General features: G+C 53.1%; 30 protein-coding genes. 12 read left to right on the top strand and 18 right to left on the bottom strand.

What is annotated here, in order from left to right:
* Positions 1-1072 (bottom strand): sugar diacid recognition domain-containing protein (locus CAG65_RS01820; RefSeq protein WP_161451770.1); only part of this gene is annotated, 1072 nt, incomplete at its 3' end.
* A gap of 72 nt (positions 1073-1144) precedes the next feature.
* Between CAG65_RS01820 and CAG65_RS01815 the strand changes: the two genes are divergently transcribed.
* From CAG65_RS01815 to CAG65_RS01790, 6 genes are all read left to right on the top strand, one after another.
* Complete coding sequence (locus tag CAG65_RS01815; RefSeq protein WP_161451768.1) at positions 1145-1513, top strand: YacL family protein; 369 nt, start codon at positions 1145-1147, stop codon at positions 1511-1513.
* 191 nt (positions 1514-1704) lie between these two features.
* The gene (locus tag CAG65_RS01810; protein WP_021705722.1) at positions 1705-2043 is read left to right on the top strand and encodes a P-II family nitrogen regulator; all 339 of its coding nucleotides are present in this window, start codon (positions 1705-1707) and stop codon (positions 2041-2043) included.
* A gap of 27 nt (positions 2044-2070) precedes the next feature.
* Positions 2071-3300 carry an ammonium transporter gene (locus CAG65_RS01805; RefSeq protein WP_021705721.1) on the top strand — a complete coding sequence of 410 codons (1230 nt, stop codon included), beginning with the start codon at positions 2071-2073 and terminating at the stop codon, positions 3298-3300.
* Positions 3301-3436: 136 nt separating this feature from the next.
* Positions 3437-4450, top strand: coding sequence for a Fe(3+) ABC transporter substrate-binding protein (locus CAG65_RS01800; RefSeq protein ID WP_161451766.1), 1014 nt, complete (start codon positions 3437-3439; stop codon positions 4448-4450).
* 100 nt (positions 4451-4550) lie between these two features.
* Positions 4551-6176, top strand: a complete 1626-nt coding sequence (locus tag CAG65_RS01795) for an ABC transporter permease (RefSeq protein WP_161451764.1) — start codon at positions 4551-4553, stop codon at positions 6174-6176.
* The gene (locus tag CAG65_RS01790; RefSeq protein WP_161451762.1) at positions 6176-7204 is read left to right on the top strand and encodes an ABC transporter ATP-binding protein; all 1029 of its coding nucleotides are present in this window, start codon (positions 6176-6178) and stop codon (positions 7202-7204) included. The genes CAG65_RS01795 and CAG65_RS01790 overlap by 1 nt, the downstream gene beginning before the upstream one ends.
* Positions 7205-7240: 36 nt before the next feature.
* Here the strand turns inward: CAG65_RS01790 and CAG65_RS01785 are convergent, their stop codons facing one another.
* The 13 genes from CAG65_RS01785 to CAG65_RS01725 form a co-directional block, all read right to left on the bottom strand.
* Positions 7241-8656 carry a phosphoglucomutase/phosphomannomutase family protein gene (locus CAG65_RS01785; protein ID WP_040902715.1) on the bottom strand — a complete coding sequence of 472 codons (1416 nt, stop codon included), beginning with the start codon at positions 8654-8656 and terminating at the stop codon, positions 7241-7243.
* Positions 8657-8702: 46 nt separating this feature from the next.
* Positions 8703-11108 carry a GH36-type glycosyl hydrolase domain-containing protein gene (locus CAG65_RS01780; protein ID WP_161451760.1) on the bottom strand — a complete coding sequence of 802 codons (2406 nt, stop codon included), beginning with the start codon at positions 11106-11108 and terminating at the stop codon, positions 8703-8705.
* Positions 11109-11193: 85 nt separating this feature from the next.
* Positions 11194-13095, bottom strand: a complete 1902-nt coding sequence (locus CAG65_RS01775) for a beta-N-acetylhexosaminidase (protein WP_161451758.1) — start codon at positions 13093-13095, stop codon at positions 11194-11196.
* A 10-nt stretch (positions 13096-13105) separates the two neighbouring features.
* Entirely contained in the window at positions 13106-13981 is an 876-nt protein-coding gene (locus tag CAG65_RS01770; protein ID WP_161451756.1) for an N-acetylglucosamine kinase, read from the bottom strand.
* Positions 13978-15705 carry a glycoside hydrolase family 9 protein gene (locus CAG65_RS01765; RefSeq protein WP_161451755.1) on the bottom strand — a complete coding sequence of 576 codons (1728 nt, stop codon included), beginning with the start codon at positions 15703-15705 and terminating at the stop codon, positions 13978-13980. The genes CAG65_RS01770 and CAG65_RS01765 overlap by 4 nt, the downstream gene beginning before the upstream one ends.
* Before the next feature lie 59 nt (positions 15706-15764).
* Positions 15765-16760, bottom strand: coding sequence for an ABC transporter ATP-binding protein (locus CAG65_RS01760; RefSeq protein WP_021705712.1), 996 nt, complete (start codon positions 16758-16760; stop codon positions 15765-15767).
* Positions 16761-16804: 44 nt separating this feature from the next.
* Complete coding sequence (locus CAG65_RS01755; RefSeq protein WP_161451753.1) at positions 16805-17788, bottom strand: ABC transporter ATP-binding protein; 984 nt, start codon at positions 17786-17788, stop codon at positions 16805-16807.
* Between the two features lie 2 nt (positions 17789-17790).
* Entirely contained in the window at positions 17791-18816 is a 1026-nt protein-coding gene (locus tag CAG65_RS01750; protein ID WP_161451751.1) for an ABC transporter permease, read from the bottom strand.
* Between the two features lie 2 nt (positions 18817-18818).
* On the bottom strand, positions 18819-19805 hold the full coding sequence (locus CAG65_RS01745) for an ABC transporter permease (RefSeq protein ID WP_161451749.1): 987 nt from the start codon (positions 19803-19805) through the stop codon (positions 18819-18821).
* 168 nt (positions 19806-19973) lie between these two features.
* Entirely contained in the window at positions 19974-21656 is a 1683-nt protein-coding gene (locus tag CAG65_RS01740; protein ID WP_161451748.1) for an ABC transporter substrate-binding protein, read from the bottom strand.
* A 676-nt stretch (positions 21657-22332) separates the two neighbouring features.
* The gene (locus CAG65_RS01735) at positions 22333-25716 is read right to left on the bottom strand and encodes a hybrid sensor histidine kinase/response regulator (protein WP_161451746.1); all 3384 of its coding nucleotides are present in this window, start codon (positions 25714-25716) and stop codon (positions 22333-22335) included.
* A gap of 197 nt (positions 25717-25913) precedes the next feature.
* Positions 25914-26936 (bottom strand): 16S rRNA (guanine(1207)-N(2))-methyltransferase RsmC, encoded by a 1023-nt coding sequence (gene rsmC, locus CAG65_RS01730; protein ID WP_161451744.1) that lies wholly within the window; start codon positions 26934-26936, stop codon positions 25914-25916.
* A gap of 67 nt (positions 26937-27003) precedes the next feature.
* Positions 27004-28089, bottom strand: a complete 1086-nt coding sequence (locus tag CAG65_RS01725) for an AI-2E family transporter (protein WP_021705705.1) — start codon at positions 28087-28089, stop codon at positions 27004-27006.
* A gap of 77 nt (positions 28090-28166) precedes the next feature.
* Between CAG65_RS01725 and CAG65_RS22355 the strand changes: the two genes are divergently transcribed.
* Positions 28167-28289, top strand: coding sequence for a hypothetical protein (locus tag CAG65_RS22355; RefSeq protein ID WP_272924751.1), 123 nt, complete (start codon positions 28167-28169; stop codon positions 28287-28289).
* 53 nt (positions 28290-28342) lie between these two features.
* Here CAG65_RS22355 and hemL read toward each other — a convergent pair whose 3' ends face one another.
* Positions 28343-29635 (bottom strand): glutamate-1-semialdehyde 2,1-aminomutase, encoded by a 1293-nt coding sequence (gene hemL / locus CAG65_RS01720; protein WP_161451742.1) that lies wholly within the window; start codon positions 29633-29635, stop codon positions 28343-28345.
* 276 nt (positions 29636-29911) lie between these two features.
* Here hemL and erpA point away from each other — a divergent pair, with 276 nt between their 5' ends.
* The 3 genes from erpA (at position 29912) to CAG65_RS01705 (ending at position 34588) form a co-directional block, all read left to right on the top strand.
* Complete coding sequence (gene erpA, locus CAG65_RS01715; protein WP_021705703.1) at positions 29912-30253, top strand: iron-sulfur cluster insertion protein ErpA; 342 nt, start codon at positions 29912-29914, stop codon at positions 30251-30253.
* Positions 30254-30366: 113 nt separating this feature from the next.
* On the top strand, positions 30367-31464 hold the full coding sequence (locus tag CAG65_RS01710; protein ID WP_161451740.1) for an efflux RND transporter periplasmic adaptor subunit: 1098 nt from the start codon (positions 30367-30369) through the stop codon (positions 31462-31464).
* Between the two features lie 10 nt (positions 31465-31474).
* Positions 31475-34588 (top strand): efflux RND transporter permease subunit, encoded by a 3114-nt coding sequence (locus tag CAG65_RS01705; protein WP_161451738.1) that lies wholly within the window; start codon positions 31475-31477, stop codon positions 34586-34588.
* A gap of 25 nt (positions 34589-34613) precedes the next feature.
* Here the strand turns inward: CAG65_RS01705 and CAG65_RS01700 are convergent, their stop codons facing one another.
* Positions 34614-35903 carry a peptidoglycan DD-metalloendopeptidase family protein gene (locus tag CAG65_RS01700; RefSeq protein ID WP_161451736.1) on the bottom strand — a complete coding sequence of 430 codons (1290 nt, stop codon included), beginning with the start codon at positions 35901-35903 and terminating at the stop codon, positions 34614-34616.
* 131 nt (positions 35904-36034) lie between these two features.
* Between CAG65_RS01700 and tyrS the strand changes: the two genes are divergently transcribed.
* Both tyrS and CAG65_RS01690 read left to right on the top strand, forming a co-directional pair.
* Positions 36035-37222, top strand: a complete 1188-nt coding sequence (gene tyrS / locus CAG65_RS01695) for a tyrosine--tRNA ligase (RefSeq protein WP_161451734.1) — start codon at positions 36035-36037, stop codon at positions 37220-37222.
* A gap of 361 nt (positions 37223-37583) precedes the next feature.
* On the top strand, positions 37584-38429 hold the full coding sequence (locus tag CAG65_RS01690) for a magnesium transporter (protein ID WP_021705698.1): 846 nt from the start codon (positions 37584-37586) through the stop codon (positions 38427-38429).
* On the opposite strand, the gene dacB is transcribed toward CAG65_RS01690, so the two are convergent.
* Entirely contained in the window at positions 38417-39841 is a 1425-nt protein-coding gene (dacB, locus tag CAG65_RS01685) for a serine-type D-Ala-D-Ala carboxypeptidase (RefSeq protein WP_161451732.1), read from the bottom strand. The genes CAG65_RS01690 and dacB overlap by 13 nt on opposite strands.
* A 188-nt stretch (positions 39842-40029) precedes the next feature.
* Complete coding sequence (locus CAG65_RS01680) at positions 40030-41037, bottom strand: porin (protein ID WP_161451730.1); 1008 nt, start codon at positions 41035-41037, stop codon at positions 40030-40032.
* Between the last annotated feature and the right edge of the window lie 222 nt (positions 41038-41259).

Raw genomic sequence — 41259 nt, 5'->3', positions numbered from 1 at the left:
GTGATGCCCTATCCAGTCGGTAGCGTAGAGTATTACGGTGAATGTGCAGTTGCTGACATGTCTGAGCGGCGTCACAATTTAGAGCAAAATACGCTGTTAAGGTTTTTGTCAGTATGCCTTTGGTGTCGTATTCTCGCAGCCGGTCATAGGGTTGGCGTAACTGCTGTGCTTTCCAGGGCGTCTGGAGCACATCATTCATCATAACCGGCAGTTTATGATCCTGATAGAAGAACACTTCTCCTGGCTGACCATGGATACTGCGCAGGGTGAGTTGCGCAGTATCAAAAGATTTTGCCAGACCATCAACGCCACTGAAGTAGTCCCCCAACGCCATTTGAATTGAAAAGTTGCCGGCACTTTTAATGCGTTTGAGCAGTTGATTGATACGACGGGTTTCTGCGCTTTTCGACCAACCCTCCTTGGTCAGAGTGATCGGCTTAAGCACCACGACCTGATTGTCTGATACCGACAGAATACCCACCAGATTATCGCGTTCGGGGTATTCCAGCAGATGCACCAATTGCTGCAGGTGTTCGAGCGATAAGGTGCGATCTTGTTCAGGCACCACATTGACAATGGCGGCCACTCGGGGTTGTGACAGATCCAGCCCGAGCCGCTCGGCGATCGAGACCAATTGAGCGTCATCAAGGCTGGAGCCTTGGATCAGTTGCATCACCAGTTCTTCCCGGTGACGTTTATTCCATTCGATCTGCGACATTAGTGCTGCCTGTTCGACGATGAGTTCGGCGGTCATTTTGACCAGCTCACCATAATGGCGTACCTGCTCGGGGCTCCCCGATACGCCAATCACGCCGATCACTCGCTGCTGGTAGAGGATCGGCAGGTTGATCCCGGGCTTCACCCCTTTGAGCTTGAGCGCGGTGGCGTGATCGATTTCCACGACCCGACATTCGGTGATCGCCAGGACGGCGCCCTCATGCTTGTGATGCAGGCGCTGACGATCTCCCGAGCCAATGATCCGCCCTTGATCGTCCATAACATTTACCGAGTGAGGGATAATCTTCATGGCACGTTCGACAATTTGGCGTGCAATCGTTTCGTTCAGCTGCATGGTTATAGTGGCGTGTTGAATCAGATCCCTCGATAATAGCAGCAATCTACACCCCGCATCGACAGAGAAAAGATGGACTTCGTATTTAAGAAGAACGCCCTGGATGGCAGTTATTACTGCCAGTGTTCCATGGGACACGAAATTGTTGGCCGTTGGCTACAAGAAGAGATTGGTCACGAGATGGCCCGGATTGAACAGGTGATGGCCTTAGTGGCACAGGCCAGATCCGCGCCGGGTGGTGAGCACCGGCTGCTGGGCCGGGAAATCAGCCTGCTGATCAGCGCCGATGAAGTGATCATAGAAGACAATGCACTGGCTCTGAGTGAGTCAGAAGTGCTTCCGGAAGAGTTTGAACTCTATGACAGCGAAAGTGTTGGCTGCTGTGGTTTGGAAGATTTTGAACAATTGATCCGTCAATGGCAGGCATTTATTCACGGCTAATTTGCACAGTCGTGGTGAAATGGGCACCGACTGCCTTATTTTTGGGAACAGGCTGCACCTTATTGGTGCGGCCTGTTTTGTTTTTTATCACTAGTAGATATCAAAGCTTATGTAAAACAAAGAGTTAAAAAGTTGGCACGCACCTTGGATTATTCCCTGCGTAAAGGGACTACAGCTGCAGAGAGGATGCGATGAAACTGATTAATGCGATTATCAAACCCTTCAAACTGGACGATGTGCGAGAAGCACTGGCGGACGTTGGTATTGAAGGTATGACGGTATCGGAAGTGAAAGGCTTCGGCCGTCAAAAGGGGCACACAGAGCTCTACCGTGGTGCAGAATATCAAGTCGATTTTCTCCCCAAGGTCAAACTGGAGATCGCGACTCAGGCCGATAACGTCGACCGCGTGATTGAGGCCATCACTAAAGCCGCCCAGACCGGCAAAATCGGTGACGGGAAAATTTTTGTTTACGACCTCTCACAAGCGGTGCGGATCCGTACTGGCGAGATGGATGCGGAAGCACTTTAAGATTTCAAAGGATTGGAGAGTATCACTATGGAACTTGCAACAACGGTAACGGAGTTACGTTACGCACTGGACACGTTTTTCTTCCTGATTTCAGGGGCGTTAGTTATGTGGATGGCCGCTGGCTTTGCCATGCTTGAAGCGGGTCTGGTGCGTTCAAAGAACACCACAGAAATTCTGACTAAAAACTTTTGCTTATACGCGATTGCCTGCACTATGTACCTGATTGTCGGCTACAACATTATGTACGTTGACAATGGTGAAGGGGGCTGGCTACCGTCACTGGGAACCTTAATTGGCACACAGGCTGACGGCGCGGATCACTCTCTCGAGTCGGATTTCTTCTTCCAGGTTGTGTTCGTCGCAACAGCGATGTCGGTTGTCTCTGGCGCGGTGGCTGAACGCATGAAGCTGTGGACCTTCCTGGTGTTTTCAATGGTATTGACGGCGTTCATTTACCCGATTGAAGGTTATTGGACCTGGGGCGGTGGTTTCTTGTCTGAAGCGGGCTTTAGCGACTTTGCCGGTTCCGGAATTGTGCACATGGCGGGGGCGGCGGCGGCGCTGGCTGGGGTACTGCTGCTTGGCGCGCGTAAAGGTAAATATGGCAAAAACGGTGAGATCTACCCCATTCCGGGCTCAAACATGCCGTTGGCAACACTGGGTACGTTCATCCTGTGGTTTGGCTGGTTCGGTTTCAATGGCGGTTCTCAGCTGATGGTATCGGATTTTGAAAACGCGACCGCCGTCGGTCAGATATTCCTCAATACCAATGCCGCAGCGGCGGCGGGGTCGATTGCTGCTCTGCTGGTGTGCAAAACCACTTGGGGCAAAGCCGACCTGACGATGATTCTTAACGGTGCGTTGGCTGGCCTAGTGGCTATTACCGCGGATCCATTGTCACCAAGCCCGCTGTATTCAGTGGCAATCGGTGCGGTATCGGGTGCGCTGGTGGTCTTCAGTATCGTGGCGCTGGACAAGCTGAAAATCGACGATCCGGTGGGCGCCATTTCGGTGCATGGTGTGTGTGGTTTCTTTGGTCTGATGGTGGTGCCGCTAAGTAACGCGGATGCGAGCTTTGGTTCACAACTACTGGGTGCGGTCGTGATCTTTGCTTGGGTGTTCGGTACCAGCTTACTGGTGTGGGGCGTACTGAAAGCGACGGTGGGTATCCGTGTGTCGGAAGAGGAAGAGCTGGAAGGCATGGACATGCATGACTGTGGTGTCGGTGCGTATCCGGAGTTCGTCACAGCCAAGTAATGTTTAGTTACAAAATACTCAAAAAACCTGCCGACCGAGGCAGGTTTTTTTGTTTTGTGTCATTGTTTTCATCGGTTTCATGCATATAATAACGCAACTGATAAACGTTATCATTACGATGCAAAGGATTTTAGCAATGAAAAAACTGCTCGCTCTTTCAGCGCTGGCATGCGCTGTAACAGCACCGGCTGCGATGGCCGCTGAAGAAGTCAACGTCTACTCATACCGTCAGCCATTCCTGGTTGAACCTATGTTTAAAGAGTTCACCAAAGAAACCGGTATCAAAGTCAACGTGAAGTTTGCCAAGCAGGGCATTGCTGAAAAACTGGCTCAGGAAGGCGAATACAGCCCGGCTGATGTACTGTTGACTGTCGATATCAGCCGTTTGGCGGATCTGTCTAACCGCGGTCTGGTACAGCGTGTTGACAGCGACGTGATTGAAGCGAATGTACCGGCGCAGTACCAGGACAAAGAAAACCAGTGGTTTGCGCTGACGACTCGTACGCGCAGCGTGTATTCATCACGCGACCGTGTGGGCAAACTGGGCGATGATTTCACTTACGAAGATCTGGCCAAGCCAGAATTCAAAGGCAAAATCTGTACTCGCAGTGGTAAGCACCCATACAATGTTTCTCTGGTATCGGCGATGATCGCTCACCACGGTGAAGCGGAGACTAAGACTTGGCTGGAAGGTGTGAAAGCCAACCTGGCGCGCAAACCTCAGGGCAACGACCGTGCTCAGGTAAAAGCGATCAAAGAAGGCCTGTGTGATGTGTCACTGGGTAACAGCTACTACCTGGGTAAAATGATCAACGATAAAGAGCAGAAAGCGTGGGCTGATGCGGTTTACATTAACTTCCCGAACCAGAATACCACAGGTACGCACGTGAATATTTCGGGTATGGCGATGGCTAAATACGCACCGAACCGTGAAAACGCGCTGAAGCTGATGGAATTTTTGACGGCTGACACAGCGCAGCACATGTACGCAGAAGTGAACTTCGAATACCCGGTTAAACCAGGTGTGAAACGTTCTGATCTGGTTGCATCGTGGGGCGATTTTAAAGCTGACACCATCTCCCTGGACGATATCGCTTCTCACCACGAAGCGGCAATTCGTCTTTTGGATGAGGTCAAGTTTGACCTTTAATTGAAATCAGGGGTATAACTGTACCCCTGATGATTAAAGGGACATGAGATGTATTTGCAACCGCATTTATGTGTCATCCAGCCTTGCTGTAATTAGGCGAATGAAAGAAAAGAACCTCTTATGGAAAACCAGTAGTGTGGGCTTAGCCCTGCTGCTGGTTTTGCCGATCTTAGCGATCTTCTACACCGCACTGGGCGACACGGATGATATTTTCTCACATCTGATATCGACCGTGATGCCCACCTATACCTTCAACACAGTCGCTTTGGCGCTCGGGGTGATGGCGTTGAGCTTGCTCTTCGGTATCCCAAGTGCCTGGCTGATGGCGATGTGCCGCATGCCGGGTGAGCGCGTGCTGCAGTGGGCGCTGGTGTTACCTCTGGCGATGCCGGCCTACATTGTCGGTTACATCTATACCGACTGGTTTGACTTTGCCGGACCAATCCAGATCTGGCTGCGTGACATCACGGGCTGGGGCCCCGGGGAATACTGGTTCCCGGATATCCGCACTTTGCCCGGCGCCATTACCGTGCTGGCATTGGTTTTGTACCCGTATATTTATCTGTTGTGTCGCGCCGCCTTCATGGAGCAAAACGTCTCTTTGCTGCAGTCTGCCCGTTTGCTTAAGTGCTCTCCGTGGGAAAGCTTTTGCCGTATTTCCATGCCGTTGGTGCGTCCGTCCATGGCGGTGGGCTTGTCATTGGTGGCGATGGAAACCATCGGTGATTTTGGTACGGTGAATTACTTTGCGGTCAACACCCTGACCACTGCGGTTTACGATACCTGGATGGGCATGTCGAGCCTGACCGCGGCTGCCAAAATTTCCGCTATTATGCTGGTGTTTGTGATTGCTTTGCTCAGCGCTGAGCGATACAGTCGGCGACGACAGAAGCTGTTCCAGAGTCAGTTCAGCAGTCATGAAGATTTTCGTTATACGCTGCATGGCTGGCGCAAGTGGCTGGCGGTGATCTGGTGTTGGGGCATTGTCAGTGCGGCATTCATTCTGCCACTTTTGCAGTTGTGCAGTTACGCATATACCTATTTTGCCCAGAGCTGGACTGCAGAGTTTCGCCAGTACGCGCTCAACAGCTTGCAGGTCTCAACACTGGCGGCGCTGGTGGGGGTGGCCGTGGCATTGGTGGTGAATTTCTTCCACCGCCTGCAGCCACAGCGGCTCAGTCTCGCCTCGATGCGCTTTTCATCGATGGGCTACGCAGTACCGGGTACGGTGCTGGCGATTGGTATCATGGTTCCGGTACTGGCGATGGATCATCTGGTCAACGACGTGGCCAAAGCGATGCAATGGGGACGGCCGGGGTTGATCTTCTCCGGCTCGATGTTTGCTCTGGTGTTTGCCATGGTGGTGCGTTTTGCCGCCGTGGCGATTGGCAGTATCGAAAGCAGCCTGAGCAAAGTCTCTCCGTCGCTGGATATGGCGTCACGGACCATGGGCTGCAACGCCAATCAGATGTTGCGCCGGGTGCACTTACCGCTGATACGCCGTGGTGCACTGATTGCGGCATTGTTGGTGTTCATGGAATCGATGAAAGAACTCAATGCGGCGCTGCTGCTGCGCCCCTTTAACTTTGAAACGCTGGCGACATACGTTTATAACTATGCGTCGGATGAGCATCTGGAGCTGGCAGCAATGCCGGCGGTACTTCTGGTTCTGGTGGGCCTCATCCCACTGGTTGTCGTAAACCGTTCACTGGAGCAACCTCACTGATGAGCTGTGCACTGTCGATTGAAAATCTTACCTGTAAGTACGAAGAGCAAACGGTTCTGGAGGCTTTGTCGCTCGATGTTTGTCATGGCGAGATCGTGTGTCTGCTCGGCGCCAGTGGTTGTGGCAAAACCACGTTGCTGAAAGCCATTGCGGGGCTGTTACCACTCAGTGCCGGTGTGATGAAACTCAATCAGAGCGTCATTGATGACGGACAAACCTGGCTGGCACCGGAAGCGCGCAATATCGGTATGATCTTTCAGGATTATGCGCTGTTTCCCCATTTGACGGTGGCGCAGAACATTGCGTTTGGCCTCAAAGGCAACAATGCGAAAATGCAGGCGGATAAAGTGTCGGAAATGCTGGGCTTAGTCCACTTGAGTGGTTACGAAGAACGGTATCCGCATCAGTTGTCCGGCGGCCAGCAACAACGGGTGGCCATAGCCCGCTCACTGGCTTACAAACCTGATCTATTGCTGCTTGATGAACCGTTTTCCAACATCGATACCCAGGTTCGTCATGAACTGATTGCGGAAATTCGCAAAATTTTCAAACAGCAGGGGGTGACGGCGATATTCGTGACCCACAGTCGTGAAGAGGCGTTTGCCTTTGCCGATAAGATGGCGGTGATGAATCACGGCGTGATCGAACAGTACGGTACGGCTGCAGAGCTGTACTATCAACCGTCAAGCAAGTTTGTGGCTGATTTTCTCGGCGGAGGCAGCTACCTGAAAGCGACTCGTTACTCGGACACTGAATTTGCAACTGAACTCGGTTTAATTGAAGCCACAGCGCAAACTGAGATCACCCCTGGCCAGGGGTGTGAGTTGTTGCTCAGACCACAGCACATCCAGGTGGCGCGTGCAGAAGAGAGCAGTATCCGGGTCGTGGAACAACAGTTCATGGGCGATCATTGCCGCTACGTGATTGACGTGAATGGCGGGAAACTGCTCGCAACGTCCTCCCAGCCGCTGGCAGTCGGAATGCCGGTTACGGTGAAAGTCGATACCCAGGGTGTGTTGGCATTCTGAGCCCAACAGCCCGGAAAACCGGGCTGTGTGGTTTGCTTAGCGCAGAGATAAAAACGCTTTCATCTGAGCCAGCACTGACTCGGCGCTGGCCTTGTCTTCCATTTCTGCGAAGATGCGCAGTAACGGTTCCGTGCCTGAGAAGCGGGCAATAACCCAGCCGCCGCAGCGAAAATATACTTTTGCGCCATCGTCATAACTGACGCGCTCTACCTCATAACCAAACTCAGGCAACAACTTGTCGACATAAATTTTGTTGTACAGCGCCTGTTTCTGATCAGGTTTAAAGGTGCAATCGCCTTCGGCGGTATAGGCGTATCCGTAACGCTGGTAAATTTCTCCCAACAGTTCAGACAGCTTCTTCCCGGTCACCGAGATCATTTCCACCAGCAGGCTGGAGGCAAACACGCCATCTTTGCCTTTGATGTGGCCACGAATGGTGAGTCCGCCTGAGCTCTCACCGCCGATCAACGCGTCATCGGCTTCCATTTGAGAGCTGATATGCTTGAAACCGACCGGAACTTCAAAGCTGCGTTCACCATGGTCGGCGGCGATTTTATCCAGCAGGTGGGTGGTGGCGATGTTGCGTACTACAGAGCCAGACCAGCCTTTGTATTCCAGTAGATAGAAATACAACAGGATCAGCACTTCATTAGGGTGAATAAAGTTGCCTTTTTCGTCAATGATACCAAGGCGGTCGGCATCCCCATCGGTGCCAATACCAATATCGTAACCCTCTGCCGCGACCAGATGTTTCAGTCGGTAGAGCGTGGCAGCGCTGGGCGATGGCATCAGGCCACCAAAATCCGGATTCTTGCCATCGTTGATCACGTCGACATCGCAACGGCCGTTGATCAGCACGGTCTGCAGGGCGTTTTTGGCCACACCGAACATCGGGTCGATCAGCACCCGCAGATTGGCGTTTTTGATCGCTTCAATGTCGATGAAGTCGATGATCGAGTCCACAAATTCGTTCATCGGATTGATCGGCACGATATGCCCTTGTGCCACGGCGTGTTCAAACTCGCTGCTGCGTACATCCCCAGCACGCAATACGGCAACCTGTTGCTCGATTTTCTGTGTGATCACCTCATCGGCGTCCCGACCTCCGTCGATAAACACCTTGATGCCGTTGTAGTCTGCCGGGTTGTGCGAAGCGGTGATGCAGGCGGAATAAGCACATTGCATCTGCTTGGCTTTGAACATCACCACCGGAGTCGGCACAAATTTATTGATGAAGCTGACGGTGATCCCGTTACCAGCCAGCACTTCAGCAAACCAGCGTCCAGCCTTGTCGGACAAAAAACGCCGGTCGTAGCCGATAACAAAGCCCCGCTCAGCGACCTGCTCCTGATGAATGATGTTGGCCAGCGCCTGCGCGACCAGGCGTACGTTGTCTTTGGTGAACTCTTCGCCGATAAAGGCGCGCCAGCCACCGGTTCCAAACTGAATCATGTTGCGTCCCTCACGCAAGCGGGCGCCCCAACAGCGCCCAGTATTATTAACCGAGTACCACAACCACCTGGTTGTCACTGCCTTGAGCCTGTGGCGGAATGCGGCCCTGAATTGGCGCCCCGTTGAGAGTGATCGACTTGACGCCTTTGCTGACATGATCAGGGTTCTCGACCTGAATATGGTAAGTGGCGCCGCGCCATTGACGTGTCACTTCAAAGCCTGGCCAGTCCGATGGAATACACGGGTCGACACTCAGACCAGTGAAGCCGCTCTGTACGCCGAGAATGTAGTTAGTGACAGCGAAATACGCCCAACCAGAGGTACCGGTCAGCCATGGGTGGTTGGCACGGCCGTGATCCTGATGGTCGCGGCCCATAATGAACTGCACATAGGAGTAGGGCTCTGCGATACGTTTTTCGATGATGTCATTCTGATTGTATGGATTGAGCGCGTCATAGAACTTCATCGCTCGGTCACCGCGTCCCAGCTTGGTTTCTGCCACCCATGCCCAAGGGTTCGGATGCGAGAAAATCGCGCCATTTTCTTTCACGCCCTGGTACACGCGGGTGACAAAGCCGATGTCATCATTCGGCGTCGAGAACGATGGTGCATTAAGGTGCAGACCGTAGGGCGAGAACAGGTGTTCATCCACCGCGTCCATGGCTTGTTCGCCCCGCTCCTGAGAAGCCAGCCCGGAGAGCACGGCTAAGGTGTTGGATTCCAGATGAACTCGGCCTTCCTGTTGCTGCGCGGTGCCAATCTTGTCTCCGTTCTTGGTCAGGCCACGGATGTACCAGCCACCTTCGTCGTCCCATAAGTGGGTTTCACATGCTTCACGAACGTTGGCCGCCATCTCAGTGTAGGTGTTTACGTCTTGGTCTTTGCCCAGGAACTTCGCCAGATCAATGAATTCCTGCAACGCCCAGAAATGCAGGAATGACACCATTGAAGACTCGCCACCGCCAAGGTTGAGACAGTCGTTCCAGTCGGCGCGCAGGCCTTTGCAGATTCCGGTTTGGCCCACGTATTCAGCGGAAAAATCCAGTGCGGCTTTCATGTGCTCGTACACGCTGGCTTCGCCGCCGTCAGCGTAAGGAATCATCTGCTCAAAGAACGACGTTTCACCGGTCTCCATCACGTATTTACAAATGGTCGGGATCAGCCACAGGTGATCGTCCGAGCAGGTGTCTTTGATGCCGTGGATCTTGTCTTCATCTGACGGTGTCGGGACCACTGTCGGCGATTTGGATGGGGCCACGTCTTCTTTCTCCGGATCGAACCAGTCTGGATCAAACAGGTGTAACCCGTAACCGGCTTTCACCTGACCACGCAACAAATCCACGATACGCTTGCGTGTCATCTCCGGGTTGGCATGCGGGACGGATATCGCGTCTTGCGCGGTATCGCGGTAACCCAGCCCCGTGCGCCCACCGACTTCAATAAAAGAAGCAAACCGCGACCAAACCACACAGGTTTCTGCCTGATACAGCGTCCAGGCGTTGATCATGGTATCAAGCCCTTGGTTAGGCGACTTCACCTGAAACTTAGCGCAGCGCTCGTCCCAGTGAGCTTTGATCGCCGCAAATGCGGCATCGATGTTCGCAACGTCTTGGTAATGTTCACGCAGACGCTCGCCGTTGCCTTTTCCTATTCCCAGAATGTAAGCAAAACGGATCTCTTCACCCGGCTGGAGAGTGAATTGCTTGTGCAATGAGCCACAATGGTTGTAGCAGGTTTGGGCGCTGTTGGAACAGCGGCCTTGTTCCACCGCCAGTGGGTTGGCTTCGTCGCGGTACAGACCGAGGAAGCGGTCGCGCTGACCGTCATACGAATCCGGATCAAACGTCGACGCCAGATAGTAAAAGCCCTCAAAATCGTCGGTGTTGTAATAGAGGTCGTATTCGATCAATCCCGGGCGGTACGCGGTGCCGGCGGAGTACAGTGACATCTGATGATTCTGGTTGTCGGACTGAATGTGGCTGAACGAAAACTCCACAAACGAAAACGCACTGATGGTGCGCACCTGACCAGAGGTGTTTTTAATCACGACGTCCCAGATTTCCGCGTCTTCGCCTTTGGGTACAAACAGGGTTTTACGGGCATGAATGCCGTTGTAGTCGCACTGGAATTTGGAGTATGAGAGGCCGTGACGTATCTGATACTGCGCCTCGTCGAGACTTTTGGCGACCGGTTGCCAGGAGATCGACCAGTAATCGCCACTGTCATCATCACGCAGATACACATAGTGTCCGGGACGGTCAAAGGTGGCGTTTGGGCGGAATTTGGTTACCCGGTTGTATTCCGGTGAGTTATAGAACGAATAACCGCCTGCGTTGTGAGAGATCACGGTACAGAATTTTTCGGTGCCCAGATAGTTGGTCCAGGGCGCCGGAACATCCGGGCGGGTAATGACGTATTCACGATTGTCATTATCGAAATAGCCGTATTTCATTGTATTTTCCTTTTGCCTGAGCCGCCTGATGGCGGCTGCTCAATGCGAGTAAAACGGGTGAGTGTACGCACTCGAAGCGATGTCGTTACTTCCACGGAGTTCGGTAGCCGATGCTTTGCTTGTCCAGCAATGGAAGATGGCCTTTAAGCCGCGACAGATAGTCTTGCCAGTCGCGCTGGGGTTTGTCGGTCCAGCAGGCTTCGGCCAGCGCGGTCAGACGCGGAAACAACATGTAATCCATGCGTGGCTGGTCGATAACCAATTCACACCACAGTGCACACTGAATGCCCAGGATACGTTTGCGGAGCGGATCGCTGTCCGGGATGTCTGCCAGCGGTTCATACTGATAGGCGGTTTGCAGTGGGATGACCGCTGCCCAGTCAACCCCGGGCTCTTCCGGTGCGTAATCCTGTGCCATATCCAGGTAGGTCGATTGACCGGGTTGCAGAATGACGTCAAACCCTTGTTTGGCGCAGTTCAACGCGGCATCTTCGCTCAGCCATGAATAAATCACGGTGTCCTTGCTGACTTTGTCGCCGTGCTGTGCTTCTTCCCAGCCCACCATGCGTTTGCCAAGCGATTTGAGCTTCTGCTCGGCATAGCGCAGCAAATGGCCCTGTAGCTCTTTGGCATCGCGGTAGCCGTGTTGCTCCATCAGTGCCTGACATTTCGGACTGTCTACCCAGACCCCGTTTGGCACTTCATCTGCGCCAATGTGTACCCAGGGGGATGGGAACAACTGCGCGACTTCTTCCAGTACCTGGTCGAGAAACTGATAGGTGCCGGGCAGGGCAGGGTTGAGCACGTTGTCGTTGTAATGCTGTATGCTGCGGTATTGACTGCGGTCCGCCTCATCTACCAGCAGCTCAGGCAGGGCTTTGATTGCGGCGCGGCAGTGACCAGGGACATCAATTTCAGGGATCACGGTGATTCCGCGCTCGGCGGCGTACGCGACCACCTGACGGATCTCATCCTGGCTGTAAAACCCGCCGACTCGTTGGGTCAACTGGCTGAACTGAGGCTGCAGAGCTTCGTTCTGACCCCGCCAGGCGCCGAGCCTGGTCAGCTCTGGAAACGCTGTGATCTCGAGGCGCCAACCTTCATCGTCGGTCAGATGCCAGTGAAAAGTGTTGAACTTGTAGTGAGCCAGTTGATTGATGAGACGTTTGACCCGCTGCGTCGGTGCAAAATGACGTGCGCAGTCCAGCATCATGCCGCGGTAGCGAAAGCGTGGTGTGTCTTTGATTTTGACGTACGGCACTCTGGTGCAGTCCGGCTGGGTTTGCACCAGTTGCAACAAGGTGGCACTGGCATGAACAAAGCCACTGGCAGAGCCAGCTTCGAGCAGAATGCCCGTCGAGCCGACCGTCAACTGATATTCCGCTTCGTCCAGCGTCGGATTGGTGCGATATACCAGGTCGCCTTTACCGATGGGACTGAGCGACAGATCATGTAAACGAGTGAGTTCCTCTTGTAACCAGACTGCGGCGTTTTCCGCTAAGCGAGACTGAACCGTGATTTGGCTGTTGCTGGCGAGGGGATAATAGCCTTCAAATTGCTCAACGTTGTTCGGCCTTGGCAGCAGCGCCAATGTGGCGGTGTCTGTTTCTGGTATCTGGCTGCGCTCCCGGTAGGGAGTGGCCAGTGCGAGCGGGGTGACCGTCACCGGATAGTGCTGATCGCCCACACACAGCAACGCATCTTTCAGCCCATCGGTGTAAAAACGCAGCGGAGCGGTGTTGATACTGAATTCGCAGTAAAAGTGCTGGTTGGCGGGCAGAGTTTGGACAGCGGGTGTCAGAGTGCAGAAACTGCCGATCTGTTCGATACTGCCCGGCGCGACGCTATCGGGCAGAATGAAGCGATCCACAATAAATTGCAGCGTCCAGTGATGCAGGTCCTGATCACTGAGATTGTGCAGGGTCAGACCAAAACGGCAGTACTGTTTGTGCTCTGACAGCACTGCCAGGTCCACTCGATAATTCATACGTAACGTCCTAATAGAGGTTATGCTTGGGTTTACCGGCCATCATCAGTGCGCCTTCAATTGCGTCGGCTTGTGGCGCGACAATCCATTGCTGAACGGGCGGCGACAGCCAGGCCAGAATCCGTTCAGCGATGCTGCCCATCAGGCAAATTCGCACGGCCCCTTTGCGGTTGAGAGCTATAAGATACATTTCAATGTCGGCGGCGGTTTGTTTGAGCATATCGATAGCCAGCTCATCGCCTTGGCCGGCGTATTGGAAAATGGCTGGGGAGAACTGACCGTAATCACGTGGCAGAGCGGCTTTCGACCACTCAACGATTTGATCGATGTCCTGATCAAACTGCGCCATGACGTGATCGCACAATGGTGTTTTGGGCCGGATACCGTCTTCTGCCAACAACACTTGCTGGATAAGCCGGAGTCCCATGACGGCCCCGCCGCCCTGATCGGAAATGGGAAACTCCCGCCCTCCGACCACGGTCTGCTCACCGTTGTGTAACAGGATGCCGCACGAACCGGTGCCGGCGATCATGATGGCACCGCTGTCACCTTTGTGTGCGCCCAGGCAAGCCCCGTACGCGTCGGTGTTGAGTGTCAGGCTGGCAAACGGGTGAGAAGCGGCCATCAGAGCATGCCAGGATGCCCGGTGTTCGGCGCCCGCCAGTGCCAGGCCAACGTGCATTGCAGGAAAATCGCTTGGTGTAAGGCCTCCTTGGCGCGCCGCCTGAGTGATGGCCTGCGTGATCGATGTCATGGCAACGTCCACGCCGAGCATGATGTTGGCGCTGCCGCTTTTGGCTTCGCCGATCAGGTGGCCGGCCGCATCGCGGATCCGTGCACGGCACGAGGTGCCTCCACCATCGATCCCAACCCAGTATGTTGTCATGCTTGTTGCTCCTGTTGTGGTGTGTTTAGGTCAACTAATTGGCTGATGATTGCCAGCAGGTACCAAGCGCCATGCGGAATCCATTGCTCGCCCCAGCGCCAGTTCTGCAGCAGGTCATCTTTTTGTCCCGGTGGATTGAAGGCAATGTCCTGTTCATCGTCAAACCCGGCGGTGATTCCGTTGCAGATCCCACCTTTGGCGTTATAAAAACCATACTCCGGCAGATAGTCAGGATTATTACGTCCGTGTCCGTCGAGCATGCACATGTCATACGGGTTCAGACCGACAATCCAGTTGAGCGCGTTGTGCGCCAGTGAACGCATCTGCTGGTTGAGTGGGGCCGCCAGAAAAGGCTGAGCGCGCAGCGCCATGACTGCGAGCGAGGCGAGGCGGGCGTTTTCTCCCTGCCACCAATAACCGCTTTCGTTGCGATGCGCGACAAAGAAGGCGCTGCGTTTGTCGCCGTCCACCGATTTCACATACTGACGCGGATAGCCAAACGGGTTGTTTACTTCCTCGCTGATGGTGTGCTCAAACTGACAGGCCTGTTGAACGGTTTGCCGGATTGGCTGTTGATATTGACGGTCGTCCTCGATAGCAAGGTATTCACACAGCGCCAATACCGGAAGGCCCGCTTCTGCCGCGTGAAAGTAAGGGCGACTGCCATCGTGATTGGCGGACCAAAAGTGGTGGAAACGTGCGTCACTGAGCTGACGCGCGGCTAATCGCTGTGCCCACTCGCGGCTCTGTGCGAGGTAACGGTGGTCTGAGGTGGTGCGGTAAAGCTCGACTGCGGCAAGCAACGCACAGTATTCATCAATGATGTTTTCCGTACCGTCGTTGAGGTAGTCAAGGTTGTGCTCTTTGAGGTGCCAGTAGCCGCGCTCGGCCCGTTCAAGGTAGTCTGTCTGACGGTATTCGCCATGGGTATCAAGACGTGCCGCAGCCGCCAGTGCCGCCACTGCCACACCGCCGCCCTGACGGAAACCGGCCTGAAAATCGTCTGATTTATGCCCAAGCTGAGCCGCGTAGGCACAGATCTCGCGCTGTTCGATGTCTTTGCTCCACTTGTCAAAAACCGTCATGTAGAAAAAGCCGTTCGGATTTTGCATTCGCACCAGAAAGTCGGCACCAAACAGCGCTTCGTCGATCAGCCGAGTGCGAGAGAAGGGAGCGACATCGACTTGTCCGTTCAGCAGTTCCAGCCCTTTAAGCATGTTCCACACCACCATTGGGATCTGCTGAGGGTTGAGGTAGTTGGCGTACGACAAGTGACTTAAATATTTGCTGACATCGCCGGAAGCGTCGTACCAACCGCCGTGCACATCGACAGTGGATGATGTGCCCAGCAGCGGTACTTGCTTATCCTGGGCATCAAAAATGCCGCTACAGCGTTGTGACTTAAAGTAGTGTAAGACGTCGGAGAACGTTTGTTGCATCAGTAACGCGTGACCAATTTCAAATACGGCAGAACGGCTCTCTCCTACGCGCAGGTAATACTGTCCCGGTGCCGTTATGCCGGAGAAATCAATCTGATAGAAATTGCCCTGATGCCAGTTGTCTACACTGCCGGTCGCGTGCAACGGACACTGCTGCACCGTTTGATGCGTGTGGGCATCAAGCAAAACTGCAGTCGTTTCAGGCAGGCTGGCCTGCCGAGTCATCAGAATGGCCTGTTTCGGGCCGTGCATTTCGTAACCAATGTGGTTGGTCAAAAGCTGCATGCAAAATCTCCGCTAATCTGGGTTATCGCGGCGGCCAGGTGACCCCGGTCCGCTGGAGCTTAGTTTTCGTATAAATAACAACGCACAAAGTGGTTGTCGGACAATTGCGTGACCGCAGGCAGTTTTTCGCGACACTTATCGCTGACGTGCAGGCAGCGCCCGGCAAATGGACAACCGACCGAGTCGGGGGTCCAGAGCGGGATTTCACCTTTGTTGCCTTTGAGCTTTTCGTGGATCGATTTGCTCGGATCCGGCACCGCAGACACCAACAACTGGGTGTAAGGGTGCTGCGGCGCATGGATGATCTCTTCCGTGTCTCCCCATTCGACCATATGGCCGACGTACATCACCGCCAGATCTTCGGCAATGTAGCGCGCGGTGGCGATGTCATGAGTGATGTAAAGCAGCGACATCTGCTTTTCAAATTTCATCTCTTCCATCAGGTTGAGCACCCCGGCCCGGATCGATACGTCCAGCATTGACGTGGGTTCATCGGCCAACACGACTTCTGCGCCGACGGCGATGTTGCGCGCAAGATTAACCCGCTGACGTTGTCCGCCGGACAGCTGGTGCGGGTATTTGGCGGCGGTTTCTTTGGGTGGGATCAGGCCAACTTGTTCCAGCAAATCATGCACCCGCTCCTCGAGCTCTTTTTTGTTGCCTGGCTTGATCTTTTTGTGGATCAGTAATGGGCGGGCGATGTGGTGGAAAATATTGTGCGTGGGGTTCAGCGAGCCAAACGGATCCTGCCACACCATTTGCACTCCTTCGCGGTAGTGCATCAGATCGGCCTTGGCACTGATGGTTTGGATGTCACGCCCGCGGTACTCAATCGCGCCTGAGGTCGGGGCATACATTTTGGCGATCATCTTAGCAGTGGTGGATTTGCCCGAACCGGACTCACCCACCACGGACAAGCCGCGGCTTTTGTACATTTTGAATGACACGTCGTTGATCGCCCGCATCATAGGTTGTTTGAGGGCGTTGCTGTTGATGGGAAAATCTTTCACTAAGTTTTTCCCTTCGATCAGTAACTCACCAAATTCATTGCTCATAATTGTCTCCGGAAATCGTAATACGGCTGCTGGTGGTGGTTGATCTAGAGTTTCGTATGAGCAATTGGCTCACCGTACAGGTGGCAATTGGAGAAACGGCTAGGCTCAATCTGACGCAGTGTAGTCGGCACACGCGTACAGGCTTCATGCACCCGGTCGCAACGGGCCTGAAAGCGACAACCTTGTGGAATATCCAGCAGGTTCAATGGGTTACCCGGAATACCGGTCAGTTTGGTTTTCGGCCCCGTCAACGGCGGGAACGAGCTACCCAGTCCTTTGGTGTAAGGGTGATACGGGCTTTCCAGAATTTGTTTGGATGGTGCGATTTCGATCAGTTCACCGGAGTACATGATGCCAATGCGATCGGAGAACTCGACCATCAGTGACAGATCGTGGGTGATGAATAGGATCGAGAAGCCGAACTCTTCTTTGAGCGCATAGATCTTTTGCAGGATTTCACGTTGGACCACCACATCAAGGGCGGTGGTCGGTTCATCCATGATGATCATTTTCGGATTGAGTGCCAGGGCGATCGCGATCACCAGACGCTGGCGCATTCCGCCGGAAAACTGGTGCGGGTAGTCGGTCAGGCGGCTTGGGTGGATATCTACGATTTCCAGCAGGCCTTCCGCCCGGCGTCTGGCGTGTTCTCGGGTCATGTCGGTATGGCGCATGATCACATCGCAGAACTGCTCTTCCATCGTCAGTACCGGGTTGAGCGCGTTCATTGCACTTTGAAAGACCATCGACATTTCGCTCCAACGAAACGATTGCATGCGCTGATCGCTGTATTGCAGGATGTCTTCGCCGTTGAAGATCACCTGACCGCCGGTAATGAATGCGGGTGGCTTGTGCAGGCGCATCAGGGAAAAGGCGACGGTCGATTTTCCGCAGCCGGACTCGCCAGCCAGGCCAAACACTTCACCCGGTGCGAGGTCAAAGCTGACGTTATTGCAAGCGCGTACGTCCCCCGCATCGGTAATGTAGTCCACGCAAAGGTTGCGAATTGATATCAGTGGTGCAGTCATCGTTATTTGTCTCCGCTCCAAAGTGCATTTTGTGGGGGTAATTCAGGTTCACGTTGCTGATGATCTTGCTTGGCCAGTTTTTTCCAGCGCTTCATGCCTTTATGTGAACGCAGTTGCGGGTTGGCGATTTCGTCTACCGCGAAGTTGAGCAGTGCCAGACCTGTCACCAACAAGGTCAGTGCCATACACGGGGCCAGCAGTTCCCACCACGCGCCGATTAACATCGACGATGAGGTCTGAACGTTGTAGAGCATGATGCCCCAACTGACGGTGTTCGGGTCACCCAGGCCCAGGAAAGACAGGGTGGCTTCCATCATGATGGCGTACATCACTGAGCCGATGAAGCTGGCGCCGACAATCGAAATCAGGTTGGGCAGAATCTCGACAAAGATGATGCGCCACGAGGATTCACCCAGAACTTCGGCGGCTTTGACAAACTCTTTTTCGCGCAGTGCCAGTGTCTGCGAGCGAATCACCCGCGCGCCCCAGGCCCAGGACATGCAGCCAATCACCAGAGTAATCGTCAAGGGGCCGGCTTCGCCAATAAAGGCGGCAACCACAAACAGCAATGGATACTGAGGGATCACCAGCATGATGTTCATCGCGGCGGTCAGCACATCGTCGACCCGCCCGCCAAAGTAACCAGCGGAGACGCCGATCACCGTGGCAAGAATGCAGACGGTGATACCGGCGCCAAAACCGACAGCCAGAGACACGCGTGCGCCGTAGGCGACCTGAGACCACACATCACGGCCCATGCGGCTAGTGCCGAGGAGGTGATCGGCTTTTTTCGACATGATCAGGGTGCGCCGGTCATTGGCGAGGTTTTCGGCAACCCAGCCATTGGGTGAAGCCTGAGCGGCTTTGACTACAAAGCCCGGGTATTCGTGCGGGTTGCCGGTGCGTTTATCCGGCGCGTGTTTGGTCAGCAGTGGCGCCGCCAGCGCGATCAACAGAAACAGCCCGATAATGATGGTTCCGGTCAGGGCCATCGGGTTACGCCAGATGAGTTTCAGAAGGTCTTTCATGATTACTTGCCTCCTTTGCGCAGGCGTGGGTCGAGCACGACATACAGCATGTCGGCCACCAGGTTAAAGAACAGCATAAACAGGGTCATGATCAGCAGTTGTCCCTGCAGTACCTGATAGTCACGCGCGTTGATGGCGTTGAACAGCACCGAACCAAGGCCCGGGTAGTTAAAGATGATTTCGATGATCAATTGACCGCCAATCGCCATCCCGAGAGACATCGACAGAGCGGTGACACTAGGTAGCAGGGCATTACGCGCTGCGTAGTTGAATACCACGCGGTTTTCGCTCAGGCCTTTGCCTTTCGCCATGGTGATGTAGTCTTCGGCCAGCAGGTTGATCATGTTGTTGCGCATATTGACCAGGAAGCCACCAATTTGCACGATGGCCGCACAGAACAGAGGCAATACGGCGTGGTACGCGACGTCTTTGATGAATGCCCAGTCTGTCCAGTCTGGCGTTGTGCCGGCGGTGTAAGCGTAGCCGGTCGGAAACCATTTCAAGCCGATGGCAAAGGTAAACATGGCCAGCATGGCGATCACCACCTGAGGAACCGCTTGTAGAATTAACATACCCGGCGTGACAAACGCATCGTATTTACTGCCGCGTTTCCAGGCGGCGAAAATACCGAGTATGGAACCAATGGAGAACGACAGCACCACCGCCGTCCCAGCCAAAAACAGTGACCAGCCGAATGCGCCGCCGAGCAGCGTATTCACAGACAGCGGATAGAATTGAATGGAAGTTCCCAGCTCCCAGCTGAGAATGTTTTTCATGTAGGCAAAATATTGCATCCAAATTGGACCATCGACGAAGCCCAGTAGTTGTTTCATCGCTTCGATGCGCTCCGGCGTCACCTGGACTGATGCGTTGGCAAACATCATGGTCACCGGATCTCCGGGCATGGCCCGCGGAATAATAAAATTCAATGTCGCTGCGACCAGCAGCGCAATGGTATAGAACGACAAACGTCTTAAAAAGTAACCCATAACTCACACCTTACTCACCCAGATAGTTTCCCTGCTTCTGGTTTCAGGTCGCTCCCAGCGAAATTCAGAGCGAACAATCCCCTGACGACGGGCGCCACTAACTTACTGCCTGTGTTGGGGATTTTTATAGGCGGCGTACGGATGCACGCCGCATAGACTGACGTCTGGTTATTTGACTGGTTTCAGATCCAGTACGTGCAGCAGACGCTCAGGGATACCAGCCCAGATGTTTGGACGGCCCTTCGGATTTTCCTCGTTCCACCAGCCGGTGAAACGGGTGGTGTTGTACTGATACATGTATGCCCCAGACATCACAGGAATGGTCACCTGGTCATTCGCGATGATGTCTTGAATGCCGTGGGCGATATCCAGCTGTTTGTTCTTATCGGCTGTTTTGTAGAAACTGTTCAGCAGACCATCCAGCTTGTCGTTTTTGTAGAAGTGCATCGCGAAGCGAGGCATACCGTCACCTTGCTGCAGTGCGGAGTTGTACGCACTGTTCCAGTAAGTGTACGGGTCTGCACCGTGGAAATAGTTGGTGTACGCTACGTCATAGGTGCCTTCCAGCATCGCCTGGTTGTACACCGAGAAGTCTGGTGTACGCGCTTTGGCTTTGATGCCGACTTCAGCCAGTTGCTCCACTGCCAGTTGAACGGTGTTATTGAAGTCCGTCCAGCCGTTTGGCGACTGAATCAGTAACTCGAACGATTTGCCCGATGGTGTTTCGACAAAACCGTCACCATTGGTGTCTTTGAAGCCTGCTTGGCTAAGCAGCTTCTTCGAACCTTGTGGATCGTAGGAGTTAAATTTCTTGAACTTGGTGTGGACGGCTTCGTTCGACCAGCTTTCGAACGCGTAACCCAACCCTGATGCAAAGTCGTTCACCGTACCGCCGCCGTAGAACGCAATATCGATGATGGTCTGACGATCCAATGCCATTGAGAAAGCACGACGGAAATCTACGTTAGTCAGCGCTTCGCGTTTGGCAGGATCCGGGTCTTTAAAGTTGACCATGAAGGCCTGAGTGCCTGATGGCGGATACCAGTAGTGGTGATTCGGGCTGGCTGCTGCGTAGGTGCGGTCGATATCTGGGATGAACGATGAGGTCCAGTCCAGCTCACTGTTGACGACTTTACCCAGAAACTGGTCATTGTTGGCAATCTGAGGGACGCGCAGACAGTCGACTTCCAGGTTATCGTTGTCCCAGTAGTGTGGGTTGCGGCACTGAATGTACAGTTGCGAAGTGAAGGTGTCGATTTCTGTGAACGGGCCTGAACCGACCGGATTTTCATTGGTGAATGTGGCCGGATCTTTCACGTCTTTCCAGATGTGCTGCGGCACAACCGGTACCTTCGAGATTTCGTAAGGAACATTGGAGTTGGCTTCAGTCAGGGTGAATTTCACCTGATAGTCATTCACTTTTTCTACACTGGCGACCCAAGAGTTAATGCCACTCTGATCCAACTCAGGTTTCTCTTTCACCAGGTTGAATGAGAACACCACGTCATCCGCGTTGAACGGTTTGCCGTCAGACCATTGTACGCCTTTACGAATATCAAACGTCACGCTTTTCAGATCGTCGGCCATCTTAAAGTTTTCCGCCAAACGGAAAACCGGGGTATTGCCGTGCATTTCATTGAACACCACCAGAGGTTCGTAAAGAAAGTCGGTTGTGGTGTGCAAGTTGGTTGCACCTAAATACGGGTTAAAGTTACGGACAAACGTCGTAAACTCTTTCGGGTGGATTGTCAGTTCACTGCGCTCCGCTGCGTTGGCGACCGAGGCAAAGCCCGTGGTTGCCGTCGCAATAATCGCGGTGGCGAGTGCTGTTTTTTTAATATTGGCAAGCATAGCTGTTCCTTACTATTTGCTTTCATTTCACTGTTGGATTCGAACGCCATCCCACGATGGCCATTCTGCAAAACCTACCTCATTGGGCGCCGACATTCCGGAGGAGAACATCAGCATGAGTGGCCTGTAGGCCTTGGCTGAGAGTAAGAAAACACCCTGACAAGAAAATTATCAATTTCCTTTCCCGTTAAAACCGTTAAAACATGGCGTTGACCCGTCGAAAACGTTAAAACAGTGCCGTTTGGTATAAAATATCACCAAATTTTGTCTTTGAACTCAGTCGCAACTCTTTGATATGGTCTTGTGGTGAGTTAGTGTTTACTTACATTATTTTTGTCTTATATCAATGGTTTGTATTAGCTTGTCTATTAATGAGATCTCACTCACTGGCCTCAGCAGGTGTTAATTTACGTTAGGAAATTAAATCTGCCGTTCTGTTGTGATTCGCTTCGCAATATCCGGCAAAGGTTTCGATCTGTGGTGAAATTAAGTGTGTGTTGTCGATTTTAGCGTGTCCGTAGCGCGTTGAACAACCGGATCTCGAGGTGTTTATTTGTGATGAGAAATAATAGCGGCGGCAGGTTTTAGTCACAGTTTTGCTAAGGTGGATGGCGATGGTCAGGCGTCGTCTGGAACAAAGAAAGCCCGCCATGTCGGCGGGCTAGAGATTGAGGGCTTAACTGGACAGCAGGTGCTGGAGCCGGTCACGTAAGGTTTCGATGTGGCTGCGATCCGGGCTTTGTTCCTGACAGTGCTCCAGAATGTAATCCAGTGAGCTGAGTACCGTGCGCCAGCGCGGTGTTTTCGGCAATGTTTCAATCCGCAGGTATTTGTCTAACGTCCGGGTTTGAAGGGTTGAACGGTCCAGATACACACGCCAGAGCCCACTTTGCTCAGCAAAGGCGAATTTGTTTTCACCGGTCACTCGTTCCCAGTAATCCAGTGCACAGGTCATGGCATCGACCAGGATTTCACGCATGATTTCCTGCTTGGACAGATTCTCTCCGGAAACTTTATCGGCCAGGCGGGTGAACTCGCCACCCAGCTCTTTCAGTTGCTGTAGCTTGGCTCGGTCACCTTCAAACGCGTAGCTTGAGAGTGCTTCTATGGCGGTCTCCAGATTGTGGATCCGCGCGATGTTGACACCGCCGCCGACGTTAAAGATGTAAATGTATTTGAGGCCAGAGGCTTCCGGTAAGCGCAGAATGTCAGCCGAGACATGTTGACGGACGTCTTCCACGTAAATATCGATGGTGCCGCAGTAATGATCCTGAGCGATCTCGGTGTATTTGGGGGCCAGCAGTTCGTCACTTTGGGAGCGTTTGAGCTGTTCCTGAGTGCGTTTAAACAGCTTGGCGGCGGCGTCGTTGGCAAAACGGATCTTACCGTCTTCGCGTACGCAAATGATGGCTTCCGGCGCCGACTCAAGCTGCTCCAGCAAGCGGCCCTGTGTTTCCAGTAGGCTGGCTTCGACCATTGCCCGTTTTTTCAGCTCTTGTTGCAACAAACCGTTTTCAACCCGGCGCATTTCCGCTTTACTGGCGGTCAGGTGCGCGTCTATCCGTGCCGCCAGCTCCTGTTTATTGAACGGTTTCGACAGATAGTCGTTGGCACCGGCGTCAAAGCCGCGCAGTTTATCGTCGGCCTGATTCAGTGCCGTGAGCATGATGATGGGCAGTGCTGCGTGATCGTATTGCTCACGCAGTTTCTCACACACCTGGTAACCGCTCAGTCCCGGCATCATGATGTCGAGCAGCAACAGCGCTGGTTTTTCTTTCTCGATCAGATCCAGTGCTTCGTAACCGTCTTTGGCGCTGCGTACCCGGTAGCCTTCCAGGCGCAGAAAGCTGTCCAGCACTCGGACGTTGACCGGTTCGTCATCGGCGATCAATAGCAACGGTCCATCCGGGTTCTCCGGCAGAGTACCTGGCTCGGGTAAATCCAGCTCTGGATTGTCCGGTACTTTAAAGTGTGCGGCGCCAGCGTGGCTGACCTCCGCGATTTGTTCCGGCGAGGCCAGCGGCAGGGTAAAGCTGAACGTCGTGCCGACCATCGGCTGGCTGCTGACGTACAGAGCACCATCCATCAGTTCGATGAGCTGGCGACTGATCGACAGCCCCAGCCCTGCGCCTTGTCGGTAGCGACTGGCGTCATTGCCCGCCTGAATCAGCGGCTCGAAAATGTGTTCCAGCTGTTCGGCCGGTATGCCCTGGCCAGTGTCGACCACCTGAACGCGAACATTGTCGTCCACAATGCTGGATGAGATAACAATTTTGCCCTCGCTGGTGTACTTGATGGCATTGCCGACCAGGTTATACAACACTTGTTCCAGTCGTTGCGGGTCGGCGCTGACCCAGGTATGACTGTCTTGAACCTGATTGATGATGCGTATCGACTTGTTACCCAGCAGATGGGCTGACAGCTCCAGCACCAAACGGGTAGAACTGGCCAGATCGACGGCGGTCGTGTGTATGTCCAGGCTGCCATAACGCATTTTGTGATAGTCCAGCAAATCGTCGACCAGATTCGCCAGACGCTGACCACTGCTGATGATAATATCGAGCTGGTATTTATGATCGGCCGTGATGGGACCATTGGCTCCGGACGACAAGGCTTCGGCGATACCCACCATGCCATGCAGTGGCGTACGCAATTCATGGGATGTGGTGGCAAGAAACTCATCTTTCAGTTTGTTGGCCAACTGCAACTCATGGTTCTGCTTTTTGATCAGGTGCAGGTTGTCTTCCAGCTCGCGATTTTGCTTCTTGATCAATTGAATCTTGTCGCGGATCGAGCGCTGCATGCGTTCAAAACTGACTGCCAGCCGGCCAATTTCATCTTTGCGTTCGGTGTTGATCATGGTGACGTCCAGATCGCCGGCAGAGACTTTTTCAGCGGCCCAGGTCAGTTTGAGCAGTGGCGAGGTAATGAAATTGGACAGGTAGTGTGAGGCAACCACCACCAGCAGCAAGGCGCTCATCATCGCAACCACAAACACCGTTTCCAACTGGTTGACCCGGGCAAACGCCACTTTCTCAGGCACTTCAACCACTAATGCCCAGTTGAGCCCTTTGATTGAAATCGGCGCGTAAGCCGCGATTTCGTTTTCGCCATCAGTGTTGGTATAGGTTCCGACTGCGGACTGACCACGCAAGGCCAGATCAATCACTTCGACACTCTTATTAACTTCATCCTGCTGATACGCCAGCGTGCGGCTGATGTGGTCATCACCGACCAACAGCGTACGCATGTCGTTGTTCGGTTTGTCGGCGATCAGTTTGGTGATACCGTTACTTGGCAAACGGAACAGAGCGTAGCTGTGCAGATAGCCCTGTTGAATAATCGGGGCGCCCAGCCAGGCCACTGGCTGACCGTCACGAGCAGAGAAGTCAGAGAACACCACCGGCGTAAAATCTTCGTTATTCTTGCGCTTTTCACTCACCAGTTCTTGCAATTGGTGAAATGTCTGGCCGAGATTGTCATCCCTAAAAACACCGCTGAGCAGGTTCGTGCCGTAATAGCCATATTTGTAGATGGAATAGGTGACGTTGCCATCGCGATCGACCAGCAAAATATCATCGAAGTCTGAACGCTTGAGCAGTTCCAGATAGGCCCAGTGGTAGCGTTTGTGCAGCAGGCGATAGCGCTCGCTGCCGTTAAAGTTACTCGATTGTGGCAAAATGGAGGTCTGAACCTGATCGCCTGAGCCGGGAATGTAACGTTGCTGGGCGTGTTGACGCGCTTGCTCAATATCTATGCCCAGGTTCTGGAACGCATTGACCAAACCGTAGAAACGCCCGCCACTGGCGTACGCCAGTTCAGAGCGAACGAAGCCCATCACTTCCGATTCTTTGGCATTGAGATAATCAATGACCTGCTGTTGTTTACTGTCCCGGACGGAGAGGAGGTGAGAGGTACTCTGCTCCTGCAGATCTTTACTGTGCGATTGGAGAAAGAACAGGGCGGTGATGGTGAGTGGCGTGATGCTCAACACCAGAAACGCCAGCATCAGGGTATTTTGCAGGCGTTTGAATCTTTGTTTACGATACAACCTGAACATATGTCACTTTTTATAGGTGAGGCGAAGACGTCAGTCACGTCAAAGCTGAATGAAAAAACAGAAACCTAAAGTGACGAAATTAACGAGTTTTTTTACTTTGACAAGTAAGTCCACCTCAAAGCGTGTGCACCAACGCAGTTTTTCCTCTTTCGGGGACGAAAATACCCGGTTTCAGGTGAGAAACCGGGCTGGAATGGTTATTTTTGTGCGTGATAAATCGCGAACTTGGTGGTCTTATTTAGCGTCTCGCAATTACCGAAAGCCTGCTCAATGAGCGGCGGATATTTGAGGAAGCTATTAGCGACAATATAGAGCTGGCCGTTTGAGGTCTGATGCTTAGGGGCATCGGCCAGCAGGGTTTCGGTCGCGCTGTAACTGGTATCCAGGCCCGCATGAAAAGGGGGGTTACTGACAATATAGCGGTAATCACGCGCCGTATCCGAATAGACGTCGGAGGCAAACACACGACCTTCCAGTTGGTTGGCTTGGAGTGTGGCCTGACTGGATGCCACGGCCAACGCACTGATGTCACACATTTCCAGTTCAATGTCCGGGTTCAGTTTGGCCATTACGGCCCCGAGGACACCGGCACCACAACCGAAATCAAGTACTTTGCCGCTCAGGGACGGTAAAGTATCCAGCAACAGCTGACTGCCAATATCAAACTCACCGTGGCTGAACACACCCGGCAGGCTACGAATGGTTAGGGAGTGCTGCTGGTATTGGACCTGATAACTTTTAAACCAGGCGTCTAGCTGAAACGCGGCAGGCATCTCCACGCACTGACCCCAGTAAAACGAGCAGCGCCGGGCAGAATCATATTTGTTGATTGGACCATAGGGCTTGAACATTTTTTCAATGCTTTTCACGCCGCTGCGGTTTTCTCCCACCACTACGATTTCGGTTTCCGGGCCCAGTTTGGCCAGCAACATAGCCAGCAGAAAGTCGGCCTCCGCTTTGGCTTTCGGCCAGTAGAGTAGGATCATGTCAGCTCCGGTTTCTGCGGTCAGCTCAGCACCAAAGTAGCTGTTGAGCTGCTCGTAGGCACGGATTTGGCGATAAAAACCATAGTTGGTGGTAAAGACACTGACCGACGCGCAATGCTGACGCAATTCCAGCGCAAACAAATCTTCGACTTCGCCGGCCACCAACACGTGTTTACCTTCGAAGTATGCCAGTTGTCGCTGGGCGATTTGGCTGGGGGCAATATAAGCTGACATGAATGATCCCGGAAAAAAATGACGGCAGATTCTCTCACAATCTGCCGTCGGCTTGAAGTCGTATGACTCAGCTGTTGTCCTGTTGGTCGAGGAAGTCTTTGAACTCCTCATCATAGATGTTAAACAGCACCATGGTAATGGCGAAGATCAGTGGACCGTAGATCAGGCCAATCAGCCCAAACAGATGGATGCCGCCCAGCAGAGAGAAGAAAATCAGCAAGGTGCTCATTCCGGCGCTGCCTTGCATCAAAAGCGGGCGCAGCAGGTTGTCGATTGAACCGACAATGGCAATGCTCCACACCGCCAGGAAGATAGCCCAAGTTGTGTCCCCGGTCAAAAACAGGTACGCGGTCGCCGGTATCCAGATCAACGCGGTGCCGACCACCGGAATGAACGATGCGAAGCCCATCATGGTGCCCCAGAACAATCCCGGAAAACCAGCCAGCCACATGCCGATGCCACCCGCCAGCCCTTGGGCGATGGCGGTCAGAAACGAGCCCATCACTGCAGACTTGGACACTTGTTCTATCTCATCCAGCAGTTTGTCTTCCTGGCTTCGCGACAGCGGCAGGATATGACGAATGGAGCTGATGATATGCTCGCGATCACGCAGCAGAAAGAACAGCACAAACAGCATCAGGAAAAAGTTCATCAGGAAGTTAGTGGCGTCGCCGAGTATTTTGGCGCTGATCCCGACCAGATTAGTGCCGAGGGATGTGGCCAGTTGGGCGGCTTTCTGGGCAATTTCCTGCGGTTTGATGGCATCAAATGGCAGGTAATTGTTGATGACTGATAATCCTTTCACCACCCAGGGGTGTTGAAAGATCTCCTGGATTCCGCCGCCGGTGACCCAGGCGTAAAGGTTTTGTGAAAACAGCGAGCCTTGCTGCACGATGGCGGCAAACACAAACAGCAGCGGGATGACGATGATAAAGGTGAGGATCACACAGGAGATCAAAGCCGCGATGTTACGGTGATTCGGCATTCTGGCTTCCAGTCCGTTGTGGATTGGTATCATCAGCATCGAAATGATGAACGCCATTACAATCGAGTTGATATAAGGTTCTACCAGCAGGTAACAGGCGATTCCGGCGGCCACCAGGGCGACGACCAACACCCAGTGGCTGGAGGTTATTTTCACTTTTTCTGACACAGACGTTGTCCATTTATCACGCGTTATGGGAGTATAATGACGTTAAAACCTAGTGTTATCAATGGAGAAATGTTGCGATGGGCTGCTGTAGTGATGATAAAAATTGCGCTGGACAACGTAAAAAGCGTCGCCCTTTTCCTTGGTTTGGTGCCATTCTGGTTCTGCTGGCGGTGCTGGTGGTATTGAACTGGCAAGGATAATAAAAAGGCTGCATATCAATGCAGCCTTGTTGATGGGAGCTGAGTGTCAGCGATTACGCTTCCTGCGCCAGAACGGCAAAGCAGCGGTCGGCCGCTTCCAGGGTGGCGTCGATCTCTTTCGGGCCGTGCGCCAGAGAGGTGAAGCTGGCTTCAAATGCAGACGGCGCCAGATAAACCCCGTGGTCGAGCATCAGGTGGAAGAAACGTTTGAAGCGATCGATGTCACATTTGGTGACGTCTTCATAACAAGTGATGGTATCTTGATCGGTAAAGAAGAAACCGAACATGCCGCCAACCTGGTTGACCACCAAAGGAATGCCGTGTTTGTCGGCCAGCGCCTTGAAGCCTTCTGCCAGTTGTTTGGTTTTCGACGCGAGACGTTTTTCATTGCCTTCTTCTTTTAGCAGCGACAGACTGGCAAAGCCGGCGGCCATAGCAACCGGGTTGCCTGACAGCGTGCCTGCCTGATAAACCGGACCAGTCGGTGCGATGTACTGCATCACGTCTTTGCGTCCTCCAAACGCCCCGACAGGCATTCCGCCACCGATCACTTTACCCAGAGTCGTCAGATCCGGTTTGATGTCGTAGTAGGCCTGAGCGCCGCCCAGTGCGACACGGAAGCCGGTCATCACTTCATCAAAAATCAGCAGTGCGCCTTCTTCATCACAAATTTGACGCAGTCCTTGGTGGAAGCCTTCAACCGGCGGGATACAGTTCATGTTGCCGGCGACCGGTTCAACGATGATACAGGCGATTTCGTCTTTGTTGGCCTCAAACAATGCGCGCACGGAGTCCAGATCATTGAAAGTGGCGGTCAGCGTGTACTTGGCAAAATCTGCCGGAACACCCGGTGAGCTTGGCTGACCGAGCGTCAGGGCACCCGAGCCGGCTTTCACCAGTAGGCTATCAGCGTGGCCGTGATAGCAGCCTTCGAACTTGATGATTTTATCGCGGCCGGTAAAGCCACGAGCCAGACGTATCGCACTCATGGTCGCTTCTGTACCGGAGTTCACCATACGAACCTGTTCCATGGAAGGCACCAGCTCTGATACCAGCTCTGCCATGGTGACTTCCATCTCCGTTGGTGCGCCGAAGCTCAGACCGCGTTGTGCGGCTTGAATCACGGCGTCACGGATCACGGCGTGGTTATGGCCAAGAATCATGGGGCCCCATGAACCGACGTAATCGATATACGCTTTACCATCAGCATCAAAAATCAAAGGGCCGTCGGCACGTTCGATAAAAATCGGTGAACCACCGACGCCGTTGAACGCGCGTACCGGTGAGTTGACGCCGCCAGGAATGGTTTCCTGCGCCTTCTGATACAGTTCTGCTGATTTGGTCATTGGAATATCCTCTTTTGATTGCTCGGACCAAGTTGGCGGGCATTGTAACGCTACCCGAGCGAACTAGAAACGCCTGACGCCACATTCTAATCACTTTTTGTGCGTAATCTGAGCGTGACTCAGTGTAAAGTTGTGAATTGCGCGATAGTAGTGGCGAATACTTGAACGCTAAGGTCAGGTATTGGATAATCAACTATTATCGAAATATAGAGATAGACCCGCAGATGGCCGTCAGGCCCTCGCCAGCGGGCTCTGACACGAGTGAGAGAGGTCGTCGTGAGCGAAGTAAATGTACCATTGTCCTTTTCTGATGCAGCGGCAACGCGCGTAAAAGCGCTGATTGCTGAAGAAGAGAATCCGGAACTGAAGTTACGTGTATACATTACCGGTGGTGGTTGTAGCGGCTTCCAGTACGGCTTCACCTTTGACGAAAGCGTCAATGAAGGCGATACGACTATTGTTAACAGCGGTGTGACCTTAGTGGTTGACCCGATGAGTCTGCAATACCTGATCGGGGGGGTGGTGGATTACACTGAAGGTCTGGAAGGATCGCGCTTTTTTGTCAACAACCCGAATGCAACCACAACCTGTGGCTGTGGAGCGTCGTTCAGCGTGTAAATCACAGTAGCCACTTGTTGAGTGACGGGTAGGGGGACACTGCCCGGCTCTGTGTGCCTAATTGTACGCGGGGCTGAATAATTCTAAAAAAGGTACTCACATAAGGATGTTGTATGCCTGGAATCAACAACGGTGGCTATTGGTCTCAGAAACCATGGCTGGTTTCTGCTGCCTTGGTTTTTTTTCTTTGCCTGTGGCTCGGGCTCGGTTCTCTCTGGGCGCAGGATGATGTCGACACTTCAGAGCAAGTCCAAACCATTCCACTGGCAAAAGTGGTCTATCAGACCTTTCATGCCACGCCCACTCATAAAATCATCAATCTTTATGGCCGCACTGCGCCCGATCGCCAGGCGACACTGGGGGCAGAGATTGCCGGAAAAATTGTCTCACTGGCGCTGAGAAAAGGCAGCCGGGTGGAACAAGGTCAAGTGATCGCACGCATCGATCCGGCGGATCTGGATATTCAGCTCAGCCGCGCGCTGGCGATGCTGAAAGTGCGCGAAAAAGAATTCAATGCCGCCCGAGCGCTGAAAAACCGTGGCTTGCAGGGGGAAGTGGCGTTTGCCACGGCTGAAGCGCAACTGGCTGAAGCGAAGGCGATGGCCAGCAATGCCCGATTGGCGCTGCGTAATACCCAGGTACGGGCACCCTTTGCCGGTATTATCGACCAATTGCTGATTGAAACTGGCGATTTTGTTGCGGTGGGCGATCCGGTGGCGACCCTCATCGATCTCGACAAAGTGGTGATCGAAGCGGACGTCAGTGAACGTCATATTCAATATTTGCAGCCCGGCCAAGCGGCTCAGATACGCTTTATCGATGGAGAAAACCTCACGGGCCGTTTGCGTTACGTGTCTCGGGTGTCATCACCGGCCACCAATACGTTTCCGATCGAAATTGAAATCGACAACCCTGAGCAGCGTATCCCGGCCGGGGTCAGTGCAGAAGTGGCGATTAGCCTCAACGATCAACTGGCGGTGAAAGTCACGCCGGCGATGCTGGCGCTCGACGAAGCGGGTAACCTTGGGGTTAAAACCTTGCAAGATAACGTGGTGCATTTTGTTCCGATTCAGTTGGTAAAAGCCGAACAGGATGGCGTCTGGCTAGCAGGACTCGGTGAAGTGGTGGATATCATCACGGTGGGACAAGGGTTTGTTCGCGACGGTGATCAGGTTATTGCTACGCCGCAACCCCGCTCAGATCAGAGCTGAAGGAGAGAGTATGTACTCACTGATTGATGCTGCTCTGTCGCGCACTCGGACCATGCTGACGCTGCTGGTGTTCATACTGGTGGCCGGTGTCATCACCTATCTGACTATCCCCAAAGAGTCGAGTCCGGACATTACTATTCCTATCATCTACGTATCGGTTACTCATCAGGGGATTTCACCTACCGATGCCGAGCGTCTGTTGGTACGCCCGATTGAACAGGAGCTGCGTTCAATCGAAGGAGTAAAAGAGATGACTGCTACGGCTGCCGAAGGTCATGCGTCGGTGATGCTGGAATTCAACGTCGGTGTGGATCTGACTAAGGCAATGGCGGATGTGCGCGAAGCGGTGGATTTGGCCAAGCCGAAGTTACCGGCCGACAGCGATGAGCCCACCGTGAATGAAGTCACGCTGGCTTCAGAAGAGCCGGTGTTGTCGGTGGTGCTGTATGGCACCGTACCGGAGCGGACCATTGTTCAGATTGCCCGCCAGTTACGCGACAAACTGGAAAGTTATCGCCAGGTGCTGGAAGTTGACATTGCCGGCGATCGTGAAGACATCGTCGAAATTGTGGTCGACCCGCTGCTGATGGAAAGTTATGGTTTGGATCAGGGGGATATTTACAACCTGATAGCCCTGAATAACCGGGTCGTTGCCGCCGGTTTTGTCGATACTGGTTACGGGCGTTTCTCGGTGAAAGTTCCGTCGGTATTCGATTCTTTGAAAGACGTGCTGGAGCTGCCGGTCAAAGTGGATGGCAAACAGGTGATCACTTTTGCTGATGTGGCGACGGTGCGGCGGTCATTCCGCGATCCGGAAAGTTTTGCCCGTCTGGACGGCGAGCCAGCGGTGGTGCTGGACGTGAAAAAGCGCGCCGGCGAGAACATCATTGAGACGGTTGAATTGGTCAAAGCCGTGATTGCGCAGGGGCGTGAGCAGGCAGAATGGCCGTCCAATTTATTGGTGAAATACACCTGGGATCAGTCGGATGATGTCCGTCTGATGCTCAACGACCTGCAAAACAACATTTTGTCGGCGATTATTCTGGTGGTGGTGGTGATCATCGCCATCCTTGGGGTACGCACTGCGCTGCTGGTCGGGGTGTCGATTCCGGGGTCATTTCTGACCGGCTTGCTGGTGTTGTCCGTGTTCGGGCTGACCGTCAACATTGTGGTGCTGTTTTCGCTGATCATGGCGGTCGGTATGCTGGTGGACGGGGCGATTGTGGTGACTGAGTTCGCTGATCGGCGAATGCAGGAAGGAGTTGACCGAACTCAGGCCTACCGCGATGCCGCCAAGCGCATGGCCTGGCCCATCACCGCCTCCACTGCGACCACGCTGGCCGCGTTCGCTCCGTTGTTGTTTTGGCCGGATATCACCGGTGAGTTTATGAAATACCTGCCATTGACGCTGATTGCTACGCTCAGTGCGTCATTGGCGATGGCGCTGTTATTTGTTCCGGTATTGGGAAGTCTGATTGGCAAACCCCAGCACGCCACCACAGAAAGCCGGCAGCAAATGGTGGCGCTGCATGACGGCGATTTTACTCAGGCAACCGGTCTGACCCGGCTCTATTACCTGACCCTATCGGTAGCCATCCGCCATCCATTGAAAATTCTGCTTGCGGCGATCGTGATGGCGATAGGGGTGGGTTTTGCCTACTCGAAAGCCGGTTTAGGGGCGGAATTTTTCCCGGAAGTGGACCCTCCGTTTTTTAACGTGAAAGTGCGCTCTTACGGCGATCTCTCCATTCGGGAGCAGGATGCGATCATGCGTGACATTGAGCAGGTCATGCTTGGTCACGACGAATTTGAGAGTGTTTATACCCGCACCGGGGGCGACGATGAAATTGGTCAGATCCAGATCAAACCGGTTGACTGGCAGTATCGGCGTAAAGTCAAAGCGATTATCGACGAGCTGAAACAGCAGACGGATCAGATACCCGGTGTGGAGATCGAGTATAAGTTTCCCGATGCTGGTCCGCCGGTGGAGCACGATTTGGTGATCGAAATGAGCGCGCGCGATCTGGATAAACTCGATACCGCGGCCAAGCAGGTGCGTCACTGGGCAGACAATAACCCTGCACTGACTAACGTGAGTGATTCCTCCAGCAAAGATGGCATTGACTGGCAGATTGACATCCGTCGCGATGACGCCTCGCGTTTTGCTGCCGACGCCACCCTGGTTGGTAACACGGTTCAGTTTGTGACCAACGGTCTGCGCATTGGTGACTACCTGCCGGATGATGCCGATGAGGAAGTGGATATTCTGGTGCGTTATCCGGAAGACAAGCGTGATATTGGCCGTTTTGATCAACTGCGGGTGAAAACCCCGGCTGGTCTGGTGCCCATCACCAATTTTGCCAGCATTGTCCCGGAGCACAAACAGCACACCATCAAACGTGTCGACGGCCAACGGGTGATCAACATCAAGGCAGACATGGTTGAAGGTTACAATCTGGCGTTGGAGCTGCCGAAAGTCGAACAGGCGTTGAGTGAGCTGAGGCTGGCCTCTGGGGTGACGTTTAAAATTCGTGGCCAGAATGAAGAGCAGGAACATTCCTCGGCCTTTTTGCAACAAGCGTTTTTGGTTGCTCTGGTGGTGATGGCACTGATCCTGATCACTCAGTTCAACAGTTTCTATCAGGCATTTTTGATCCTCAGTGCGGTGCTGTTTTCCACCGTTGGGGTTTTCCTGGGGCTGCTGATTTTCCAGAAACCGTTTGGCATTATTATGTCCGGGATTGGGGTGATTGCGCTGGCGGGGATTGTGGTCAACAACAATATCGTATTGATCGACACCTATAACCAGATGCTCAGTCGTGGGCTGGACAAACGCGAGGCGATTTTGCGTACCGGCGTGCAGCGCTTACGGCCTGTGCTGCTGACAACGGTGACAACCATCCTCGGCCTGCTGCCGATGGTGCTGGAGATGAACATTGACCTGATCAATCAGAAAATAGAGTTCGGCGCTCCCAGCACCCAGTGGTGGTCGCAACTGGCGACGGCGGTGGCGGGTGGGCTGGCGTTTGCGACGTTGCTGACGTTAGTGCTGACGCCTTGTCTGTTGATGCTCGGCCGCAGTCCGGTTCAGCAAGCGATGCCTAGTACGGAGCTTAGCGAATAAAAAAGCCCGCAACAGCGGGCTTTGTTCAGTTATTGGCATACAGTAACTGGCTGTAGCGTTCAAGCTTTTCCAACCGGTTTTTGGCGTTGGCGATGAAGGTCGTCTTCGCTTGTCCGGTGAGTGATTTAGCCTGAGGCAACTTGACCGTACGGGCATTCTGATGGACACCGTTGACCAAAAATTCGTAGTGCAGGTGAGGACCAGTAACCCGCCCGGTGCCACCCAGCGTGCCAATGGTCTGGCCCTGCTTGACCCGCTGACCTGTTTTGACCAGACGTTTGGTCAGGTGCAGATACTTGGTCATGTAAGTGCTGTTGTGGCGGATGAACACGTAGTTGCCGTTAAACTGGTTGTAGCTGGATTTTTCCACCACACCGCTGCCCGCTGCCCAGATTGGCGTGCCAACCGGAGCGGCGTAATCGGTTCCGCGGTGCGGACGAACCCGGCCCGTGACCGGATGGAGACGACGCGGATTGAAATTCGAAGAAACGCGACGAAAATCCAGTGGCGCACGCAAGAAGGCTTTTTTCATTGCCCGGCCATTCTCATCGTAATAATCGCCGGTTTTGTCATCCAGGATCGCTTTAAAGGTGTCTCCCTGGTTGGTAAAGATCGAGGCAATGATTTTTCCACGCCCAATCACTTCGCCTTCCACGACTTTCTCCTGATAGAGAATACGGAAATTGTCGCCTTTACGGATATCGAGAGCAAAGTCGATATCCCAGCTGTAGATACCGGCCAGTTCCATGATTTGGTTGGGCGTTAACCCGGCGCTGATCCCCGCATTCCAGAAGTTGGAGGTGATGTCGGCTTCGGCGTAATTGTATTGGTAATAGACTTCTTTGGTGTCCAGCCGGCTCAGGTAACCCGAATCGGACTTGGTGATGACAAAGTTTTCGTATGAGCTGATCGGACGTTTGATCTGCAACAGTTCATTGTTCTGATCGAAACCAAACAGCAAGACATCACCCGGGCGTAAGCGGGTCAATTGCTTTTCGATTTCTTCACTGCTGGTGGTGAGCTCGTACAATGTCCGGGAAGATAAACCGACGCGCTGGAACACCAACGCTGCACTTTCTCCAGAGCCAACGGTGTGTTTTTGCCAGCGCAGCGCAGCCGTCGGCGTGATCACGCTGCCTGGGGCGAGCGCTTCAGCGTCTATCGTCAGCGGATAATGACGTCCGACTTCAAGTGTGCCTTCATCACTACGCAGGTCTTGAGGATCGGGTAAAAACAGTGCAATGACCATCAAAGCACTGAAACAGGCAATTAATGCTCGGTGCATCCATGGAAGTCGAGCGAAGATAGACAACATCTTAAAGTTCGTTCTGCAATTAATTAAAGAAAATAGTGGGCTCTTTAGTCTAACTGGTTTCAAAAAGCATCGCTATTCAAGTAATATGTCGAACTAATAAATTTTTGCCAAATCTGTGGGAGTGAACAAGAATGGCGAGTATTGAAGCAGCGCTGGCCGAAATTAAGCGTGGTGTGGAAGAGCTGATTCCAGAAGAAGAGCTGATTGAAAAACTGAAAGAGGGTCGTCCTCTGCGTATCAAATTAGGTGCCGATCCAACCGCACCTGACATCCACCTTGGTCACACTGTGATCCTGAATAAACTGCGTGCATTTCAGGAACTTGGTCATGATGTTACATTCCTGATTGGTGATTTTACCGGTATGGTCGGCGATCCGACTGGCAAAAATACCACACGTCCGCCGCTGACGCGCGAAGATGTACTGCGTAACGCTGAAACCTACAAGCAACAAGTGTTTAAGATTCTGGATCCGGCTAAAACCAAGATTCAGTTTAACTCTGACTGGCTGTCGGAGCTGGGCGCAGAAGGCATGATCCGTCTTGCCGCTAACCAGACGGTTGCTCGTATGCTGGAACGTGACGACTTTAAAAAGCGTTACGCGGGTGGCCAGCCGATTGCAATTCACGAGTTCATGTACCCACTGCTGCAAGGATACGATTCTGTGGCGATGGAAACGGATGTAGAGCTTGGTGGTACTGACCAGAAGTTCAACCTGTTGATGGGGCGTGAGCTGCAAAAATCTCATGGTCAGAAGCCTCAAGTGGTACTGATGATGCCTCTGCTGGTGGGGCTGGACGGTGAGAAGAAAATGTCCAAGTCTGCCAACAACTACATTGGCATCAGTGAAGCGCCGAGTGAGATGTTCGGTAAGATCATGTCGATTTCCGATGATCTGATGTGGAGCTACTACGAATTGCTGTCGTTCCGTCCACTGGATGAAATTGCTCAGTTTAAATCAGATGTGGAAGCAGGTAAAAACCCTCGTGATATCAAGATTCTGCTGGCGAAAGAAATCATTGCTCGTTTCCACAGCGACGCCGACGCCGACGCCGCAGAGCAGGAGTTCATCAACCGCTTCCAGAAAGGCGCTATCCCGGACGAAATGCCAGAGTTTGGCTTTGATGCGGGCCTGCCAGTATCGAACCTGCTGAAAGAAGCGGGGCTGTGTGCATCAACGTCTGAAGCGATGCGTATGGTCAAGCAAGGTGCAGCGAAGATCGACGGTGAGAAAGTGGCGGACGCGAAGTTTGAGCCGGCAAGCGGGACGTACGTATTCCAGGTCGGCAAGCGTAAATTTGCCCGTGTTACTATCAGTTGATGCGTAACTTACCGAAGCAAAAACGCCCGACATGGGCGTTTTTTGTGTCTGTTTCCCTTTGAAAACGATGGCAAACCGAGTTCGATTTGTTATCATAGCGCGGTTGCCACTGGGGCAACGTTTTTGGAGACCACTATGAACAATACCGACCATCCCCCTAGTATGAAGGGAGAAAAATAACCCGCTTCGGTATTGGCGCTCTCCGTCCCTGCCTAAGTGGTAGGGAGCTTGTTTTCCTCTCTCTGTTTTTCTCCATGTCTTACTAGAAGATAAATCGCGGACTTCCGTCGGCCTGTGTGTGCCTGCCGGAAAAACGTTGTTTATCGATGGTCGTTACCAATTGCCAATCGGGAGATTCGCCATGACGGTAATGAGCGACACTTGTACACAAAACACCACACCGTTCTCCAACGCGGAGATCAGTGCGGCTCGTAATGCTTTTTTGCAGTACGACCAACAAAAACAAATTCATTTACTCACTGTGATGCCGATTGAAGAAGCCGTAGGCATTCTCAATCACTGCTCTGTGGCTTACGTGCAACAGCTGATCAATCAACTGGAGCAGGAAGGCTTTGATAAGCAAGCGCGTCATTTCGCCCATCAAATGGGGTTTATCTATTCTGAGGTGGAGCCGACGAATGACTATCTGAGTACCGGGGTGCTTGAGCATGTTAAACATCGGATAGGTTGGATCATTGCACTGGCGCTGCTCGGAATTGTCTCCGGGCTGATCATTTCTCACTATGAGGATACGCTCAGTCAGCTGGTATTACTGGCGATTTATATGCCAGTCATCGCGGCGGCAGGCGGTAATACAGGCAGCCAGGCTGCGACGTTAGTGATTCGGGCGCTGGCAACCGGAGAGCTGAAAAAACGCCAGTGGTTGGCGGTTTGCTGGAAAGAGAGTCGGGTCGCGGTGTGCATTGCCCTGGCGATTGCTTTGGTGATCGTGGCGCGGATTCTGATCTTCAGTGATCCTGCGTCGGCTGGTGGCTTTAACATGCATCTAATTGCCGCTGCCATCGCGGTGGCGCTGTTTATTCAGGTGACGATATCGACCACGCTGGGCGGGCTGCTGCCCATCCTCGCCCGGGCGTTTAAGCTGGATCCGGCGGTATTGGTCAGCCCGGTGCTGGCGTCGGTGGTCGATATCTCAGGAATGTGGATTTACTTCACGGTCGTGAATTACTTCCTTCACTTAGCCTGACTGTAGTTGATCACATCCTGGTAAAACAGGGTTTCGAACTGAGTGATCGGCGGGACGACGGGTTGGTCGTCGTCCCTACGGACCGGATGGTAGTCACTGACAAACTGAACGAAAATCGCATTCGGTTTGCCGTTTTTGTCCAGACCGTACCCCGCCATATTGTAGCTGCCATACAGTGAGCCGCTTTTGGCAATCATCTGTCCTTTGATTGGTGCTTTACGCATGCTGCGACGGTAATGCAGGGTGCCGGATTCACCCGCTTTCGGCATCATATCGATAATGTGCAGTTTGTGATCATTGTTGTAGATATAACGCAGTACCGCCGCCATGTCGTGCGCGGTAAAACGGTTATTGCGTGATAACCCTGAGCCATCTGCCAACTGAGCGTGTTTAAGATCGATGCCGGTGTGTGCGAAGATGATTTGCTTGATCGCCGCGGTGCCGTTTTTGAAACTGCCGGGCTGGATGAAAAACTGGGCACCCAGCGACTTGGTCAGGCTGTCAGCGATCAGGTTATCGGATTTTTTCAGCATCTCATCCAGCAGCTGTGGTAACGGCGCTGAGTAGTGCACCGCCAGTGTTTTCTGCAATGGCGCGTTCGGGCGGCCGACTTTCACTTTGCCATCCAGTTTTATCCCGAGGCGATTGAGCTCGGTGTAGATCATGCGTGTGGCATACAGACGTGTATCCTGAACCGCGAACTTGAGTGGCAGAGGTTGCTTTCTGGACACCAGGCAGCCTCGTAATTGATAGTGGTTGTCCGGGTGCGTCAGCAGTTCAAGGTCGCACTGCGCCGCTTTTTGCCCGGCTCGGGTGACGGTTTTGACACTGGTGGACACATAAACCGGATATTGCTCTGGCACATAGACGCGGGTTTTGCCGTTGTCCTGCGTATATATTGAGGCTTGAATACAGTTTTCGTCCAGAGTGATCGCACTGGCTGGCGCGCTGTAACACACCCCCAGAATGTCCCAGGGCCAGCCGATGGCGCGCTCATAGCCACTGAACGCTGAGTCGTCCAGCCAGATGTCACCTGTGATACGGGTGAGTTTTTGTTGCTTAGCCGCCGACAGCATATTCGCCAAGTCTTTGGTGGTCAGCGTCGGGTCACCTGAAAATTGAAACACTAAATCATTACCGGCTTTGGCCAGTGTGGTCTGGTAATGAAATTGATCGCCCAGTTCCAGCTTGGCCGCCAGTGCTGTCACCAGCTTAAGTGTACTGGCTGGCGGAAAAAACTGGTCGCTGTTGTTGGTTAGTGTCAGACCGTTATTGCCCTGCAAATCTTCCACCAACAGACTACTGCGGCTGCCTTGCGGAAGTTTATCAACTGGGGCGTATTTGTCTGCAATTGCCTGGCCGGCCAGCAGAGTGGAAACAAGCAGAAGCGCGTAGTTAAGCGTACGTGTCATGGAATCGGGCCTTCATCAGGTCGTATCAATGGGATTCAGTAGCTCTAAGTATAAAGAGCCATTGGGCGTGAAACCAGTCGGATAGTTTGTCAGATGTTAGACGGCGGTCAATTCTAACCTCAGGAAATGAAAAAACCCGGCCGAAGCCGGGTTTGAAATTGCTTTACGAGTGAATACTCGTCAACACATTAGAATGTGTATTTCAGGCCTAGACGTACAGAGTCTTCTGCGTCTTGTACTTTACCGTTGTTGTCGGTGTAAGCATCGTCTAGCTGGTTGAATTTGTAAGCAACGTAAGCGTTCAGGTGCTTGTTGAAGTCGTACGCACCAGTCAGCTCGAAGAAGTCAGAGATGTCGTCGTTTTCAACTTGACGGTTCTGGTAAGCACCGATGATGCTGAAGTTGTTTTCGAACTTGTATTTCGCAGCGAACTCGTAGCCGTCGAAATCGTTGTCGTCGTCTAGATCACCAGTAGTGTAAGTGAAACCAGTGTAGAAACCGCCGTTAGTGTAGTTGATACCAGCGATAACTTGGTCTGCGTCACCGTTGTTGTTTTCACCAGCTGCGTAACCCAGACCTAGGCCCAGACCGAATGGCAGGTTGTAGATAGCAGATACGCCGTAGCCGTCTGAATCGTCTTCTTCACCAGCGATAACGCTTGCTTTAACAGTCAGAGCGTCGAATTGACCAGTGTAAGCGATAGTGTTGTTGATTTGCTCGTTACCAGCGTAGATGAATGCTTTCTGATCACCAGTGTAAGTCGCGATGTCTGACATGTCAGAGATCTGAACACCAGCAGTGTTTTGACGACCGAAAGATACTGCGCCGTAAGTGCCCATCAGACCAACGTAAGCGTAACGCTGTTGGAATTTGCTGTCGCCTTCTGCGCTCTTAGTAGTTTGCTCAGCTTCGTAGAAACCAAAACCGCTTAGAGTGTCAGTGATTTGAGTAGTACCACCAACGTTCAGACGTACACGGCTCTTGTCAGCCATAGTACCGTCGATGTCTGAACCATCTTCATTACCGTTGAAGTCGCCACGGAATTCAGCGCGGCCGCCTAGGAAAAGGTTTGCACCGTCTGCAGAGTAGATAGCGTTAGTGTTGTCGCCGCCGTTTACTGCTGGGCTGAAATCTGTTGCTGCGCTTGCGCCGCCTGCCACTGCTGCTAGAGCTAGAGCGATCAGAGTCTTGTTCATCTTATTAAGTCCTAATTTACTGTCCATAAATAGTTTTTTATGAAGGGGAGAGCGAAAAAGTACTCGTCCACCTTACGTTATCAGACAGATGTGAAACCCTAAGCAAAGACCTTTTACTGTCAGCAGGCACACATCGCCATCAGATACGTGGCCTATGTTGTAACGCTAAAGTTCCTTATGTCGTTAGTAAAATGATATAAATCTGACTATTGAACGGTGTTT

It is taken from the genome of Vibrio sp. V39_P1S14PM300 (assembly GCF_009904765.1).
Classification (GTDB): domain Bacteria; phylum Pseudomonadota; class Gammaproteobacteria; order Enterobacterales; family Vibrionaceae; genus Vibrio; species Vibrio proteolyticus.
The sequence above is the reverse complement of the archived record's forward strand: the minus strand, read 5'-3'. Positions and strand labels throughout refer to the sequence as shown.

What these genes read in the sequence shown, in the direction of transcription:
- CAG65_RS01815 (WP_161451768.1), top strand. Translation starts at nt 1,145, where the DNA reads ATGGACTTCGTATTTAAGAAGAACGCCCTGGATGGCAGTTATTACTGC.
- CAG65_RS01810 (WP_021705722.1), top strand. Translation starts at nt 1,705, where the DNA reads ATGAAACTGATTAATGCGATTATCAAACCCTTCAAACTGGACGATGTG.
- CAG65_RS01805 (WP_021705721.1), top strand. Translation starts at nt 2,071, where the DNA reads ATGGAACTTGCAACAACGGTAACGGAGTTACGTTACGCACTGGACACG.
- CAG65_RS01800 (WP_161451766.1), top strand. Translation starts at nt 3,437, where the DNA reads ATGAAAAAACTGCTCGCTCTTTCAGCGCTGGCATGCGCTGTAACAGCA.
- CAG65_RS01795 (WP_161451764.1), top strand. Translation starts at nt 4,551, where the DNA reads ATGAAAGAAAAGAACCTCTTATGGAAAACCAGTAGTGTGGGCTTAGCC.
- CAG65_RS01790 (WP_161451762.1), top strand. Translation starts at nt 6,176, where the DNA reads ATGAGCTGTGCACTGTCGATTGAAAATCTTACCTGTAAGTACGAAGAG.
- CAG65_RS01785 (WP_040902715.1), bottom strand. Translation starts at nt 8,656, where the DNA reads ATGATTCAGTTTGGAACCGGTGGCTGGCGCGCCTTTATCGGCGAAGAG.
- CAG65_RS01780 (WP_161451760.1), bottom strand. Translation starts at nt 11,108, where the DNA reads ATGAAATACGGCTATTTCGATAATGACAATCGTGAATACGTCATTACC.
- CAG65_RS01775 (WP_161451758.1), bottom strand. Translation starts at nt 13,095, where the DNA reads ATGAATTATCGAGTGGACCTGGCAGTGCTGTCAGAGCACAAACAGTAC.
- CAG65_RS01770 (WP_161451756.1), bottom strand. Translation starts at nt 13,981, where the DNA reads ATGACAACATACTGGGTTGGGATCGATGGTGGAGGCACCTCGTGCCGT.
- CAG65_RS01765 (WP_161451755.1), bottom strand. Translation starts at nt 15,705, where the DNA reads ATGCAGCTTTTGACCAACCACATTGGTTACGAAATGCACGGCCCGAAA.
- CAG65_RS01760 (WP_021705712.1), bottom strand. Translation starts at nt 16,760, where the DNA reads ATGAGCAATGAATTTGGTGAGTTACTGATCGAAGGGAAAAACTTAGTG.
- CAG65_RS01755 (WP_161451753.1), bottom strand. Translation starts at nt 17,788, where the DNA reads ATGACTGCACCACTGATATCAATTCGCAACCTTTGCGTGGACTACATT.
- CAG65_RS01750 (WP_161451751.1), bottom strand. Translation starts at nt 18,816, where the DNA reads ATGAAAGACCTTCTGAAACTCATCTGGCGTAACCCGATGGCCCTGACC.
- CAG65_RS01745 (WP_161451749.1), bottom strand. Translation starts at nt 19,805, where the DNA reads ATGGGTTACTTTTTAAGACGTTTGTCGTTCTATACCATTGCGCTGCTG.
- CAG65_RS01740 (WP_161451748.1), bottom strand. Translation starts at nt 21,656, where the DNA reads ATGCTTGCCAATATTAAAAAAACAGCACTCGCCACCGCGATTATTGCG.
- CAG65_RS01735 (WP_161451746.1), bottom strand. Translation starts at nt 25,716, where the DNA reads ATGTTCAGGTTGTATCGTAAACAAAGATTCAAACGCCTGCAAAATACC.
- rsmC (WP_161451744.1), bottom strand. Translation starts at nt 26,936, where the DNA reads ATGTCAGCTTATATTGCCCCCAGCCAAATCGCCCAGCGACAACTGGCA.
- CAG65_RS22355 (WP_272924751.1), top strand. Translation starts at nt 28,167, where the DNA reads ATGGGCTGCTGTAGTGATGATAAAAATTGCGCTGGACAACGTAAAAAG.
- hemL (WP_161451742.1), bottom strand. Translation starts at nt 29,635, where the DNA reads ATGACCAAATCAGCAGAACTGTATCAGAAGGCGCAGGAAACCATTCCT.
- CAG65_RS01710 (WP_161451740.1), top strand. Translation starts at nt 30,367, where the DNA reads ATGCCTGGAATCAACAACGGTGGCTATTGGTCTCAGAAACCATGGCTG.
- CAG65_RS01705 (WP_161451738.1), top strand. Translation starts at nt 31,475, where the DNA reads ATGTACTCACTGATTGATGCTGCTCTGTCGCGCACTCGGACCATGCTG.
- CAG65_RS01700 (WP_161451736.1), bottom strand. Translation starts at nt 35,903, where the DNA reads ATGTTGTCTATCTTCGCTCGACTTCCATGGATGCACCGAGCATTAATT.
- tyrS (WP_161451734.1), top strand. Translation starts at nt 36,035, where the DNA reads ATGGCGAGTATTGAAGCAGCGCTGGCCGAAATTAAGCGTGGTGTGGAA.
- CAG65_RS01690 (WP_021705698.1), top strand. Translation starts at nt 37,584, where the DNA reads ATGACGGTAATGAGCGACACTTGTACACAAAACACCACACCGTTCTCC.
- dacB (WP_161451732.1), bottom strand. Translation starts at nt 39,841, where the DNA reads ATGACACGTACGCTTAACTACGCGCTTCTGCTTGTTTCCACTCTGCTG.
- CAG65_RS01680 (WP_161451730.1), bottom strand. Translation starts at nt 41,037, where the DNA reads ATGAACAAGACTCTGATCGCTCTAGCTCTAGCAGCAGTGGCAGGCGGC.